This is a genomic window from Paraburkholderia sp. (genome assembly GCF_049581445.1).
GTDB lineage: Bacteria > Pseudomonadota > Gammaproteobacteria > Burkholderiales > Burkholderiaceae > Paraburkholderia.
The window spans coordinates 1-56699 of the sequence record NZ_JBAURZ010000113.1 but is presented as its reverse complement, the minus strand read 5'-3'; the positions used below and the strand labels follow the sequence as shown (position 1 = coordinate 56699).

At 58.3% G+C, this 56699-nt stretch carries 55 protein-coding genes and 4 pseudogenes (1 of these 59 running past the window's edge); 23 read left to right on the top strand and 36 right to left on the bottom strand.

Annotation, left to right across the window (positions count from 1 at the left end):
• The 10 genes from WCA85_RS10320 to WCA85_RS10275 all read right to left on the bottom strand — a co-directional run.
• Positions 1 to 570 carry the 5' portion of an ABC transporter substrate-binding protein gene (locus tag WCA85_RS10320; protein WP_424063441.1) on the bottom strand. It extends 372 nt beyond the left edge of the window, so only the first 570 of its 942 coding nucleotides appear in the window; its start codon is at positions 568 to 570; its stop codon lies beyond the left edge, outside the window.
• Between the two features lie 93 nt (positions 571 to 663).
• Positions 664 to 1689: an ABC transporter permease gene (locus WCA85_RS10315; protein ID WP_424063439.1), complete on the bottom strand. Its 1026-nt coding sequence runs from the start codon at positions 1687 to 1689 to the stop codon at positions 664 to 666.
• Positions 1690 to 1708: 19 nt separating this feature from the next.
• Positions 1709 to 3220: a sugar ABC transporter ATP-binding protein gene (locus WCA85_RS10310; protein WP_424063437.1), complete on the bottom strand. Its 1512-nt coding sequence runs from the start codon at positions 3218 to 3220 to the stop codon at positions 1709 to 1711.
• Between the two features lie 622 nt (positions 3221 to 3842).
• Positions 3843 to 4193, bottom strand: a complete 351-nt coding sequence (locus tag WCA85_RS10305) for an AEC family transporter (protein ID WP_424063436.1) — start codon at positions 4191 to 4193, stop codon at positions 3843 to 3845.
• Complete coding sequence (locus tag WCA85_RS10300; protein ID WP_424063434.1) at positions 4187 to 4540, bottom strand: AEC family transporter; 354 nt, start codon at positions 4538 to 4540, stop codon at positions 4187 to 4189. The genes WCA85_RS10305 and WCA85_RS10300 overlap by 7 nt, the downstream gene beginning before the upstream one ends.
• A 69-nt stretch (positions 4541 to 4609) precedes the next feature.
• Entirely contained in the window at positions 4610 to 6328 is a 1719-nt protein-coding gene (locus WCA85_RS10295) for an NAD-dependent malic enzyme (RefSeq protein WP_424063432.1), read from the bottom strand.
• Positions 6329 to 6614: 286 nt separating this feature from the next.
• Complete coding sequence (locus WCA85_RS10290) at positions 6615 to 7070, bottom strand: NUDIX hydrolase (RefSeq protein ID WP_424063449.1); 456 nt, start codon at positions 7068 to 7070, stop codon at positions 6615 to 6617.
• Positions 7071 to 7099: 29 nt separating this feature from the next.
• Positions 7100 to 8134, bottom strand: a complete 1035-nt coding sequence (locus tag WCA85_RS10285; protein WP_424063430.1) for a D-alanine--D-alanine ligase family protein — start codon at positions 8132 to 8134, stop codon at positions 7100 to 7102.
• 121 nt (positions 8135 to 8255) lie between these two features.
• Entirely contained in the window at positions 8256 to 9761 is a 1506-nt protein-coding gene (locus WCA85_RS10280; RefSeq protein ID WP_424063428.1) for an MFS transporter, read from the bottom strand.
• A 95-nt stretch (positions 9762 to 9856) separates the two neighbouring features.
• The gene (locus WCA85_RS10275; protein ID WP_424063426.1) at positions 9857 to 10819 is read right to left on the bottom strand and encodes a GlxA family transcriptional regulator; all 963 of its coding nucleotides are present in this window, start codon (positions 10817 to 10819) and stop codon (positions 9857 to 9859) included.
• A 145-nt stretch (positions 10820 to 10964) separates the two neighbouring features.
• Between WCA85_RS10275 and WCA85_RS10270 the strand changes: the two genes are divergently transcribed.
• From WCA85_RS10270 to yghU, 5 genes are all read left to right on the top strand, one after another.
• Positions 10965 to 11681, top strand: coding sequence for a GNAT family N-acetyltransferase (locus WCA85_RS10270; protein WP_424063447.1), 717 nt, complete (start codon positions 10965 to 10967; stop codon positions 11679 to 11681).
• 294 nt (positions 11682 to 11975) lie between these two features.
• Positions 11976 to 12551, top strand: coding sequence for a hypothetical protein (locus WCA85_RS10265; RefSeq protein ID WP_424063424.1), 576 nt, complete (start codon positions 11976 to 11978; stop codon positions 12549 to 12551).
• A gap of 86 nt (positions 12552 to 12637) precedes the next feature.
• The gene (locus tag WCA85_RS10260; RefSeq protein ID WP_424063422.1) at positions 12638 to 13216 is read left to right on the top strand and encodes a hypothetical protein; all 579 of its coding nucleotides are present in this window, start codon (positions 12638 to 12640) and stop codon (positions 13214 to 13216) included.
• A gap of 27 nt (positions 13217 to 13243) precedes the next feature.
• On the top strand, positions 13244 to 13831 hold the full coding sequence (locus tag WCA85_RS10255; protein ID WP_424063420.1) for a hypothetical protein: 588 nt from the start codon (positions 13244 to 13246) through the stop codon (positions 13829 to 13831).
• A 155-nt stretch (positions 13832 to 13986) separates the two neighbouring features.
• Positions 13987 to 14859, top strand: coding sequence for a glutathione-dependent disulfide-bond oxidoreductase (yghU, locus tag WCA85_RS10250; RefSeq protein ID WP_424063418.1), 873 nt, complete (start codon positions 13987 to 13989; stop codon positions 14857 to 14859).
• A 43-nt stretch (positions 14860 to 14902) separates the two neighbouring features.
• Here the strand turns inward: yghU and WCA85_RS10245 are convergent, their stop codons facing one another.
• The 3 genes and pseudogenes from WCA85_RS10245 to WCA85_RS10235 form a co-directional block, all read right to left on the bottom strand.
• Positions 14903 to 15526 (bottom strand): MlaC/ttg2D family ABC transporter substrate-binding protein, encoded by a 624-nt coding sequence (locus WCA85_RS10245; RefSeq protein ID WP_424063416.1) that lies wholly within the window; start codon positions 15524 to 15526, stop codon positions 14903 to 14905.
• A gap of 193 nt (positions 15527 to 15719) precedes the next feature.
• On the bottom strand, positions 15720 to 16325 hold the full coding sequence (locus WCA85_RS10240) for a GNAT family N-acetyltransferase (protein ID WP_424063414.1): 606 nt from the start codon (positions 16323 to 16325) through the stop codon (positions 15720 to 15722).
• A 123-nt stretch (positions 16326 to 16448) separates the two neighbouring features.
• Positions 16449 to 16646 (bottom strand): annotated as a pseudogene (locus WCA85_RS10235) (LysR family transcriptional regulator); the annotation flags it as partial.
• 1 nt (position 16647) lies between these two features.
• Here WCA85_RS10235 and WCA85_RS10230 point away from each other — a divergent pair.
• From WCA85_RS10230 to WCA85_RS10215, 4 genes and pseudogenes are all read left to right on the top strand, one after another.
• A pseudogene (locus tag WCA85_RS10230) lies at positions 16648 to 17100 on the top strand (aconitase family protein); the annotation flags it as partial.
• Entirely contained in the window at positions 17093 to 17731 is a 639-nt protein-coding gene (leuD, locus tag WCA85_RS10225; protein ID WP_424063412.1) for a 3-isopropylmalate dehydratase small subunit, read from the top strand. The pseudogene WCA85_RS10230 and the gene leuD, both read left to right, overlap by 8 nt.
• Positions 17732 to 17788: 57 nt before the next feature.
• Positions 17789 to 19129, top strand: a complete 1341-nt coding sequence (locus tag WCA85_RS10220) for an MFS transporter (RefSeq protein WP_424063411.1) — start codon at positions 17789 to 17791, stop codon at positions 19127 to 19129.
• A gap of 90 nt (positions 19130 to 19219) precedes the next feature.
• A complete protein-coding gene (locus tag WCA85_RS10215; protein ID WP_424063409.1) occupies positions 19220 to 19684 on the top strand; it encodes a hypothetical protein in 465 nt (154 codons plus the stop codon).
• Positions 19685 to 19884: 200 nt separating this feature from the next.
• Here WCA85_RS10215 and WCA85_RS10210 read toward each other — a convergent pair whose 3' ends face one another.
• The 3 genes from WCA85_RS10210 to WCA85_RS10200 form a co-directional block, all read right to left on the bottom strand.
• The gene (locus WCA85_RS10210; protein WP_424063408.1) at positions 19885 to 20448 is read right to left on the bottom strand and encodes a cupin domain-containing protein; all 564 of its coding nucleotides are present in this window, start codon (positions 20446 to 20448) and stop codon (positions 19885 to 19887) included.
• Between the two features lie 394 nt (positions 20449 to 20842).
• Entirely contained in the window at positions 20843 to 23527 is a 2685-nt protein-coding gene (locus WCA85_RS10205) for a TonB-dependent receptor (protein WP_424063406.1), read from the bottom strand.
• 767 nt (positions 23528 to 24294) lie between these two features.
• Positions 24295 to 24465: a hypothetical protein gene (locus tag WCA85_RS10200; RefSeq protein ID WP_424063405.1), complete on the bottom strand. Its 171-nt coding sequence runs from the start codon at positions 24463 to 24465 to the stop codon at positions 24295 to 24297.
• A 288-nt stretch (positions 24466 to 24753) separates the two neighbouring features.
• Between WCA85_RS10200 and WCA85_RS10195 the strand changes: the two genes are divergently transcribed.
• Entirely contained in the window at positions 24754 to 26439 is a 1686-nt protein-coding gene (locus WCA85_RS10195; RefSeq protein ID WP_424063404.1) for a pyrrolo-quinoline quinone, read from the top strand.
• Positions 26440 to 26659: 220 nt separating this feature from the next.
• The gene (locus tag WCA85_RS10190) at positions 26660 to 27088 is read left to right on the top strand and encodes a hypothetical protein (RefSeq protein WP_424063403.1); all 429 of its coding nucleotides are present in this window, start codon (positions 26660 to 26662) and stop codon (positions 27086 to 27088) included.
• A 187-nt stretch (positions 27089 to 27275) separates the two neighbouring features.
• On the opposite strand, the gene WCA85_RS10185 is transcribed toward WCA85_RS10190, so the two are convergent.
• From WCA85_RS10185 to WCA85_RS10170, 4 genes are all read right to left on the bottom strand, one after another.
• Positions 27276 to 28421, bottom strand: a complete 1146-nt coding sequence (locus tag WCA85_RS10185) for a branched-chain amino acid ABC transporter substrate-binding protein (protein ID WP_424063401.1) — start codon at positions 28419 to 28421, stop codon at positions 27276 to 27278.
• 445 nt (positions 28422 to 28866) lie between these two features.
• Positions 28867 to 29964: a porin gene (locus tag WCA85_RS10180; protein WP_424063400.1), complete on the bottom strand. Its 1098-nt coding sequence runs from the start codon at positions 29962 to 29964 to the stop codon at positions 28867 to 28869.
• A gap of 282 nt (positions 29965 to 30246) precedes the next feature.
• Positions 30247 to 31494 carry an NAD(P)/FAD-dependent oxidoreductase gene (locus tag WCA85_RS10175; RefSeq protein WP_424063399.1) on the bottom strand — a complete coding sequence of 416 codons (1248 nt, stop codon included), beginning with the start codon at positions 31492 to 31494 and terminating at the stop codon, positions 30247 to 30249.
• Positions 31495 to 31534: 40 nt separating this feature from the next.
• Positions 31535 to 32566, bottom strand: a complete 1032-nt coding sequence (locus WCA85_RS10170) for an amino acid permease (protein WP_424063397.1) — start codon at positions 32564 to 32566, stop codon at positions 31535 to 31537.
• 306 nt (positions 32567 to 32872) lie between these two features.
• Between WCA85_RS10170 and WCA85_RS10165 the strand changes: the two genes are divergently transcribed.
• The gene (locus WCA85_RS10165) at positions 32873 to 33346 is read left to right on the top strand and encodes an Lrp/AsnC family transcriptional regulator (protein WP_424063396.1); all 474 of its coding nucleotides are present in this window, start codon (positions 32873 to 32875) and stop codon (positions 33344 to 33346) included.
• A 386-nt stretch (positions 33347 to 33732) separates the two neighbouring features.
• Here WCA85_RS10165 and WCA85_RS10160 read toward each other — a convergent pair whose 3' ends face one another.
• Positions 33733 to 34047 (bottom strand): hypothetical protein, encoded by a 315-nt coding sequence (locus WCA85_RS10160; protein WP_424063395.1) that lies wholly within the window; start codon positions 34045 to 34047, stop codon positions 33733 to 33735.
• A gap of 220 nt (positions 34048 to 34267) precedes the next feature.
• Entirely contained in the window at positions 34268 to 34669 is a 402-nt protein-coding gene (locus WCA85_RS10155) for a hypothetical protein (protein ID WP_424063393.1), read from the bottom strand.
• Between WCA85_RS10155 and WCA85_RS10150 the strand changes: the two genes are divergently transcribed.
• Positions 34566 to 34841, top strand: a complete 276-nt coding sequence (locus WCA85_RS10150) for a hypothetical protein (RefSeq protein ID WP_424063451.1) — start codon at positions 34566 to 34568, stop codon at positions 34839 to 34841. The genes WCA85_RS10155 and WCA85_RS10150 overlap by 104 nt on opposite strands.
• Positions 34842 to 34895: 54 nt before the next feature.
• Here the strand turns inward: WCA85_RS10150 and WCA85_RS10145 are convergent, their stop codons facing one another.
• From WCA85_RS10145 to WCA85_RS10135, 3 genes are all read right to left on the bottom strand, one after another.
• Positions 34896 to 35189 carry a GYD domain-containing protein gene (locus WCA85_RS10145; protein WP_424063391.1) on the bottom strand — a complete coding sequence of 98 codons (294 nt, stop codon included), beginning with the start codon at positions 35187 to 35189 and terminating at the stop codon, positions 34896 to 34898.
• A gap of 163 nt (positions 35190 to 35352) precedes the next feature.
• On the bottom strand, positions 35353 to 35721 hold the full coding sequence (locus WCA85_RS10140; protein WP_424063389.1) for a DUF2784 domain-containing protein: 369 nt from the start codon (positions 35719 to 35721) through the stop codon (positions 35353 to 35355).
• 66 nt (positions 35722 to 35787) lie between these two features.
• Positions 35788 to 36234: a ribonuclease domain-containing protein gene (locus WCA85_RS10135; protein ID WP_424063387.1), complete on the bottom strand. Its 447-nt coding sequence runs from the start codon at positions 36232 to 36234 to the stop codon at positions 35788 to 35790.
• 617 nt (positions 36235 to 36851) lie between these two features.
• Between WCA85_RS10135 and WCA85_RS10130 the strand changes: the two genes are divergently transcribed.
• Complete coding sequence (locus tag WCA85_RS10130) at positions 36852 to 37337, top strand: class I SAM-dependent methyltransferase (protein ID WP_424063386.1); 486 nt, start codon at positions 36852 to 36854, stop codon at positions 37335 to 37337.
• A gap of 184 nt (positions 37338 to 37521) precedes the next feature.
• Positions 37522 to 38382, top strand: a complete 861-nt coding sequence (locus tag WCA85_RS10125; RefSeq protein WP_424063384.1) for a hypothetical protein — start codon at positions 37522 to 37524, stop codon at positions 38380 to 38382.
• Between the two features lie 299 nt (positions 38383 to 38681).
• Here WCA85_RS10125 and WCA85_RS10120 read toward each other — a convergent pair whose 3' ends face one another.
• From WCA85_RS10120 to WCA85_RS10105, 4 genes are all read right to left on the bottom strand, one after another.
• Positions 38682 to 39428, bottom strand: a complete 747-nt coding sequence (locus tag WCA85_RS10120; RefSeq protein WP_424063382.1) for a hypothetical protein — start codon at positions 39426 to 39428, stop codon at positions 38682 to 38684.
• 59 nt (positions 39429 to 39487) lie between these two features.
• Complete coding sequence (locus WCA85_RS10115; RefSeq protein ID WP_424063380.1) at positions 39488 to 40348, bottom strand: bile acid:sodium symporter family protein; 861 nt, start codon at positions 40346 to 40348, stop codon at positions 39488 to 39490.
• Between the two features lie 344 nt (positions 40349 to 40692).
• Complete coding sequence (locus WCA85_RS10110; protein ID WP_424063379.1) at positions 40693 to 42201, bottom strand: arylsulfatase; 1509 nt, start codon at positions 42199 to 42201, stop codon at positions 40693 to 40695.
• Between the two features lie 78 nt (positions 42202 to 42279).
• Entirely contained in the window at positions 42280 to 43275 is a 996-nt protein-coding gene (locus WCA85_RS10105; protein WP_424063377.1) for a formylglycine-generating enzyme family protein, read from the bottom strand.
• Between the two features lie 740 nt (positions 43276 to 44015).
• On the opposite strand from WCA85_RS10105, the gene WCA85_RS10100 reads away from it, so the two are divergent.
• Both WCA85_RS10100 and WCA85_RS10095 read left to right on the top strand, forming a co-directional pair.
• Entirely contained in the window at positions 44016 to 44417 is a 402-nt protein-coding gene (locus WCA85_RS10100) for a YidH family protein (protein WP_424063376.1), read from the top strand.
• Between the two features lie 169 nt (positions 44418 to 44586).
• Positions 44587 to 45291, top strand: a complete 705-nt coding sequence (locus WCA85_RS10095; RefSeq protein ID WP_424063374.1) for a hypothetical protein — start codon at positions 44587 to 44589, stop codon at positions 45289 to 45291.
• Positions 45292 to 45410: 119 nt separating this feature from the next.
• On the opposite strand, the gene WCA85_RS10090 is transcribed toward WCA85_RS10095, so the two are convergent.
• From WCA85_RS10090 to WCA85_RS10080, 3 genes are all read right to left on the bottom strand, one after another.
• Positions 45411 to 45869 (bottom strand): hypothetical protein, encoded by a 459-nt coding sequence (locus WCA85_RS10090; protein ID WP_424063372.1) that lies wholly within the window; start codon positions 45867 to 45869, stop codon positions 45411 to 45413.
• 877 nt (positions 45870 to 46746) lie between these two features.
• A complete protein-coding gene (locus WCA85_RS10085; protein ID WP_424063370.1) occupies positions 46747 to 47550 on the bottom strand; it encodes a lipid II flippase Amj family protein in 804 nt (267 codons plus the stop codon).
• 130 nt (positions 47551 to 47680) lie between these two features.
• On the bottom strand, positions 47681 to 48466 hold the full coding sequence (locus WCA85_RS10080) for a DUF4410 domain-containing protein (protein ID WP_424063369.1): 786 nt from the start codon (positions 48464 to 48466) through the stop codon (positions 47681 to 47683).
• A gap of 564 nt (positions 48467 to 49030) precedes the next feature.
• Here WCA85_RS10080 and WCA85_RS10075 point away from each other — a divergent pair.
• On the top strand, positions 49031 to 50956 hold the full coding sequence (locus WCA85_RS10075; protein WP_424063367.1) for an acyltransferase family protein: 1926 nt from the start codon (positions 49031 to 49033) through the stop codon (positions 50954 to 50956).
• A 42-nt stretch (positions 50957 to 50998) separates the two neighbouring features.
• Here the strand turns inward: WCA85_RS10075 and WCA85_RS10070 are convergent.
• The 3 genes and pseudogenes from WCA85_RS10070 to WCA85_RS10060 form a co-directional block, all read right to left on the bottom strand.
• A pseudogene (locus WCA85_RS10070) lies at positions 50999 to 51094 on the bottom strand (YciI family protein); the annotation flags it as partial.
• 43 nt (positions 51095 to 51137) lie between these two features.
• Positions 51138 to 51569 carry a hypothetical protein gene (locus WCA85_RS10065; RefSeq protein WP_424063366.1) on the bottom strand — a complete coding sequence of 144 codons (432 nt, stop codon included), beginning with the start codon at positions 51567 to 51569 and terminating at the stop codon, positions 51138 to 51140.
• 211 nt (positions 51570 to 51780) lie between these two features.
• Positions 51781 to 52236: a hypothetical protein gene (locus WCA85_RS10060; protein WP_424063364.1), complete on the bottom strand. Its 456-nt coding sequence runs from the start codon at positions 52234 to 52236 to the stop codon at positions 51781 to 51783.
• Positions 52237 to 52577: 341 nt separating this feature from the next.
• Between WCA85_RS10060 and WCA85_RS10055 the strand changes: the two genes are divergently transcribed.
• The 3 genes from WCA85_RS10055 to WCA85_RS10045 all read left to right on the top strand — a co-directional run bounded on the left by WCA85_RS10055 (position 52578) and on the right by WCA85_RS10045 (position 54813).
• A complete protein-coding gene (locus WCA85_RS10055; RefSeq protein ID WP_424063363.1) occupies positions 52578 to 53474 on the top strand; it encodes a fructose bisphosphate aldolase in 897 nt (298 codons plus the stop codon).
• Between the two features lie 34 nt (positions 53475 to 53508).
• A complete protein-coding gene (locus tag WCA85_RS10050) occupies positions 53509 to 53991 on the top strand; it encodes a VOC family protein (protein ID WP_424063361.1) in 483 nt (160 codons plus the stop codon).
• Positions 53992 to 54135: 144 nt separating this feature from the next.
• Positions 54136 to 54813 carry a type 1 glutamine amidotransferase domain-containing protein gene (locus WCA85_RS10045; protein WP_424063359.1) on the top strand — a complete coding sequence of 226 codons (678 nt, stop codon included), beginning with the start codon at positions 54136 to 54138 and terminating at the stop codon, positions 54811 to 54813.
• A gap of 89 nt (positions 54814 to 54902) precedes the next feature.
• On the opposite strand, the gene WCA85_RS10040 is transcribed toward WCA85_RS10045, so the two are convergent.
• Positions 54903 to 55616 carry a hypothetical protein gene (locus WCA85_RS10040; RefSeq protein ID WP_424063357.1) on the bottom strand — a complete coding sequence of 238 codons (714 nt, stop codon included), beginning with the start codon at positions 55614 to 55616 and terminating at the stop codon, positions 54903 to 54905.
• A gap of 84 nt (positions 55617 to 55700) precedes the next feature.
• On the opposite strand from WCA85_RS10040, the gene WCA85_RS10035 reads away from it, so the two are divergent.
• A complete protein-coding gene (locus tag WCA85_RS10035; protein WP_424063355.1) occupies positions 55701 to 56315 on the top strand; it encodes a TetR/AcrR family transcriptional regulator in 615 nt (204 codons plus the stop codon).
• Between the two features lie 98 nt (positions 56316 to 56413).
• Positions 56414 to 56699 (top strand): annotated as a pseudogene (locus WCA85_RS10030) (glycine zipper family protein); the annotation flags it as partial.

The window sequence follows — 56699 nt, the reverse complement described above, 5'->3', positions numbered from 1 at the left end:
CTGGACCGAGACAATCTTGATGTTCGGGTGCTTCGCCTTCATCTCGTTCAGGAAGCCGTCGCGACGATCGACGCCGGTGCGGCTCGTCTGGTCATGCACGATCAGGCCCACTTCACCGGAATCGCCAATCGCCTCGGCCATCTTGTCGGCGGCGAGTGAGGCCGCAGCAAGGTTATCCGTCGCGCAGGTCGTCAGCGGAATGTCGCTGTCGACGCCCGAGTCGAAGGCGATGATTGGGATTTTCTGTGACTGTGCGCGCTTCAGAAGCGGGATCGCTGCTTTGCTGTCGAGCGCGGCGATACCGATCGCCTGGGGCTTCTTGGCGAGCGCGGCCGAAAGCATGTCGATCTGCTTGTCGACCATGGCCTCGGTTTCCGGACCCTCGAAGGAGATTCTCACGTTCTGCTCCTTGGCGGCCTGTTCTGCACCGGCTTTGACGGCCTGCCAGAACTGATGCTGGAAGCCCTTCGAGATGAGCGGGATGTAGGGCTGATCCGCCAGCGCGAGACTCGTACCGCCAACGAGCGCGCCTACGCCGACCACTACGCTGATCAATTTTCTTTTCAACATGGTTATCTCCTCCTAAGGTGGGCTATCAACCTTCAGCCGTTGGGGAACCGAGTGCGCTCCCTTTTCTTGCTCTTGCACTTCTCCCGCGTAGCGTCAGCTCTTCCTGCGCCGCAAAATATCGGCGTAGACCGCCAGAATGATGATGAGGCCGGTCACGACGATCTGCCACTCCTGAGCCACGGACATGATGCGCAGTCCGTTGGTCAGTACGCTCATGATGAACGCGCCGATGATCGTGCCCAGAATCGTGCCCGACCCGCCGCTAAGCGAAGTGCCGCCAATCACCACAGCGGCAATCGCTTCGAGTTCATAGCCTTGACCTAGCGCCGGCTGCGCCGAATTCAGGCGCGAGGCGATCAGCAATCCGGCAACACCGCAAATTGCCCCGCCGAGGCTATAAATGGCGATCTTCCACCGGTCGACATTTACACCTGACAGGCGCACGGCTTCTTCGTTGCTGCCGAGCGCAAAGGTGTAGCGGCCAAGCGCCGTGCGATTCAGCGTGATCGAGCTCACCACCGCCAGGACAAACAGGATCAGGACCGCGTTCGGAATCGGCAGACTCGGCACCAGATAGCCGATCAGCGAGTCCTGCGAAATCATGTAGAAGTTGTCGGTGTCGGTGAAGTAGATCGGCTTGTCCGCCGAGACGACAAGCGAGAGCCCTTTGAGCAGCATCATCATGCCGAGGGTGGCGATGAACGGCGGGATTTTCATTTTCGCCGTGAGCGTGCCGGAAATGCTTCCACACAGCGCGCCTGTGCCGATGGCAGCAAGGACACCGGTCCACATCGGCAGATGCCAATAGGTCAGGAACACGCCGCAAATCACTGCCGTGAAGGTCATTAGCGTGCCGACGGACAAATCGATGCCGCCGGTGATAATCACGAACGTACACGCGATCGCCAGAACGCCGTTGACTGCCGTCGCCTGCAGAATCCCGAGCATGTTGTCCATCTGCATGAACGAGGGCGACGCGAAGCTGAAAAAGATCAGCAGCAGGATCAGGCTGCCGAAGGCGAGCAGCTTTTGCACAGCGGCGGGGTTGAAGATGCGGGCCCTCAGCCCCGAAGCCCTTTCCTTGTTTCCCAGCGTCGAGGTATCCGATGGCTGTGTCATGTCATACACCTCATGAGGCTCACTCCACTTTTAGGGTTTCGCGCCGCGTCGCCAATTGCATGATGCTCTCTTGCGTCGCCTCCGTGGCGTCGAGTTCACCGGTAATGCGGCCCTCGCACATCACCACGATGCGGTCACTCATGCGCAGGATCTCCGGCAACTCCGACGAGATCATCACGATTGCCTTACCTTGCTCGGCAAGCGAACGCAGCAGCTTATAAATTTCGCTCTTGGCGCCGACATCAATGCCACGGGTTGGCTCGTCGAAAAAGAGGACGTCGCAGTCTCGCTCAAGCCATTTCGCAATGACAATTTTCTGCTGATTGCCGCCCGAGAGAAGCCGCACCTGCTGGGTCGCGGAAGGCGTGCGAATGGCAAGCAATTTAATGAAATGAGAGGCCGTCTTGCGTATCTTGGCGCGGCGCAAGAACACGTTGAACGACAGGAATTTGCGGAGGTTGGACATCACAATGTTCGATTCCACGTCCATTCCGGTAGCGAGGCCAAAGCGCTTGCGGTCTTCCGAGAGATAGCCGATACCGCGCGCCACCGCGTCGCTCGGTGTCCTGATTGTCGCTTTGACACCGCGTACGATAATCTCGCCCGATTCGACCGGATCAGCGCCGAATACCGCCCGCGCAACTTCGGTGCGGCCCGCGCCCATCAAGCCGGCGAAGCCCAATATTTCCCCTTTGTGCAGCGCGAAACTCACGTCTCTGACCAGCGGGCCGGCGTTCAGATTGTTGACCTGCAAGGCCACTTCGCCTTTGTCCGGAGCCCGCTGAGGCGCAGCCACGTCGGTCAAGGTTCGCCCAACCATCATGCCGATGATCGCCTCGACAGTGGTGTCTTTGGCAGTGACGGTGGCCACATATTCGCCGTCACGCATGACGGTGACGCGGTCTGCAATCTGCTTCAACTCATCCATCTTGTGGGAAATATAGATGATCCCCACGCCACGGCTTTTCAGTTCCTTGATGATGCGAAAGAGTTCGGCGATCTCGGCGTCGTTGAGCGCCGACGTGGGCTCGTCCATGATCAGGACGCGCGACTCGAAGGACAACGCCTTGGCGATCTCCACCATCTGCTGCTTGGCGACGGTCAGCGTCTCGACCACGGCACGCGGGTCGATGTTCACATGCATGCGGGCCAGAATGTCGCGCGCCTGCGCGTTCATCTTGTCTTCGTCGAGGAACACGCCGAGGCGTCCGCGCGGTTCGCGGCCAATGAACATGTTCTGGGCGACGCTCAGATGATTCATCAACTGAAGTTCTTGATGAATGATGCACACGCCGACATCCTGCGCCTCGCGCGGGCTTGTGAACGCTACCGCCTGGCCGTCATAGAGGAATTCGCCGGAATCACGCGTGTACACGCCAGCGAGGATTTTCATCAGCGTCGACTTGCCGGCGCCGTTCTCGCCCATCAAGGCGTGGACTTCGCCCGCCATGAGATCGAACTGAATCTCGTGGAGTGCCCGCACGCCCGGAAAGCTCTTGCAGAGCCTTTTGACGGAAATGAGCGGGGTCATGGCGTGGATTTGACGACAAATCCACTGCCGCAGCGGGTCTCAGGGCGAGAGGCGCATAGATATAGCGCCGGGCGTCGCCGGAGATCGAGGTTGAAATCGAAACGAGAAGCCAGACTCATGCCTGGTGCCCCCAAACCGATGTGCAGCGATTTTACGACGCTGGAGGGCCGCGACTCAATTAGGCATTCCCTAATATCGTACGTAAACGTGTACCGGGTTTGCTTCCCACTATTTGCGCGAGCGTCCCAGATTCGCGGCTGATTTTGCCTGGCAATGCCGCGAATGCCGACCCCGGCGCGAGACGGATGCCTGGAATCGCGAGTGGGTAGTACCAGACAAAACGCTTTGCGATGCAGGTACTGCGATCTGCTGCACGTTAAATAGTGAGCGGATGCCTTATATCGTCATCAGCTCGTTTGCGGCCGTGTCAGCGATTGATGTCTTCGAGCGCCAGGCCCTTTGTCGCCGGTCCCATCACGCCGATCAGCAACATCACGAACGCCATGCATCCGCTGATCATGTAAAAGACGGCGTTCGCGCCGAAATCTCGCAAAAAAAGGAGACGAGGAATCCTGAGAAGATCGCGCTGAGGCGGCTCCACGAATAGATGCAGTTTCAGCACTCAAAAGAAGTACGCGATGAGCATCCCTTCCGTTGCGATGCCGAGAATCGTACTGATCAGGATCGTCGCGGTAGCGTCGGCAGTATACGTCTTGCTCTTTAGCGCGAACATGGCGGCGGCGGTGGCCGTCGGCACGGCACCGGTAATCACGGCCTGATGGGCAGGCGCGCCCACCACGCCAAACAGCACTGCGCCGAGCACCATGAGCGCGGGCTGGAGGAAGTTCTTGACGGCGAGATTGGTCAAAACGTTGGCGTTGACCATGAAGCGCTCACCGTACAGCATGAGTCCAAGTGCGAACAACGACGTACCGCCGGCAGCCTTTGCGATCAGGTCAAAAGAGGTCAGCACGGCTCCGGCAGCTTGACGTGGCAGAAGCTCAGCACCATCCCCACCAGCGCCTGTATCGTGGCCGTGCGCAGGTCATGCCTGAACACGAAACGGCCGATCCCCAACGCAATCAAATACGTGCCCATCAATCCGAGCGTCAGGCACAGAGCGAAGCCGACGTTTTGCAGTTTGTCGGGCGACGTTTTGACGGCGCCTTCAAATAACGCGAACGGCAGCGCAAAGCGGATCACGAGGGTTGCCAGCACGCCGGCATCGTCGTGCCTCAACATGCCGATGCGCGCCGAGAGCCAGCCCAGCATGATGACAAACGCAACCGGCAACAGCCCATTCAGGATGGCGTTGAGCAAGGCAGCACTCCCGCTTTTAGACGTTTTTTGACTGGCTTATGTCACGTTTAAGTCGCCTTCATATCACGCTTAAGTCGCGCTGCTTTTCACGCGTTTGTATGGCACGTAGTGCGGCGTCCACACCTTGCTGCGAATCATGGCCTCTATCTGATCGGTGCTCACGCCCTTGGTGAGATCTTCCTTATGCGCTTGCAGTGCGACCGCGAGCGCAACCGTGACCGAGACTTCGCGTAACGCCGTCACCGGCGGCAGCAGATTCCTGGCGGGATCGTTTCTCGCCGGCGATGCCGCAGCGAGCGCTCGCGCGGCCGCCATGAACATCGTGTCAGTCACGCGTGCCGCTTTGACGGCGATGGCACCGAGACCCACGCCGGGGAAGATGTACGAATTGTTGGTCTGATCGACCTTGAACCGGGCACCATTGCGCTCCAGCGGCGGAAATGGACTGCCCGTGCCAATGACCGCCCGCCCCTCGCTCCACGCCTCCAGGTCTGCCGGTGTCGCCTCGGCGCGCGAGGTGGGATTAGAGAGTGGAAAGATCACGGGGCGCTGATTATGCTCTGCCATCGCACGTACCACGGCTTCCGAGAACGCCCCAGCCTGCCCGGACACGCCAATCAACACCGTTGGCTTCGCGTTACGCACGACGTCGAGCAGCGCGATCCGGTCCGGATGATCGAGTGTCCAATGTTCGGTGGCGGACTGCTTCTGCAGGAAGGGTCGCTGAAACGATGCAATACCGTCCATTCCGTCGACCAGCAAACCATCGCGATCGACCATGAAAAAGCGTGTGGCGGCCTCGCCCTCCGGCAGCCCTGCATCGATCATTGCCTTGCGGATCAGACTCGCAATCCCACAGCCCGCCGAGCCTGCTCCCATCACGGCAATACGCTGCTCGGGCAGCGACACCCCGGTGACATTGATGGCCGACAGAAGCGTGCCGGTCGCCACCGCCGCGGTGCCCTGCACATCGTCATTGAACGTACACAAACGATCGCGATAGCGTTCGAGCATGCGCGTCGCATTGTTCTTGGCGAAGTCCTCCCACTGCAGCAGGACGTGAGGCCAACGTTTCACGACGGCGCTGACGAAGGCTTCGATGAAGTCGTCATACTCCTCGCCGCGCACGCGCTCATGGCGCCAGCCGATATAGAGCGGATCGCTCAGGCAATCCGGATTGTCCGTGCCGACATCGAGCATGACCGGCAGGGTCGTCGCGGGATGCAGTCCGCCGCACCCGGTATAGAGCGCGAGCTTGCCGATCGGGATGCCCATGCCGCCCGCGCCCTGGTCGCCGAGGCCCAGAATGCGCTCACCGTCGGTCACGACGATGGCCTCGACCTTGTCAAAGCGCGGATGAGCAAGGATCGACGCGATGCGTTTCTTGTGCGGCAGGCTTAGGAACAAGCCCCTCGGCTTGCGGAACAGGCGGCTGAACTGCTGGCAGCCGGCGCCGACCGTTGGCGTATAGACCACCGGCAGTAATTCTTCCAGGTTCTGCACAAGCATGGCGAAGAAGAGCGTTTCATTGGTGTCCTGCAACTCGCGCAGAAATGCGTAGCGTTCCAGATCGGTCGCGAAACTGCGCAGTACCTGAAGACGGCGTGACACCTGCTCTTCCAGCGTGCCGATGTTGGGCGGCAAAAGGCCGTGAAGATCAAACTCGTCGCGCTCACTCTCGCCGAACGCGGTCCCTTTGTTCAGCAGTGGGTCGGCGAGTAGTTCGTAACCCGACAGCGCGGTTTCAAGGACTGCTGTCGCCGCTTCCGTCGTCGATGACGTGGACATTGGAATCTCCTCAAAAGTGACGGCGACCATGTTCGACGCCTTCCACTGTGCATGCAGGGTTGAATGACCCTAATCAGTGTAGGCGGCAAATTGCGGGGTATCGGCCAACTTCACGCGAAAATTTCAGGCCGCGTTGGTGGCCTCGTGACGTGGCTGTAAGGACTGTAACGACAGCGGCTCCGTTTTGCGACGCAGCATAGCTCGTGTTCCTGCCGGACGTTCGAGGCTCGCAATAGACCAGGCGCATAATTTCGCGGTGCAACCACCGAATGGGCCACCTCGATGCTCATGTGCCGAAGACCGCCGCCTCGTCTAGCATTTCGAGCAGACCTTGCGGATAGATAGTCTCGGTTGTGGCGGACAATTCTTCCCAGCTCCACCACCGGTGATCCGCCATCACTTCAGATTCCTCCGCAGTCCAGCCGGCGCGCGAGATGGTTTCCGTGTCGGTATGAACGACGAAGTATTGTTCTACCGCTAGAACCCTCTCGCCATCGGGTAACTGAAGCGACACTTCACGCCGGCCCACCGGTCCCGAGACCTGCACGTTCTGCATGCCGGTTTCTTCACGGAGTTCTCGTATCGCGGCTTCTGCAAATGTCTCATCGTGCTCGACACCTCCACCCGGCGTTGCCCAGTATGTCTTGCCCGCAAGAGCGCCGGTTCTGTGCACGAAACGGAATAGCAGCACGCGCCGCCTCTGGGAAGTAATCAATAGTCTGGCCGACGGACGTTCTCGCATGGGAATCAATAGAAGGCGTTGCACATTTTTCAACTGGCCTCGGGTGTTCCGTGCCGCTTGATGCCCGCGCGACAGATTTGCTCACATAGCTCCGCAAACGAGATTCCACTAGCCGCTGCCGACTGAGGAAGCAAGCTCGTCGCAGTCATGCCCGGTAAAGTGTTCACCTCAAGACACCACAACTGACCGCTGGCATCCAGACGGAAATCCGACCGGCTATAGCCTTCGAGCTTCAACGCACGGTGAGCCCGCAACGCGGCGTCTTGCGCAGCCCTGACGATGTGGTCGGGCAGATCGGCTGGAAACACTTCGCGAACTGCTCCCGGTTGGTACTTCGCCTTGTAATCGAAAACTGTGTCCGGTTCGATTACGATCTCTCCGACGGTCAATGCCTGATCACCTAACACTCCAACCGTCAGTTCCCGGCCTGCAATGAACTGTTCCAGCATGACCTCGCTGTCAAACTGCGACGCATGCCGGACGGCAGCTCCAAGGCCATCAGGACTTTTGACCACTGACAAGCCCACCGTCGAACCTTGCTGATTGGGCTTAACGACAAGCGGATAACCTATATCGCGGTTGACCTTCTCAGGCTCATACGGCGTCATCAGCCAGCGCGGGGTAGCGATTCCGGCGGCGACGAACAGCCGCTTCGACATGTCCTTATCCATGGCGATTGCGCTGCCCAGATGACCACTGCCGGTGTAAGCCATCCCAGCCATGTCCAGCATCGCTTGTATTGTTCCGTCCTCGCCAGTTCCGCCGTGAAGCGCCAGGAAAACGACATCGACATCGGCAAGCGCCGGGGAACGAATCAGGCCGGCTTCGCCTGATCGAAGTACGGCGAGCGCGTCGGATGCCGGTGGAACTTCTTCGACCTGCGAAGTTAATAAACGGTCTTCCTCTTCGGCTGTCAAAAGGCCTCGCGACGTTTCAATGGCTAGTACTTCGTGCCCCGCACTCCGTAGCGCCTTGATTACCTGCGCCCCGCTCGCAATTGAGACCTCACGCTCTTCGCTGGTTCCGCCGAACAGTACCGCTACCTTGAGTTTCATCTCTCGCATTTGTTTTCTGATCCCACGTCATTGAGTAACACGGTTTTAAGTGGCTTCCGTTAGATCGCGGGATAACACAGCCCGCACCGTAAATGAGACTGAAGGCATGCTTGATCCACCGAATTCAACGTCACCGTGACCGTTCAGCTTTCAGCATCGACCACGCGCAGGCCGCACTCACGAGCGCCAGCCCTGCCGAGCATGCCATAAGAACCCGGAACGAACCGACGAACGATGCGTCGGTGGCCTGCTGGATGGAAGGCCTGGCGTAATGCGCCGCAGCGAGTAGTGGTCTTTGACGCTCGACCTCGGCCTGTTCACCGCGCGACAGCTGCATTGACCGAAGCGAACTGTCCAGCTGGATGTTGAAGGACACCGAAAGAAGCAGACCAAACACTGCCACCGAGAGAAGACCGGCCACGCGTGAAACCGCGTTGTTGATCCCGGAAGCAGCGCCCAACTGATCGTCCGGGGCCGAATTCATGACGGTTGTGGTGAGCGGGGATACACAAATGGACATGCCAAATCCGAGAATCAACATTGGAACAAAAAATGTCTCCCAGTAAGATCCCGCTGTACCGGGGACGCACAGACCAAGAAATCCGACACTGACGATGCAACAGCCCACCGTCAAAGAACGACGCGCACCATACCGTCCCAGCAATCCACCGGCCCAGTAGGACAGCACGAAGAGCGTGAGGATCATCGGCGCGAGGGCTGCGCCAGCCTCGGAAGCCGCATAGTGATGAACCTGGATCAGATTCAACGGCAGGAAGTAGATCGCTCCCGATAGGGCGGCATAGAGAAAGAGCGTAATAACGTTCACCCCCACGAAGACAGGTGACTTCAGCAATGATGTGGGAAACAGAGGCGTTGCGGCACGTCGCTCGAACATGGCGAGCGCCACGAAGAAGACTATGCTCGCGACCACGGCGGGGATTGCACGGCCGGGCTCAGCCTGCGCACTGAGCAACGCGTACGTCAACGTCCCAAAGGCAGCAACCATACTTACGCTACTGGTCCAGTTAGGCGCCCGGCGGTCCGCGATGAGTTTGCTTTCCGCCAGTCGGGAGGCAAATAGTGCCGCGACCGCAGCCATGGGGAGGCTCATAAAGAAAGCTACGCGCCACGACAGATGGTCAATCAGCCAGCCCCCCAGGAACGGGCCAATGGCGCCCATCATGGCCGTAGAACCCGACCAGATTCCAATGGCCCGCGCTCTCTCACTCGCTGGATAGGCCGAGGTAATGATCGTCAGACTGCCGGGAATCAACAGCGCTGCGGCGACGCCCTGAACACCTCGCGCCAGCACGAGTTCAATGAGCGAGCCGCAGATCGCGCACAACAGCGAGGACGCCGCGAACAGGACATTGCCCCAGATGAAAACACGCCTGCGACCATAGAGATCCCCAAGCCTGCCGCCTAAAAGCAGGAGGGACGACAGCGTGAGAGCGTAGGCCTCGACGACCCATTGCACCTGCGAGACAGTTGCGGAGAAATTCGTCTGGAGCGTGGCCGTCGCAACATTGACAACCGTGCCGTCGACAAAAGCCATCCCCGATCCGAAGATCGCCGCGACCAGTGCGTTGGTCGCACGTGGCCGAGCGAGGCGATCTTCTGGTTCGCGTTCCGTCATGGACAAGGACACGTAGCTTATGCGTGGGAACGATCATATGCCAAGCTACGCACCGGTGTCTCTTCGCAACTGTTTGGGGGAAAATCTTCACGACGCTAGCGCATTTCGGCCCGCAGCTCCCGCACCCCACGACCAAGCTTGCGCCGCAACAACGTGCGCAACGTCGCCGAGTCGGCATAGCCCACTTCGCTCGCAATCGTTTCGATGTCGTACCCAATCGACACAAGGTGCTGTGCCCGTTCGATTCGCAGGTCCTGGAAGAAAGCCAGTGGCGACTTGCCCAGCACGGCCTCAGTCCGACGCTGCAACGTGCGTGGGCCGACCGCCAGGGCGCTCGCCGCGTCCTGAAGCGAGAACCCAAGAGAAAGACGCTCGCGAGCCCAACGCTCAAATCGTTCGATCAACGGATCAGCGTGCGCGAGATGGTCAGGAATGATGTATTCAGCCTGCGATGAGCGCTTGTCGACGAGCATGAAGCGGGCGACCAGCGCCGCCAGTTCTGGACTCGCCTGGCGCATTAACCACAGCGCAAGATCGAGATGGCCCATCATCGATCCAGCCGTCACGACGCGTTGCGATGGGACGACCATGCGTGATTCATCCAGTTTGACCGTCGGGTAGCGTTGACGGAAAAACGGCGCCAGCGACCAGGTCGTGGTCGCCTCCCGATCGTCCAGCAGCCCGGCTTCGGCCAGCACGAACGTGCCGAGACATGCTGCCGCAACACCGATGCCGCCCGCGTTCCAGCTCCGAAGTAGCGCCATCCCTTCGCGTACGTCACGGCGCTGCAGCGCCTCGATCACCCGCTCCGGCCCCTTCAGATTCAGCGCCGGCACCACCACCCAATCCGGCCGATGAACGCTGCTTGCCGGCTCGACCACTGCAGAGAATCCGAGCGCTGTGCGGATGCGTCTGCGCACCCCGACGAGCCGGACGTCGAACGGCGCTGCGGCGAACCCCTGCCGCGCGGCCAGTACATTGGCCGTCGCAAAGGTATCCAGCAGCACCGTCAGACCAGTGTCGAAGGCTCCGTCGAGCGCGAGCACGCACAGTTTCATGTCGTGAATGATAACAATAATGTCATTTACGACTATAGCCCTATCCACAACCAACGTCTACACTGCAAGGCAATCCGGTCGTGCCGATACACTGGCCGAACCTTCAATCCGCTGGCACGAAGCTGCATTTTCACGAGAGGAATGTATGAGCCGTTCATCACCCATTGACCTCGACCGCCCGATCTGGACGGCGCTCACCACCCGACAAGCGCATCTGGGAAATGGCGACGCGCTTGCCCGTCGATACCATTCCGATGTAGCGCCCTTTGCCGCGCTGGCATCCGAAACACCCGCGGCCTACGAAGCACTTCACCAGCTTCTGAAACCTGATGAACAGGTTGCGCTGCTTTCCGCAGAACCGCTGGTTTTAATCGATGCACTGCACCCGATGCAGATCGGCATGCTTCATCAAATGATCGCCACGCATCATGAAGGCGGCAGCATCGACGATCGGGACGTGATCCGTTTGGGTAGCGCCGATACGCAAGACATGCTCGATCTGGTCGAGAAGACCAAACCCGGCCCCTTCGGCAAGCGTACTCGCGAGATGGGCAACTACATTGGGATTCGCGATCAGGGACGTCTCATTGCGATGGCCGGTGAAAGGATGTGCATCGACGGATACGTAGAAATCAGCGCGGTTTGCGTCGACGACGACTGGCGCGGAAAGGGCCTCGCTGGCAGGCTCATGAAGATCCTGCACAGAGAAATCGTGCAGCGAGACGAGACGCCGTTTTTGCATGTGTTCAGCAGCAATCGCTCTGCGATTACGTTATATGAACGTCTTGGCTTCGAAGTGCGCCGAACGTTTCACCTGACCCGCGTGAAGCAGGCTGAGCCGGGCTCAGCGATCGCGGGTTAAGCCGCTCCCTCGGGACCTACCCTGGAGCGCCTTGTATAGCGCAGATTCAGCACCTATCCTCACATCATCTGGCACAACGCGCTCGACTCAGCACTCGGCGTCTTCACGACGCACGATCTGTAAGCAAATCGAGTGGCCGTACCAATCGCGCCGTAAGCGGCGACCGCCTTTCTCTTTTCGTATCTTCGTTCGCTGTGCCGCCGCATTCCATGTCGCGCGGCGATCCCTTCCTGTGAGCCGAGGGCTGTATTTGCGTGGGTCCGCCGACCGCGCGAGTGACAGAGGAGACTAGAAATGCGCAAACTGTTTGTGTCTGCTTTACTCACTTTAAGCGTAGCGTCAATGTCATATGGCGCCGCCGATGACATACGCTCCGGAGGTGGGAACACCGACGCGCGCGGCGGCTATCCCGTCCTGCAGGTATTCGACAGTCGCGGAAAAAGCGTCGGCCCGGTATTCTCGACCGACTTGTCGACCGGCGTCATTCTCAATGTCAGCGGTGCTAACGTTCTGGTTCCGATTCAACGGGTATCCAACAGCGCAGGACACTATTCGGCCTCCCAATACCAGTGGGCGCAATCATCGAATGTCCAGTTCGTTACGAGTAACTGCAGTCCGCCGCCCATGGTGAACACCAATTCCTCGGCTTTGAGGCCCGTGATAGTCATTAGAAGCGGTGCCGACGCGACGGCATATATCGCACCGGACACTTCGACGTCCATGGCCACGGTGGGATCGTATCTGAACGGTACCCAATGCATAACCACGGGTGTGTCTGGCGTTCAGGCTTTTTCGGAGCCGACCTGGGGTGTCGGAAGCATCTATCCGCTCACGCAGAATTATCCAGAGCCGCTAACCATTCATTACTGAGCGCGCATCGGTAAAGCGCCTTATGTCAGTGAGAGCGCCGATGCGCTTGAGTGGTTTCAGCACATCGTCGATAAAGGAGAGTTGAAATGCGCAAATCGCTTGTCGCGGTTTTGCTCGCTTTGGGTGCAACGTCACTTTCGTATGGGGACGACAGCGCGCCCTTCGATGGTGGACATCCCGGTGGGCCATACGATCATCACGTGCTGTATGCGTTCGACAGTCATGGAAAGCGTATAGGGCCGGTGCTCTCGCTCGGCACGATAGACGGCGTGATTCTCAGTATCAACGGAGTCACCACGTTCATTCCGGTTGAACGGGTGACCAACAGCGCAGGGCAATTCCTTGCGTCGCAGTACGAATGGTGGTCGGGCACCTACTCGTCCATCTTCCCCAGTTCTGACTGCAGCGGGCCGCCTATCATCGTCGGCGATGTCCTCGGAACCTTGAGGCCTTCCACCGTGATCCGGCAGGGCAATGACGCCACCGCATACATCGCTCCCGACACCTATTCAACGACCATCACGACAGCCATGTCGCTTTATTCATCCGGCCAATGCCTGAGCGGCTCTACCTTGCCACCGTACATTACGGGAGAGGGGTGGACGCCTGAAAGCAGCTACTCGCTGACGCAGAATTACCCTGAGCCGCTATCGATTCATTATTGAGCGTGTCGCCGTCAAAGGAGACTTGAAATGAGCAAATTTCTGGTGGTCGCTTTGCTCGCTGCGGGCGTCACGTCATTGTCGTACGGCGGCGACGGCAGCCCGTGGGCCGGCAATGAAAACGGCGACCCAAGGCCTGGGCACATCCTGAAGGTGTTCGATAGCAAAGGAAAAATTGTCGGCGTGCTGACCTCGGCCGGCAGTACAGAAGGCGTTGTGCTGAACGTGAGCGGGATCTTTACTTTCGCTGCGATCTCGCGGTCCGCTACCGCCAATCTCCAGTTCTCTGCCTCGCAATACATCTGGACCGATCAGGGAGGCTTGTTTACATCGACGGATTGCAGTGGCTCCACAGTCATTGAAGCGACCAACGCGCCGGCACCGGCAATATTGAGGCCGTCGACGGTGGTAAGGCAGGGTGCCACCGCAACGTTGTACATTGCGCCCGACGCGCCTTCGGCGAACCTGACGATCCAGTCAGCGGGATTAGCCGGAGCCTGCACCACCTATGGTGTCAACTCCAGCGTTCCACCGGTCTATACGACAATGGCATGGAGCCCCGTAAAAACCTACTCGCTGACGCAGAATTATTCCGAGCCATTGACCATTCACTACTGAGCATCCTCGTTAGTGCTTCGGAGCGGGTGCGCCCATCCGTTAACGTTCGATCCATATCGCGTCTTTGAACGCTCGCCAGCACGTTTTTCATCTATTTGTTAATCTCACTTGCAGACACCTATCCCCACGATTCAAGGATGCAAGGAGCTTTACGAATGAGCGCTGACGAATATTCTCCGCCGACAGTCTGGACCTGGAACAAGGACAACGGCGGCCGATTTGCAAACATCAACCGCCCCATCTCGGGGCCGACACACGACAAGGAGTTGCCGGTCGGCCAGCATCCCCTTCAGCTTTATTCGTTGGCAACACCCAACGGCGTGAAGGTCACGGTGATGCTCGAAGAACTGCTGGCACTTGGCCACAGCGGCGCGGAATATGACGCATGGCTGATCAGGATTGGCGAAGGTGACCAGTTCGGCAGCGGCTTCGTGAGCGTGAATCCGAACTCCAAGATTCCCGCGCTGCTGGATCGCAGCGGCCCGAAGCTAATCCGGGTGTTTGAGTCCGCCTCGATCCTGCTTTACCTCGCCGAAAAGTTCGGCGCATTTTTGCCGACCGAGGCCAGCGCGCGCGCCGAGTGCCTGTCATGGCTGTTCTGGCAGATGGGAAGTGCACCTTACCTCGGTGGCGGTTTCGGCCACTTCTATGCGTACGCCCCGAGCAAAATCGAATATGCGATTGACCGCTTCGCCATGGAAGTGAAGCGCCAACTCGACGTTCTCGACAAGCAACTCGCCGATAACGAATTCATAGCGGGGAATGAATACACCATCGCCGATATGGCCATCTGGCCTTGGTATGGTGGCCTGGCGAAGGGCTGGCTCTACGAGTCGGCTGAATTCCTGTCGGTGCAGGAGTATGCGCATGTCCAGCGTTGGGCCGAGATGATCGGCAAGCGCCCGGCCGTGCGGCGCGGGCGCATGGTCAATCGCTCGTTTGGCGAGCTTTCAGATCAGTTGCATGAACGCCATGCCGCCACTGACTTCGAAACCAGTACGCAGGACAAGCTGGCCGCTCAAGAGTAGTCGTTCCTTGTAGCGATCTCAGGACCCTCGCTGACTGACAGGCCTACTGCTTGCCCGAAGCGAGCTGCTGGTTGCGGTCATTGAGAAACTTGATCAGTCCGTCCACGCCGCTTTCCTGGATCTTGTCGCTGAACTGCTGCCGATAGGTCTGAATGAGCCAGACCCCGAGCACATTCAGGTCATACAGGCGCCAGCCCTGCGGTGTGCTGTACAACCGGTAGTCAATCTCAGCCGGCTCGCCGTTCCTGGTCGAAATCGTGCGCACCGCCACGTCAGTATCGGTTGGGGCAATGTGGATCGGCGGGTACTCGATACGTTGGTCAGGATTGAGCTGAGCGATGGCACCCGAATAGGTGTAGATCAGGAGCATCTTGAACTGGTCGACCAGTTTCTGCTGCTGCTCGGGTGTAGCCGTGCGCCAGTAGTGTCCCATCGCCAGCGACGTGGTACGACGAAAATCGGTGTAGGGAACAATGTCCCGGTTCACGATATCCATGATGCGGGCAAAATCGTCTGGCGCGATCGCCTTGGTTCGCACCTCGTCGAGTATCTGCTGCGTCGCGGTCTTGATCAGAAGCTGCGGCTGAGATTGGTCGACTTGTGCGCACGCCACATCGCTGAACGAGAACAACGAAGCGCAAAAAGTCAGTAGATAAAGAGTCTTCATGGGCAGAATCCTGGCTGGAGGCGTTGGCGTGGTGCAGAGCAAGTATGCCCCAGTCAGCCAAAACACGTCGCGTTCGCGCGCGTCGCCTTGCAAGCCGGAAGCTGTCAGGACACGGACCGATGCGTCGGGGTCATGGTGCCTTTGCTTTTTATCGGGACGCATGAACCGCACCGCCTGACCCTGCCCCGCTCGCCTATGCCAAATCCTTCGCCAGCTTCACAAAGCAAAGATCCTCACGTTGTGGTACTCCGAAGCGGTTATCCCCGTACGGGAATGGCTCACGCTCACCCGTGTCGTGATAGCCCCGGCGCCCGTACCAACCTATAAGCGTCTCGCGAACATTTATGACTGTCATATTGACGCGCCGCCCGCCTCGCTCACGTATCCAGTCTTCGGCGAGCGAAAGCAGCGTTTTGCCAAGGCCGCTATTTTGACTCTCGGGATTCACGGCAAGCGAGCCGAGGTACCAGTTATCGTCGTCGAGCGGCTCGATCCACACGCTGCCCTTGAGCCCGGGTTCACCTGCTTCGCGCCAGATCAGCAAAGAGGCATGCGGCTTTGCACTCAAATCATCCCGCAGGGACTTTTCCGAGGTCCGATCACCGGTAAGATATTTTTCACGGGTGCTCCATCCCGCTGAGTCATTGTCCGATCCGCGATAGGCGAGATTCATCAGGCTGACCACTTCCTGGATATCGGTATCGGCGGCTACCACCAGCGCCGCCGACGTCGGCATATTGACTTTGGGTACATCGCTCAGAAGGGGGCGGGAGGACGGTTTAGAATCAATGCCAGCCATGGATTGCACCTATTTTTGAAGCGTCTCCCCACTCTCGAAGGTCAGGCGCGCATGGCCCGTCCGACACTTGAGGCCGATGCGCCCTACAGCGCGAACCCACTTTATCTACGTCCCGGAAGTGCGTCAAGAATCGCGGTCTAACGCATTTCGCAAGTAATCGCCTAGAAAATCGACGAACGTGCGCAGCTTGGCGGACAGCCTGTTCCGCTCGAGATAGATCGCGTGAATATCGGCGTTCGGCAACGCCCACTTGAGAAGCAGCGGCATCAGTTCTCCACGCTCGATGTGACCGCCGATTTCCCACTGCGAGCGCACGACGATGCGCAAGGCGCTTGATTACGTTGGTTTGCAGTCCGGCACGCCGATCGAAGGCACGCCGATCGACCACGTGTTTATCGGCTCGTGTACGAATGCGCGGATCGAAGATCTACGCGCAGTCGCTCAGGTCGTGCGTGGCCGCAAGGTGGCGTCGACCGTGCGCGCGATGGTCGTGCCAGGATCGGGCATGGTGCGCGACCAGGCGGAACGGGAGGGCATCGCGCAGGTGCTGATCGACGCAGGATTCGAATGGCGGCAACCCGGCTGCTCGATGTGCCTCGCGATGAACGACGACGTGCTCGCACCGGGCGAGCGCTGCGCATCGACGACGAACCGCAATTTCGAAGGGCGCCAGGGGCGCGATAGCAAAACTCATCTGATGAGCCCCGCGATGGCCGCCGCCGCCGCGATTGCGGGTCGCATCGTCGACGTTCGCAAGGAGCTGACTCATGGCTAAGCCATTCGTAATAGCGGGCATCGCCGCGCCGCTGCCCGTCAATAACCTCGATACCGACCAGATCATGCCGAAGCAGTTTCTACTCGGCATCGACAAAGCGGGGCTCGCACGTGGGCTGATGTATGACCTGCGCTTTGATGCCAACGGCTATGCGCGTGACCAGTTCGTACTGAATCGCCCCGAATATCGTGGCGCGAAGATCCTGCTCGGCGGCTCGAACTTAGGCTGCGGGTCGAGCCGCGAGCATGCGGTTTGGGGCCTGCAGCAGGCCGGCTTCGAGGCGGTGATCGCGCCGAGTTACGGCGAGATCTTCTACTTCAACTCGGTGAACAACCGGCTGCTGCTCGTCACATTGCCGCCCGGGCAAATCGAGGCGCTGGTCGCCGAGATCGGCGACGGCAGCGACAAGCGACTGTCGATCGACGTCGAAAACGAAGTCGTGCTGACGCCGTCGGGCCGGTGTTTGCCGTTCTCGCTGCCGGCGCGCCAGAAGCAGATGCTGGTGGAAGGGCTCGACATGATCGGCATGACACTGCGCCAAAAGGAGGCGATCGACGCCTTCGAGGCGCGTCACTGGACGACGCAGCCGTGGTGCCGGATTGATCTGCCCGCGCAGCAGCGACGGACGTAAGCATGCTGGGAGGCGCTGCTAGTTGCCCGGCGCCAGGCGCGATCGAAGGAGACACTCATGAGCATTGCCGCAGTCCATCCACAGGACGATGCCGCGCTGGAGACCAGCGTCGTCCGAAAGATCTCCCGGCGTATCACGCCATTCATCATCATCCTGTACTTCCTCAGCTTCCTGAATCGCGTGAACGTCGGCTTCGCGGGCCTCACGATGAATCATGACATCGGGCTTACGCAGGCCATGTTCGGCGTCGGCGCGGGGATTTTCTTCGTCGGCTATATCGCTGCGGGAATGCCGTCGAACCTCGCGCTGCAGCGCGTCGGCGCGCGCCGCTGGATCGCCCTGCTGATGGTCGTGTGGGGAGTGCTTTCCGCAGCGACCGCGTTCGTCAGCGGGCCGTTGAGCTTCTACACGCTACGCCTCGTGCTCGGTCTGGCTGAAGCGGGCTTCTTTCCCGGCATCATCCTGTACCTGAGCTACTGGTTTCCGGCACGCCATCGGGCGTTCGTCACTGCGATGTTCATGACGGCGGCGCCGTTGTCGAACATGATCGGCTCGCCGATTTCCGGCGCGTTGATGAGCCTGAACGGCGTCGCGCACCTGCACGGCTGGCAGTGGCTGTTCCTCGTTGAAGGCGCGCCGACTGTTCTGCTCGGGATCGTGTCGTTCTTCTACCTGACCGATCGGCCCGAGGACGCGCAATGGCTTGCGCCCGCCGAGCGGCAGTGCCTGAGTGGCGAGCTGCAGCGCGAACGCGAGTCGAAGGCCGCACAGAGCATGTCCAGTATCTGGGACGCAGTCAAAGATCCACGCGTGCTGCTGCTTGCGCTCGTATATGCGGGAACGTCGACCGGGTTGTATGCGATCGGCATCTGGGCGCCGATGATCATCCACCGGTTCGGCTTCAGCTACTTCGAACTGGGCCTTGTGAACGCGATCCCAAATCTGTTCGCAGTGGTCACCATGGTGCTGTGGGCACGCAATTCGGATCGCTTCAACGAACGCCGACTGCACGTTGCGATTGCGTGTCTCGCGGCCGGTATCGGGATGCTGATGTCCGGACACGCGAGCCACGCAATCATGCTGATCATCGGACTGTCGATCGCAAACTTCGGCATCAATGCCGCCAAGCCGCCGCTGTGGAGCATGCCGACGCAGTTCCTGTCCGGCTCCGCCGCCGCTGCTGGCATTGCGTTGATCAACGCGATGGGCAGTCTGATCGGCGGCACGATCGGCCCGATGGTGATCGGCAAGCTGCGCGATGTCAGCGGTGACTACTCGCTCGGGCTGTATTTCGTCAGCGCTACCCTGTTCGTTTCGGCGGTGCTGTCGTATTCATTCGGCACACGTGCCCGACGCGGCGCAGTACAGCCCGCGGCCGATGCGGTCGGCCCACGCTGAGGCGGTCGCGATGCGTAGGGGCTCAACCTTTTCCCTGTGGTGCCGTTATCGCATTTGCCAACCGCGTCAACCGCACTTACTTACCACCCAATGGCCAAAACCATACCGTTTCCACGTAACACGCAAGCAGCCAGCGCCCGGGCGGCGAAGGCCATGCTGCTGCCGCTGCCGCGCGCTACCGCAGATGAGCTCGCCTTGCAGGTCCACCTTGCGCTGGACAGCCTGCGACGCGGCAAAGGCAACGTCCGGGACGCCCAGACGCTGACGCAGACCATGATCCTCGTATCGTTTCTGACCGAATCGGGTTATGGGGCACTCGCGCCGGATGCACTTCGCCGGGCCGACGCGCTGATTGCCGCGTGTTTCGAGCGGGGGCGCGCCAGCGGCGAATGGATATTCGAGCCGGCCGGATTTAGCTCGTTTGCTGAAATCGTGGCGATCTACGACCGCCAGCTGCAGAAAGCGCCATTGTGGGCGATCACCGAGGCCAGCGACAGGCTGGACCGCTTTCAGGCTGGCTTGCCGTTCGAGCCGGTCGCGAGGAAGCGCGCCTAGTTATAAACCGTCAAAAGGATGGTTGCGTTTTACGCATTCGGGTTTATACTAACCACTGTCTCCTCCATGTCTCCATTGATATGGATTCAGCCCGCCTCTGAGCGGGCTTTTTCTTTTTCGGCGCTGGACTTCAGGCGAGCCAATTTGTTAGTCGCGGATTTCAGATTGTTCAGCCAGTCTCCACTCGTTATTGCGACCGTCTACTTGTGGTCATCCCGCGAGGTGCCTTTGGCTGCAACGATGAATGATCGAGCCAGATCCAGCACTTTTGGCCTGCTCGCCTCTCCGTCCATATACGGCACCTGCGCCAGCCGACCGACAGTCTTCAGGCTGCGGATCATCACCTTGCCGCTATCCGGATAGGTGCAGACCTCGTGCGGATCATTCAGTCCGACCGCAAAGTACACAAGGTCCACGTCGAATGGATTCGCCAGTTGGTGAGCGACGCCGGTACCGGCCGGGCACGAGATGCAGTCGCCCGCCCGAATTTCCTGCACTGTGTCGCCGTGGCGAAAGATGCCTCGGCCCGACAGCACAAAGAAAACCTCGTCCTCTCGTGCATGGGTATGGAACGGACACGCGGTTCTGCCGGGAGGCACACGCGACAGATTGGCGCCGAGGCGACCCGGGCTAGCGTCGAGGGCGGGAGTAAGGGGCTTCCATGCACTTCCCCAATGATCGCCCTCCATCTGCTCGACTTCCTCGACGCCGTCAATATTGACGACCAGCGGTGGTGTCGGCGAATGCCCGGACTCTTTCTCCATTTCTATTTTCCCCGTGGTTGATATCACGTGGGGAAACTATAGCCGTTTCGCGGATATGTTTTACGCGGTGCGATAACGATCGAAACGGCGAGCGAAACCGGCATCGGGACGGCAGGAGCGTGTGAGGTTCGATGAGGCGACGCGCGAGTGGGACGGGGACGCGAACACAACCGGCGTCAAGCTGCCACACGCCAGGCAAAACGAACGCTCGCCGATCGGAAACGGAGATGAACGAAGAGCTTGATTGCAATGCTCGTAAAGGGCTGCAGCGTGGACGGGATGCGACACCCGTTACCACTCTGAGAAAAAGACGGCCGATCCGGAGACGAAGGAGGGGAATCCGGAACCCGGAGCGGCCGAAGAAGTAAGAACCTTTAAGTCACCTTATTGCGCATTAGAACTTGTATGTCGCGCCGATCTGCAGGTAACGGCCGGTGTACGTGTACAGCGACTGGTCGTAACCGGTTTGATACGTGGTGTTCAACCAGATCGGATCGTACGGAGGCGCCTTGTTGGTGATGTTGTTCATGCCGCCGTAAATCGTCCAGTGCTTGAAGCCGGTGTAGGTAACGTTCAGGTTGAACTGGCTGTACGACGCGGTGGAGTAGGCGATGCCCAGTGCGTCAGAGTAGGGTCCGGTGTATTGCCATGCGAGGTCGGCAGTCCACTGATGGAAATTCCATGCCAGATCCGTATTGCCCCTCCAGCGCGGGAACGAACCGCCAAACGGCTGCGCGATGGTCAGGTTATTACCCGCACCGTCGACCGTCGAGGACAGACCGCCAATCCCGTCCATCTTGAAGTGCCACACATAGGCCCAGTCAGCCGACAGCCTGAACGTACCGTACTTGGTCGGCAGGGACTGCGAGAACGTTGTCTCGAAGCCATCCGTGTCGAACGAGCCCAGGTTCTCGTACGAGTTGACCATGTAGGCGATCGAACCGTCCGCGTTGTAGACTGTGCCGGCCGGATTGATCTGCGTGCCAATCGCGTTGTCGACGTGAATCTTGTACCAGTCGAAGCCTACGTCAGTCGTACGCGTCGGCGACAGTTCGAAGCCGATGTTGTAGTTCTTCGTCTTTTCCGGCTGCAGATTCGGATTGCCTTCGGTGATGACGTTTTCGTCCTGGCCGTTCGGACCGATCGGCATGATGCCGATGTTCGACGAGTTCGTGTTCTCGAGGAATTCCGGTGCACGGAAGCCACGGTTATACGAAGCGTACGTCGTGAACTGCTGGATCGGCTGGAAACGCAGGGCGAAACGCGGCGAGAATGCACCGCCGAAGTCGCTGTAGTGGTCGTAGCGGCCCGACTGGCTGAACGTCAACATCTTGTCGATCAGCGGAACGTCGATCTGGTAGTACACGGCCGCAACGTTACGCTCACCTTCAACCGACTGCAGGTTGGGGTTCAGCACGTCGCCCGCCATCGTGTTGCCACCCTGCTCGATCAGTTCGCTTTCGTGCAGGAACTGCGAACCGAGACCCAGGCCGACGTCACCGGTCGGGATGTGGAACAGGTTCGGCGTCGCCAGCGTTGCGTCTACAGCGTCAAGCTTCGAAATACCGAGGTTGTTCGCCGTCGTCACGATACTATCGAGGCCACCCGGCGTTGCGGACGGATTCGCGAAGTTATACGTACCGTTCGCCAGCGCCGCGCTCAAGCCGTTCGGGTTGATATAGCCACCGTAGGTGTTGCTCACGGTGCTCATCGAGTGGGTGTACGCGAGGTTCCAGTCCCAGTCTTCCTTACCCGTCGCAAAGCTGCCCTTCACGCCCATTGCTCCGCGCCAGAAGTTCGCGTCCGTCGTCGAGTTATAGGTGGTCGGCAGGTAGCTGAACAGTTCCTGGTCGATCCCGGTCGGGTTGTACGGATTGCCGGCCGGCAAGATCGGCGTAAAAGGCGTGACGCTCTTGGTGGCAGGGTTGTACTGGAGGGCGTTGCCAATGAACACGGGGCCGTTATTCACGGTCGTCGTGTTGTTGCTTTCCCACAAGTCGGCGTAAGCCGTCGTCTGGTCGTTAATCTTGAAGTCGGCGTGGACCTTGGTGCTGAACCGCTCGGTCATCGGACCAATCGAGTAGTCTTCCGCCGTGTTCTTCAGACAGACGTTACCGCCCGTGATCGCACCATTGCTGACTTGCGACGCGATGATGCTGTTGCCAGCCGGCACCGAAGCGCCCGGCGCGCAGCCGTACGGCGTGGCGAGACCCGAGGTCGGGTTCAGCAGGTACGACGGCGTCTGGATGCTGCCGCCAGCCGTGCGGCCGGTGTAGTCCTGATTTTCGGTGGTGTCACGGTCAGCGACCGTGAAGCCGTTGTCCTTGTAGTAGCTTGCGGTCGCCGTGACGTTGAAACCGTCCGACGCCAGATTGCCGAAGCCACCGAGAATGCCGAACTTCGTCGTACCCGAGCCGCCTTGCGTCGCGCCGCCGTAGCTGCCGTCGAGTTCCAGTCCCTGGTAGTTATGCTTGGTGATGATGTTGACCACGCCCGCGATAGCGTCCGAGCCGTACTGCGACACGGCACCGGTCTTGACGACTTCGATGCGGTCGACGATGTTCAGCGGCAGCGTATTCAGATCGAAGAACTGGTCGGTGCCGTTCACAGCAAATGCGAACGGCGCAGCGCGTTGACCGTCGACGAGTACGAGGGTGTACTTTTCGCTCAGGCCGCGCAGTGCGATACCGGCACCGCCAGCCGCAAAGCTGTCGGCGTTGGCTTCACCCCAGCTGTTGGCCGAGTTGGCCGAGATGTTGCGCATGTAATCGGACACGCTCTGCTGGCCCGATTGCTGGATGTCCTTCGCCGTGATGACCTGAACCTGCTGAAAACCCGTCTTGTCGGCCTGACGGATCAGTGAACCGGTCACCTGGAACGTCTGCAGTTGCTTGACGTTCTTCGTCGCCGCAGTCCCTGAGGCCGCTGCCGGCGCAGCCGCTGCTGCGGTGCCCGACGCTGCAGCAGGTGGCGTCGCCGGCTGGCTTTGCGCGAAAGCCGGAATGGCGATCGCAGTTGACAACGCTAGTTCGGCCCAGATTATTTTTCTGATGGCCAGCGCCAATGCCCTTTGCTTCATCTTACCCCTCACACTTGTCAGTAAGGCCACACGTTGTTATGCGAGGAGCGGTTTTATGGACCGCTGCCCGCGATTCACGGCGTCGATGCGCCGCATTCTGTCAAACGCTGCTCGCGAGCGCCTCCACGCCAAGCCAACCATTTAGGCATGCGAAGCACAGATACACCGAAGCCGATATTTTTTGCGATTTAGTGTAGTACTACTAATTTATAAATATTGAGCTATACAGTTATCGGTGTATTTAGTGATGGCCCCAGACGTCCGACCGGTCACTTGCCTGTCGAAACACGCAGTACCCCGAGATCTCGCACTGCCTGCTAACCTCCGCCTAGGGTATTCCCTACAAACACCCTCACAAAGTGTTGCAAGTTGTAAGCAACGTACGATACATATTTCTAAATTTGTTAGATAGAAATAAAAAAAATTCACTAAACTTTGTTAGCAAGAAGCAACAGTGCCAATTGGGTCGGGCGGCCAGCGCACGATTAGATGATTTGAGGCGAAACGAAGACGCAGAGAGGTCCGGCGGCGTGGCGTGTTGTTAGACAATCGCGAACCAATCGCATCGCTTTCATAAACCTTTCGAAGCCGCGCGACACGAGGTCAGCTTGCGCGAAGGCTCTTCGACATTTCTGCGGTACCAGTACAGCCCAACCCCGCATACGCGCCGCGGCCTTTTTTGGTTGCATGGAGAACTGCAGGCAGAACGCCCTCACCAACCGAACAATCGATCGGCTCAGACGCCCATTGCGCGGTTTGGTGAGCCACTATTTGCGATCGCCATTTTCATTCAGAAACTGGTGATCTGTCGCATCCTGAATCGAGTTGAAGCAGAGGAGTCGCGCACGGTCGATCGCGGACAAGCCGATGCTGCATAGCCACATTTTTTCCCACATTTGCTGCGATGGTTTAAGTCTTTTTTCAGGCTCAGTATTCATCGGACCTTCGACCTTGGCAGCGGCGCGTCCGTAGTCGACTCCGCAAAATTGTCAGCTGCGAAAGAGCGAGAAGTATCCCCGGCATCAGGCGCTTTTTTTGCTATTTGCAGAGTACTGCATGCCGTATTTCCATGCCCGGCTTTGGCGAGCAATTGGCGCTTGAAAGCGGTGTGAATAGCGTATTGTGGACTGCTCAATAGCTGTCGGAGAATCGCCATGAAATCCCCTCAACCAGGATCTGCTTTCTCTCCGACCTTCCGGCGCAACCTATTCGCAATATGTGTAGGAATGCTGATTGCTATCGGCATCGGCTCGTGCGGCGGTTCAGGGAGCAGCCCCGGCACCGTCAGCACCACACCGGCGCCCGCGCCGGCCCCTTCTGCGCCCTCGACAACGACGCCCACGCCGAGCACGTCCCCGCCGGCTGGAACGACTACCGGCTCGACGCCAACGACGGTGCAAGCCTACGCAACAGACGTGCTGATGCATCACAACGACCTCGCACGAACCGGTCAGATGCTTGCGGAAACGACGCTCACGCTGGCGAATGTCAACTCGACGACCTTTGGGAAGCTGCGTTTCCTGCCAGCCGATGGCAAAGTCGACGGTCAGCCGCTATTCGTGACGAACCTCACGATGGGCACAGCCGTACACAATGTCGTCTACGTGGTGACAGAGCACGACAGCGTCTATGCCTACGACGCCGACAACGGCGCGGCGTTATGGCAGATATCGCTGGCGGGTGCGGGGGAAACCTCGAGCCCAGACCCCGGATGCACCGACCTCACGCCGGAGATCGGTATCACGTCGACGCCGGTCATCGACCGTTCGCGCGGCCCGAATGGCGCACTATATGCGGTCGCCATGACGACGGATGCAAGCGGCAACGTCCATCATCGCCTCCATGCGATCGATCTCGCTACGGGAGCCGAACTGTTCGGCGGGCCCACCGAGATCGCCGCGACCTACCCAGGCAGCGGAGCGGAAGGTGCGAATGGTGTCCTGACTTTCACGCCTGCCCTGCACACCGAGCGCGCTGCGCTGACGTTAGTTAACGGCACCATCTATATGGGCTGGACCGCCCATTGCATGTCCGGCGCCTACAACGGCTGGCTAATGGCCTACAGCGCGGATACGTTAAAGCAAACCGGCGTGCTTCCCGTTACCCCGAACGGCAGCCAGGGATCGATCTGGATGGCCGGCTCGGGAATGGCATCGGATGGGACATCAATCTACTATATCGACGGCAACGGTACCTTCGGTACGACGCTCAACGCGCAGGGATTTCCAGTCGATGGCGATTATGGTGACGCATTCATCAAACTCACGGCCACCGCGACGCCGGCCGTGACCGATTACTTTGCGATGTTCGACGTCGTGACCCAAGCCGCTAACGATAACGACTTCGGCTCCGGAGGAGCGATGCTGCTGCCCGACCAGACCACATCGGCTGGCACAGTCAAACATCTGGCGGTTGGAGCCGGCAAGGACAACAAGATCTACGTTGTCGATCGCGACAACATGGGTAAGTGGAATCCGACCACCAACACCATCTGGCAGGAGCTGACTGGCGTCCTCGCCGGCGGCATCTGGGGTTCGCCGGCGTATTTTAATAACGTTGTCTATTACGGCGGACAGACCGACACGCTCAAGGCGCTGCCTGTGACCAACGCAATGCTCGCCACCACACCGTCTTCGCATAGCCCGACGGCTTTTCCCTACCCCGGCGCCACACCGGCCGTTTCGGCGAACGGCACGAGTAACGGCATTGTGTGGGCGGCAGAAAACGGCACGGTCGCCGCACTCCATGCGTACGATGCCACCAACCTCGCGAACGAGTTGTATAACAGCAACCAGGCTGGCACGCGAGACCAGTTCGGGCCGGGCAACAAGTTCATCACACCCATGATCGCGGACGGGAAGGTGTATGTAGGTGCGACGAACGGAGTTGCCGTGTTCGGCTTGCTAAATTGATGCCGGGGTACGACGAACGGCATCACGAGGTTAAGGCCCGAGCATCGTCCGGCGAAATGCTTACAACAGACTTGGCTAGCTTTGGGTGGATGGGCTGTTCTGGACGATGCCTTACTTGACTACCTGCACTCGTCCTATTGGTCTCGCTATACTGTCGCCACAAAAATTACAGACGAGAGATAAGAGACCGTATGAACAACCCGTCCGCGCAGGTGAAATGATGAAAACGAAGCTGAGTGCTGCGAGTGCAGCCGTATTAATCGCAGGCGTGCTCACCGGTTGTGCGGGTGCGCCTGACAAGAACACGCCGGAGCCAGCCAACTACGGCACATACCCTAACGACTACAAGGCCTTAATCGATGCCTATCAGCAAACAACGCGCAAGGAACCTTCAAGCGCCGTTGTGCAGTATCTGAATGAACCGTCGACGGGGTGGACGCGTGCCGCACTCGGGGCACCTGCTGTGTTCGGTTATCGCGTGTGCCTGATAGTCAATGCGAAAAACAGTTACAACGGCCAAGTTGGCAACATGCTCACCGAGGTTTTCATCCGCGATGAAAAGGTGGTGAGTTACCGTGTCGCGGATCATTCGAGCAGTGCGTATGACGCCATTGTGCAGAGTGAGTGTGACTCGGCTCAAGGCAAATGAGGGATCGGTCGTGCCTATGGTCAATCTTGCATTCGCATGTTCCTCAAGTGCGAATGTTGATCTTGAAAGGGCCGCCCTGCGTGGGCCTTTTTCAGCCGAACTCGGTCCCAAGCGGAGCATCGATGATGGATACGAAGTCCCTCTGCCGCGACGCACCGTCTTCAATCCAAGCAAGGCGGCGCCGCACCTACATCTTCACCACGTCGAGCAGCGATCTCTTGCCCGCCTTGAAGTTGTACAGCGAGATCACCCCGTGCTTCAGATCGCCCCTCGAATCGAACATGGTTTCGCCAATCACACCCTTGTAGTCGGTTCCCGGCATCGCGGCGAGAATCTTCGCCGATTCGGTCGAATTCGCACGCTTCATTGCGTCGACGACGATGTACACCGCGTCATACGCGTACGGTGCATAGTCCAGGACAGGAACGCCGAAACGCCTCTCATACTTCGCGGCGAACGTGGCACCACCGTCCATCTTCTGGAGTGCCAAGCCTGGTTGAGAGCACACCACATTTTCGGCGGCATCGCCAGCAAGGTCCGGAAGACTATCCTCACAGAGGCCGTCGCCCGCGAGAATCCGCGCGCGCACGCCTAACTGCATGGCCTGCTTCGCGAACGGGCCTCCCGTGGCATCCATGCCGCCGTACATGATGACGTCTGGATTTTCCGCCTTGATCTCTGTCAGAATGGCATGGAAGTCGATCGCCTTGTCGTTGGTCGCATCACGCGACAGTATGGTCAGCCCGAGCGATCTGGCGGTCTTCTCGAACTCGTTGGCAACTCCCTGACCGTAAGCGGTCGAGTCGTCGACGATCGCGACACGCTTCGCGCGAAGGGTCTTCGCCGCGAAGTTCGCGAGCGCTGGCCCTTGCTGCGCATCGGTAGCCACCATCCGGTATGTCGTCTTGAAGCCCTGTTGCGTGTACGCCGGGTTGGTTGCCGATGGCGAGATCTGCACGACGCCTGCATCGCTATAAATCTTCGAGGCAGGAATCGACGTGCCTGAGTTAGCATGACCGACAACTGCGAGGACTCTTTCATCGACGAGCTTCTGCGCAACCTGCGTAGCCGTACGCGGGTCAGCTGCGTCATCTTGCGCGTCCAGTTGCAGCGTGATCTTCTGGCCGCCGATCCTCAGGCCCTTCGCATTGATTTCCTCAACTGCTAGCAGGGCGCCGTTCTCCTGGTCTTTACCGAGGCGAGCAATGCCACCTGTCAGTGGCCCAACCTGACCGATCGTGACGGTCGTATCTGCGTTGGCAGCGGCAGTGAAGCACGTACAAAGTATAAGCGCAGCGCTTGTAACCGCCGATTTATGAAGTTCTCCTGCCATATCATTCTCCTGATTTGTGTATGTCTGGTCACTGCTTCAGATTTTGAACCGGTCCGTCATTTGACGGTATGCAATCACCGTCAATTTATCAACCTTTCACTTAGACATCCTTATTTATCCGGATGTAAAATCCAGCGATCATTTGAGTCTCCTACACCGTCTCCCCTCCTTCTGTATTGACGTCAAACTTCGTCGAACTGTCAATTTAACCCGCCTTCCGTACAATTCTGCCGGCCGGTATTCCAGCCTTCTTTGCCGGCTTCACCACACAGTCTTTTCCGGCATGGCTTGCTTGGAACATGAGGCAATGTGTATCCACCGTGTCGAAAAAGAAATGAAATTGTTCACTGAAATCAATATCTCAATGTACGACAAAAGGTAGGTATTGCCAGTGTTCATCAAACTGACCACTCCACTACTGCCGCCCGTCAGATATCAGGTGCCATCAAAAAATATTTCGCAGGCCGACTGCGACACCGGTCTGGTTGTTGCGGCCCGGGTAATCCAGCAGGTACGCGCCGTTGCCACGGGTTAAGTCAACCGAGCCATACACTTCGGTGCGCTTGGACAGCGAGTACTCGGCGAGCAGCGTAGCTGAGTAGTTGATACCGACGCCGAGCCCACCGTCGAGCATGGCTGCGTTGCGCGCGTGACCGTAGTAGCCCGCAAACGTCAACGCCAGCGGGGCCGTCGCCTGCCAGGTCGAACCGACGTACAAGTTATCGTCGATGCGGTTCGGGCTCGCATTCGCGGCTATGAGCGTCGGCGCACCGACCTGCTGCTCGGCGAAATCGACCGTGCCGGTGTTGTCCTGCGAATGCAGCCAACCGCCGAGGAGCTTTATGGTCGGTGTGACGGAGTACACGGTGCTCACGTTCACGATGTTGAACTTCTTGCCCGACACGTCGTTCTGCTGGAAGCCGATGTCTGCCGACACCGGGCCCGCCGTGTACGAGGCCGTGAAGCCGTACATGCTGTTTTCACCCGTGCTGCCCGCGACGCCGCCGAAACCGTACATGCCCTCGACTTCCAGGCCGCCGAACGTGCCGCTGTACTTGACCGCGCTGTTCGTGATCAGGAACGGACCGACCGGGTTATACGCCCAGCTGTCCTGCCAGAAGTCGGCAACCGTCAATGGGTCGAAGCTGCCGCCCATCATGTCGAAGAACGGCGTCATCTGGCGACCGAGGGTCAGCGTCCCATACTGGTTGCTCGACAGTCCGACGTAAGCCTGACGCTGGAACAACTGGTTGGAGGTGTTGTCGAGCTTGCCCGACCACAGCTGGAACTGGTTCTCAAGCCTGAAGACTGCCGACAGGCCGCCGCCCAGATCTTCGCTGCCCTTCAAGCCCCAACGGCTAGGGGTCTCGACACCTTCGCCCATTGCGACCAGGCCGTTGTTGTTAGAGTCCGCGTTCGTGAGGTAACGCACCGTCGTATCGACGATCCCGTACAGCGTGACTGAACTCTGGGCAAATACATTAGGCGCGAAGAGTGCGAGCGCTGTTGCACCGGAACATGCCATAAGGTGAGGTTTCTTCATCCGTTTCTCCATTTTCTCTGTCGTTTAAGAAGCTGTTGCGAAATTACCCATAGGCTCTGTTAGCTTTTTTTCCGCTCGGTGCTAACTTCCTGTCTTGTTTCGTCTGACAGGAAGCAATGACTAAAGAACTCATAGACGAACTGTGATCACTCATCGACCCGCTGTTGCCGACGCGCGCACCTTGCAATCGAGGATACGCAGGGTGCAAGCCGCCTGAACGTGTACTCCTGGAGATGGGCGCCTTGTTCATCTCTCCATGCATGAGTGAATCTGGCTCGTCAGCTACCAGCGGAAACGCTCTGGCCGGAACGGTCGCGGATCCACAAACGGCGTCGTGCCTGTCATCATTTCCGCCAGCAGACGGCCGCTGCCCGGGCCAAGCGTGAATCCGTGGTGGTTATGCCCGAACGTGAACCACAGGCCGTCATGACGTGATGCGTGGCCGATGACCGGCCGCATGTCGGGTGTGCAGGGGCGCATGCCTAGCCATGGGGTGTCATCAAGACGCTCGCCGAACCCGAAGATCGGGCGTGCCTTGCGCTCCGCGCGCTCGAGCTGAATCGGGGTCGGCGACTTACCGCGTCTCGCGAGCTCAACACCGGTACTCAGACGCAGGCCGCGTTCCATCGGCGCCATTGCATAGCCTTCCTCGATATCGATGACGGGCACCTTCAATGTTTCCGTCGCGCGAGGCGCGTAGTGCATGTGATACCCGCGTTTTGGCATCAATGGAATGCGATAGCCGAGTCTGCGAAACACCTTGTCTGACCACGGTCCGAGCGCAAGCACGACGGATCTGGCCCGGCACGGCCCGCTATTGGTCTGGACGGACCATCCACCGTCGAGCGGCGCGAGCGTCAACGCGTCGCCACGTTCGAATCTGCCGCCCGCGTTCACGAAGAGCCGTGCATAGCCTTTGGTCAATTCGCCGGGATTGCTGATGGTCTTCGGATCGAGCCAGTGAATTGCCCCGACGTAGCCGTTATCGAGGCTCGGCTCGGCTGCGCGCAACTCATCAGCATCCAGGATCTGCAGATGCAAACCATGTTTGCGCGCCAGATCGCCAGCAACGCTCGCCTCACGGTCGAAGATCGACTGCGTGCGAAACGCCTCTAGCCAGCCGCTGGGCCGAACAAGATCCTGCAGACCGGCACGCTCGATCAGCCGCTCGTGTTCGCTAACGCTTGTGCTGATCAGCGGCAACATATCGCGTCCCGCCTGCGCAAGTCGCCCCGGCGACGATTCCCACCAATAGCGTGCAAGCCACGGGACGAACGACAGCAGCGACCTGGCGTCATAGCGCAGGCTCGTCGACTCGTTGCGTGCATAGCGCAGCACGGTGCCAAGGTCGCGCGGAAAACCATAGGGAACAATCGACGCACTCTGAATCAAACCGGCATTGCCGAAACTCGTTTCTTCACCCGGCTCGCGCCGATCGACCAGCACGACACGCTGGCCACGATCCTGCAAATGAATCGCAGTGCACACGCCCACGATCCCTGCACCTAATACGATGACGTCTACTTTCATGATTGAATCTGCAGATATGCGCCACACAGACGCGATTGGTTTACGCCTGGCTTCGAGCGTCTTCTACAGGCAGGCGTGAAGCCCCGAGACCGGTAGCCTTGTAGATGACACCGAGAAATGCGATCCAGGCGAGGCCCGCGAAGAGGGAGACGCGGCTTTGCCCATCGGCCGCCATAGTGCAGATCAGAAACGCCAGGAATAACAGCGCGATCCACGAACTCAACGGCCACACAAGCATCGGAGATGCAGCTGCGGGCTGATTGCGCTGCTTGCGCAGCACCCGGAAACGATAGTGGGTCACGAGCACGGTCGCCCAGGTCCAGATCGCGGTGAACGACAGGAGCGCCATTAGCCAGCCGAAGACCGACTCAGGTGCGAGATAGTTCAAGAGCACGCCGACGAGTAGGCATGCCAGTGAAAGCAATGCACCGCGCACCGGCACTCCGTTGGCGGAAATCAGCAGTGACATGAGCAAGCCCGAGACGCCATGCGGAAACCACCCCCCATGCGCCCACAGGCTCGATACGCTGATCGGGTGGCCACCGTTGCCCCACCCCGTGACGATCATGGCCGTCCCTCCCGCGATCAGCAGCACCATGGTGGCGACCTTGACCAAAGCGAACCGGAATTCGAGTTCGCCATACAACTTGACTGTGATCAGGTTGAGGGCGCCGATCATGCCCACAGCGGCCAGTGCCCAGATCCATTGAGGCACATCGGGAAACCAGAGCTTCATGTAGAGCCCCACCGCCGTGATCTCAGCAATTCCGACGCCGATGTTCATGATCCAGTAGTTCCAGCCGGTCAGGAAACCCGCAAACGGCCCGAGACACCGCGAAGCATAGGTACTGAAAGATCCTGAAACTGGGTTGTCGACGGCCAGTTCACCGAGTGCACGCATGATCAGGAAAATAATGCCGCCCGCAAACAGATACGCGATCAGCACCGAGGGGCCGGCAAGCTTGATCGCGCTGGCGGAGCCCAGGAACAGGCCCACGCCGATCGCTGCACCCAGCGCAATGAATCTGACTTGGCGCGGACTGAGCACGCGCTTCAATTGAGTATCCTGCATCGTCTCCTCTCCATCTCTATTGACTCGGATTGCATCGGACTGTTGACCCACACCGGCCTTCGTTCGAATGTGGCGGGCCAGGATTCCAGTCTTTCTGCTGACTTCATCTGCCGGCTTTCACGGGGCGCCTCATTTGAATCATTGGGCGGCGTGCAGACATTGTGCCGAAACAGAAGTGAAGTTATTTACCCAAATCGATCGCTTAACGTACGATAACTGGTATGTTTTGCCTGTTTGGCATACTAAAATGTAGAAACATACCGCCTCTGCGAGAAGAGGCAATTCAATCTGTGCGAGGAGCCTTCGATGAACCCGCCTACCCTTTCACCACTCGATCGATCGATACTTGCGTGCCTACAGGACGATCCGCGGATATCCATGGCGACGCTGGCGGAGAAGACCAACAGTTCGGTATCGCCCTGCTGGCGTCGGGTCAAGCGTCTGGAGGAGACAGGCCTGATTGCGGGCTACCACATGGATCTGAACCGCCGGGCACTAGGCTTCGGCATCGACTCATTCCTGTTCGTCAAGCTCACCTCGCATCACGAGCGGCAGACGTTGGAGTTCGAACGCGCCGTAGAGCCAATCGAACAGGTGCTGTCCTGCCACATCCTGTCCGGTCAGGAAGACTATTTGCTGCGGGTTGTAGAGCGCGATCTGGATTCGTTTGCGCTGTTCATGCGCAAGGTGATAGCAGGGCTGCCGCATGTACGCGAAGTCCGTAGCGCACTGATCATGCAAACTATCAAGGAATCGAATCGGCTGCCCTTACCAAGATAAGAGAGAGTGGGTTCGGACGGAGTCGTTTGCTCTTAGTCTGGCTCGCCCGACGAGTTCTAACTCGGACGAAAAAAGACCGGTGGCGACACCGGTCTTTTGAGTCTCTACGCGTTGCGACGTATCGATACATACATCGTCAATGCACAGGTAAGCCTGTACTGCCCTCGTAATCAGCGGACTGACCTCTCAACTTTGTACCTTTCGGGTATAAGTCCGCGAGGACAGCGGTCTTTCTTACTCGGACCGGGTAGGTCGGCCGTATTAACTAGCGCCTGCTAGCCGCGAAACTGAGCGCCGATCGCAACTACTCTCGCGCCCTGTCCGACTAAAGCGTTGTTCGCTTTACGCTTGTACTTATTCGCGGCTAGTTGTCATCCTTACTGTCGTTATTGGCCGGCGGCCGGCGACACTGTGCTCGGGGTCGCTAGTGTGTTGTTGGTCTTGGGAGCGCTGGTGCCAGGCGTCGAAGTATTGCCACTTGGCAGGCCCGAGTTCGGCGCCTTCGCGGCCATGCCGCTATCCGAGTTGGTGGTGCCTGGCGTGCCGTAGCCGCTCGTTGTACCGTTAACCTGGTTCGACGGGCTAGCCGTGCTTCCAGACGAACCGCTGCCGTTCGAGCCTCCGGCCGCCTGTGCATAAGCCCCGCCCGACAGCGTGAGTGCGGCGACAGCCGCGATTAACATGCTGGTTGCCTTATTCATGATCCGTCCCTCCTTGATTGAACTGGAATGTAGACGCAGACGGTGTCCGCCTGCTTGATCATGAATGCAGCAACCCCCGTGCCCCGTGCTCTTATCTGGACCAAACCCGTTCGTGCGACCAGCCGGCACAATGTCGAACGGCGGAAGTTAGACGATGCCTAACCAAACTCGCAAGCCTCGTTCGTTTCGATTGAGAAGGTTCGGAAAGTCAACGGATAAGCTATCCGAAAACCCGCGCCCATGCATCTCGAATGCGACGCGCGCGGTCTTCGAAGAGATATGAGGCAGCCAGCGTCAAGAGACCTGAAATGACACCCGTCACGACGTGTTCGACATAGGGGATGCGATAGTGACTCTTGTGCGAGTAGGCGTCGCCTAAAGTAGTCAGGATGCCGACGATCAGCGCATTGCCGTATCGATTTCCGTAGAGTTTCGCCGCAGGTGTGAAAGTCAGAAGTACGGCAAGGAGTCCAGTGAGCAGACCTGTCCGGCATGCGATCGTCCAGTGGACAAGGCTCATGATATTGCCCCAGCTCCCCGGCATGCAGGTCATGCACGCGCTGGTCGGCTGCCAGAAACGCTGGATAAACAGCCTGACGCGGCGCTTCCACTCGCTTGACATGATCAATGCCCTTGTCGCGGCCGACGCCACCATATGTTTCGTTGGATCTGTTTCCGGGCCTTTTAACCCGATCGCCGCCCTCGTCATGGATGTGCTAACTCCGAGCTACGGATTCGCTTCTGGGCATTCTCGTATTCTGCAGGCGAACCCTGTGGGCGTTCGAACCAGCTAATCATATATTTCATTGCCATCCTCCTGTGGTTCGCTTGCGGATGCGTGGCATGTGTTATGGGAGTTTGCCGATAATCGAGGCGCATTCATCTTTCGTAAACGCGCGCAGTGTTTGTGTACGGATGTTGCCTGCAGAGCAGAGCGCATAGCCGAATGACATGAAGCTTTGCTCATCGGGTGCTTCGATGACTGTGACGATGTCATATTCGCCCAACGTCCAGTAGATCTCTTTCATTTCACAGCCAAAGGACTTGGCTAACTCCGCCGCTTGACTGGCCCGCTGCGGGCTGTTTTTGATGTTACGGATGCCCTGGTCCGTGAATTGGGAAAGAACCACATAAGTCGCCATGACGATTCCCCTTACGATTGAAACGAGACGGGATTCAGACGCGCAAGTGAAATCGCGGAGGCCATTGCGATGGCATAACTCGAAAGCCCTGCGCGCAATCTGAGTGTATGCAATGGAGTTGCGTGCCACTGGGTTTTTGCCTCGTGGGCGATATGTGATCCCGTCACGAACGCGGAGGGATACCAAACCACGTGACCGTCACGATCAACAGGAACGCTGCGTAGGCCGTCGCGAACACCCAACTGGGCAAATTGTAGTAGAGCCAGTAGCTTACCCAACGCTGCACAAAGCCTTGGGGGCCGACGCGTCCGGTACGAAGCCAGTCCTCCAGGACCGTCAGCGGGCACGGTATGTCAGAAACAGCGAGAATCGCGACGACGCCTATCGCTACGAGATGCACGAGCCGGAACATGCGGTTGCGGATCCAGTCGCGTTTGAACCATGCACCTGCCCAGATCGCAATCAATCCGCCCAGGATGAACAGTACGACCAGTGCGTGCAAAACCAGAACGATATCGGCCAGCCAGTTCATGAGGTTTTTTTCATGGGAATAGGCGGCAGAAGACGGAAGGCCCGGGGCGCTTTTAACCGACTCAAGTCATTCTGCAATGCGCTTGAAACTGGCGTAGTAATCGTCGGTGTAGTAACACTCACTTGTCTGCCTGCGCGGCCCACCACATACGATGCGGCGCTGCCCGCGATCCGCCGAGCCAGGCGTGCGAACTGTGTATGCGTGGTAATAGCCGCGCGGATGCTGCGGTAGCAATGCCGCGCTGTTGCGGAACAGGACACCGTCCTCGCCAAAAGGGAAAGGGCCGCCCGCTTTGATCAGACGCAATGTGTCGGCTGCTTCCCCTGGCAACTTCGCCTTAGTGACGGCGGCCAGCGCGCCCGATGCAGCGGGCGTGTCGCTCGCGAGCTGAACCGGCGCCGGACTCGCGGATGCGCCCGTATCCTGAGTAGCTTTTGGCGATCCGTCCTTGCCGCATCCGCCGAGGATCGCGCTCAAGGTGAGGATGCAGGAGAAAGCCCACGCTCGCTTCACGAAACGGTTATCTCCGGGTTGGCTAGCATTCGACGATCACGAACCATTTAAGAGTATCGCTTATGGCAGAGTGAATCAAGTTCGACCGGAAACAGGAGTTTTTGGCTCGACACCCAGGCCGATGCGCGGTTCTGGGTGTTCCAGAAGCAGGCAAATCCAGCAGAATGCGGTGAGGCTCGTTTGATTACCGCACCGGACTTCTACTTTTTCGACAATCTATCGGTGGTTTGCAACAAAAGCTTGAGTTTCTGAAGACATGACTGTAATTTCGCAAGAAATTACAGAGACTCGTACTGCGTCAAGCCGTTGGTCACTATTCGCGATGCATGGGAAACTCCCTTGGACCGCTCCTGATCATCGGATAGTCGGATTTCGAGTAGTCATGCCAAATGAAGCTTCGGGAAGGACACGCCGATTCATTCGTAGAACTAAGGCGAGCGTTCACCTGATCACGAAGCCGATTATAAAAAACGGGATCACACAATAAGATGCCCTCAATTTCTCGTACGTGTTGCAGGAGTACTTTGTACCTGTCGCCGCCGTCAGCGAGTTCGCGAAAGCGATGGGCACGGTGCTGGCGCGCCACAGCGTAAACGTCGTCAATATTTCGGTGCGCCATGCACTCGCACGATGTACCAGCAGGGACGAGTCCTGTCGACATCGTCGAGCGCGGACAACTCAGCAAGATCGGCAGCTTCGCATCACTTCAGGATTACTTACCAATCTCCCTGCTGCCCCAGAGCGCGGACCTCGTGAGTTGCTTTATCGGGCTGCATCACATGACGCCATCGAAGCTCACACCGTTTCTCGAATCGATCGCGAAGATCACACGCCCGGGAGGTTACTTCATCGTGCGCGATCACGACGTGAAAACGTCCCAGATGGATGCGTTTGTATCCCTCGCGCATGTTGTCTTCAATGCCGGGCTTGGTGAATCGTGGGAAACGAACCAGAAGGAACTGCGCCATTTCGGCAGCGTCGACGACTGGATCGAGCGCATCGCGGCCACAGGGTTCCCTCACACGGGACTACGACTGCTCCAGCAAGGTGATCCGTCGGATAACATGCTGCTCGCGTTCGTACGCAGCGGAGAGCCGACATGACGCCGGCGTTGTTGCGTGCTTTGCTTGCGCTGTTGATCACGATTGGCGCTTCGGCTTCGATCGTTGCCGCTGGCACGGATACCGGAAGTGCAGTCCCCCGGACGCGCGACGTGGCGCCGAACAGACACTGCTCACGTTTCCCGAATGGTATCTGGTACATAGTCCGGCGGAATACGCGCGTATCGTGCAAGACGAGCCTTCGCATGCATTTCCGTTCATAGAGCAGACGGCGCAACTCTGGTCGAGCTACAAGGCCTTCACCGAAGAGCAGATTCGCAGGCGCTACCCGCTAAATCCCGGCTATCACGTGATGATTATCGTCATTGCATCCAGCACGACCGTCGAGTATGTGTTGCGTGCGATGTATGAGAACACACTCGGCCGCGCAAGCTGGCTTCTCGGCGGACAACAACTCACCGACGAAGACCGCTTCGGTGCCAAGACCGCGCAAGAGTACGTCGACTTCATTCGTCAGGAGCCGTGGTATCTGTTCGATTTCACGGTGCGATTGAAGCAGCTCTGGACGGACGTGCCGCTGTGGGGGCCTGGCGTTGTGCGCAAATGGGAACGCCGCTACGCGCTGACGACGGAATACGCGATCAAGGCCATCTACGCCCAGCTCATCGCAAAGGCAACCCGCGCCACGTACACGCCGGCGCTAATGACAACCGACGTCGTCGATCATTTGCCCGACGGCTGCAGAGCGCCCCATGGGGTGACCATGATGGAGCGATTGCCCAACGGGCGCGCGTTGCTGTCATTGCCGCGCTATTTCAACTTTCGGATTGCCTCGACGTCGCTTGCGCTGCAGGGCGTCCATATAGACGACATCGCGGGCAACGCGTCTGTCATTCTGGTTTCCGTGTGGATGAAAAATGATGCGCGTTTGCCCGCTGGTGGGCGGCAGGTGTTGTTCGAACAGAAACTGACAACACCTGCGGACAGCAAACGCGTGGCATTTCTCATGCCGGTGGACGATCTATCGACGTTTCTGGCTAATGCGCCAGAGATGGGACTAACGACAGAGCACGTGTACGACTATTGAATTCAGCTGAGCCGGCATTAACCGAGCGCGAACTGTTCGACCCTTGGGATAACGCGTCCAGTTCAGATGGGTTTGTCGCTCACCGGCTTGCCGAAACGGGTAAGCGCTTTCTCGCCGTCCTTTTCGAAGGCGTTATACGTCCAATCGAATTTCAACGTCGACGTCGCGAGCGATGTGGAAGGGTCAGCAATTTAGACGCGTCGACCCATGACAACTTGTGATCGCGTGCCGCCTCATGCATTTCGCATACGAGGCCTGAACGAATCCGATTCATTCCTCGCAGTGGTTGAGATGCGGCTTCACGCGAACATCAGAACGCCGGCGAAGCTCAGAGCACTCAGACAGAACGGCCAGAAACGGCCATCCCGGTCGTCGGGCAGTTCAGCGCGTAAGCTCGTGATAACAACACCGCCAGCAAGGACGGCGAAGAGTCGCGCTATCTGCAGTTCCGAGATTGGCATTTCGGTCGCGATGAACCACCCGCCGACGATGCTCACTGCAAGCAGCCATCGCCCGCGCGGTGCATACCTGTCCTTATGTTCCTCATAGAGTGCGTGATCAACAACAAGAAAGTGGACTGCCATCGCGAAGGTGTAAATCGCAAGCGGCAACGTTCCCCGATCCGCGCGCTCAACCAGCAAGTAGCCTATCAACGCGCTATACGCGATGTAGCCCGTGAGCTGTGTTATGTAAGCTGCGTCCGCCTTGCCCGCTATGTTCACGGACACTCGCTCTCGCGTGACAAGTACCATGTGTTCGAGTCCATAGAACACAACAAACGAGGCTAACGCCAGCAGATAGATGCGCTGCTCAGCGAACAAAAGATCAGCGCCGCCGGTTGACTGAACCACGATGCGGCGTTGGGCTTCGAGTTCTGGTAGAACGTCGATGAAAACATAGGCGACCGAAATTCCCGCTGCTGCGGAGACGTAGCGGCGGCTCGCCCATAACCGCTCCGTCGTCGTCGCCGATCGGGACAGGTTGCCAACGACAAATACACCTGCAAGGACAAGTGCCGCAAGGAGCGCCTCGATGTCACTGCCCATCTTCCGGCACCTCCCAGGTTGAGCGACACGTGATGGGTAGTGGTTCTGTACAACGGAAATCACTCGGGACGTGTAGCTAATATTCGACTTCGCTGCCAGGCAACATAGGGTATGCAGACAATGGCACTCGTAATCAGATACAGGAGGATGACACCAATAATCTGTGTATCGGGAAAGTTGATTGTGGCGACAGCCAGCGCAATTGCCGGATGACGGCAGGCGGTGCTTAACGCAACCACTGCACGGTTTTCCGTCTCCGGGCCACCCATCAGATGGCCTATCAGCAAACCCAGAATGACGAAGCTGAATATCGCAACCACGGCGCGTTGGCCAGTGGCTGACCAGATCGTGGTCAGGCTTCCGGCGAGCAGCAGCAATGCCCCAAGCAAAAGCAGGCCATTCGCCGCAACGGCCAATGGCTTTTTTAGCCACATGGCGATTTGTGGAAACACCGCGCGAACTAGCAACCCCACAGCCAACGGGAGCAGGGCCATCAGCAACACGGCGCGAGCAATGGTGCCTGTGCCGACCACAAACGGACGAGCAAAGACAATTTCCAGAAGGCGAAGAGAGAGTGGAATCGCGGGAATCGCGGCCAACATCAGGATGATCATCAGTCCCAATCCGAACGACTGCAGGCCGCCCGCTTTACCTTGCTTTTTCGGCAATAGCGGGGGTACTGGCGAAATCGCCAGGCAGATCAGCGCGGCCTCGACCTCGATCCTGAGATTGAGAAACTCAACCAGCGCGACGGCGAGAATCGGCATGATGACCAGCACGGATAGCAGCGAACGAATCAGTAGTCCCGGTCGACGCACGACGTACAGCAGGTCGGCAATGGTTGTGCTCATCCCAAAGCCGAACACGGTGCCGAGGACCGCGATCTGAAGTCCGAGTAGCGTGAGATGCTTCAAGTCCATTGAGTTACCGCATCCTCTCAGCTTGCGCCGTTGATTTCCCCGAAACGGCGAGAAGAATCAGCCGCATCCAATAAACCAGCGTCATGCGTTTTCCCGAATGCCCGAAAAACTCATCCGCGTGCGCTGAAGCGACAATCCAGCATTCGTTCTTCAGGACGAAACGCCACAAGCGACGGTCCGGGTCCAGGCACGCGTAGCGAAGTGGCGTCCATCAAATACGACGTCTTGCTTTTTAGATATTGGGTTCGTGAACTAGCGTTGAGCAGGCGGTCAAGGCAAGGACTGAGTTCGTTCATTCTGTCAGTGCTTGACCGCCCTCATGTGCCACAGCGGGATAACCGCCGTCAATCGCCGCCCGCGGCCGCGGCGGTCATTTTCTCCATCACCTGATCGACGCCGAAGCTTGCTGCCTTCTGGCGTGGTGGGAACTCCTTGAAGGTTTGGAGAAACTCGGCGACGCCAGCTTGCGCGGGCACCAGGATAAAGACGTGGTCCAGGAGCCAGTCGTAGTAGGTGTTAGACGTAATATCGGCGCGTTCGTAGGGATCGGTTCGCAGATTAAATATCTTGGGGACGCGCAGTGTCACCATCGGCTCGGCCCAGATCTGCAAGGTTCCGGTGCAGCGTTGCTCCATGAACGCGACCTTCCAGTTATCAAAGCGCAAACACGCGAGATCGCCGTCGTCAGTGAAGTAGAAGAAGCCCTTTCTGACATGGTGCGGTGCTTTGCCGCTCAAATAGGGGACGAGGCTGAAACCGTCAAGGTGGACTTTGAACTTCTTACCGTTCGCCTCGTGTCCTTTCAGGAGTTTTTCCTTGACGTCCGGATCGCCGGCGGCATCGACGATGGTGGGCAACCAGTCAAGGTGGCTCACAATATCGTTGCAGATCGTGCCGGGTTTAATTACGCCCGGCCAGCGCGCCATCGCGGGCACGCGGTATGCGCCCTCCCACATCGAGTTTTTCTCATTGCGAAACGGCGTCATACCGGCGTCCGGCCACGAATTCATGTGAGGACCGTTGTCGGTGCTGTACATGACCAGCGTGTTATCGGCAATGCCGAGATCGTCGAGCAAAGTCAGCATCTCGCCGATGTGCTTGTCGTGCTCGATCATGCAATCGTGATACTCCGATTGCCAGCGCCCGGCCTGACCGCGAATGCGGTCCTCGATATGCGTGCGAAAGTGCATGTGCGAGGTGTTGAACCACAGGAAGAAGGGCTTGTCATCCGCGTGCGCCTTGCCGATGAATTCCTTCGCTGATTTTAGAAACTCAGTGTCGATCGTCTTCATCCGCTCTTTGGTGAGCGGGCCGGTGTTATCGATCTTCTGTCCGCCTTTGCCATCGGACCAGCAATGCAGCACGCCGCGCGGACCGTATTTCTTGTGAAAATCCGGAAACTCTTTCGGGTCGGGATAATCGGCAAGCTCGGGCTCCTCTTCCGCATTGAGGTGATAGAGATTGCCAAAAAATTCGTCGAAACCGTGCATGGTCGGCAGATGCTCGTCGCGGTCACCGAAGTGATTCTTGCCGAATTGACCCGTAACGTAGCCCAGCGGTTTCAGCAACTCCGGGATGTTCGGATCTTCAGCGCTCATTCCCAACGGCGCGCCTGGGAGTCCCACCTTGGTGAGCCCCGTGCGTAGCCCACATTGTCCGGTAATGAAGGACGCCCGCCCCGCCGTGCAACTTTGCTCACCGTAATAGTCGGTGAACAGCACGCCTTCTTCCGCGATGCGATCGATGTTCGGAGTCCGGTATCCCATCATCCCCTTGGAGAAGATGCTCAGATTCGACTGACCGATGTCGTCGCCCCAAAGTATCAGGATATTAGGTTGCTTCTTCTTTGCCATGTGCTCGCTCCGGTTGATGGAGGGCTGGGTTGAACTTGAGACAGGGCGGGCCCTCAACATCACCCTGTGCAGTTGACGTCACACAGTCTGATCGGAGATGGGCCGCTCACCTCGCCGGATGCAGCGAAAGCCCAGGTGACAGATCGATGTGTCGATTGGCTGAGGCATACGCGCGGCCGGGCGGTAGCGACGGCAATAGTTTGGCGCGCACAGGAATGAGCCGCCCTTCATGACCTTGCGCGGAATCTTTATCCCGGCGAGACGGGGATCGACGCTGCCCTCAGCCGTTCCACCGCGCGGGCTATCGACCGTGCAGCAGGGCCTGCTGCTGCTTTTGCCATGATCCTGGTACCAGTCGACAGTCCATTCCCAGACGTTGCCTGTCATGTCGTAGAGGCCGTAACCGTTCGGCGGAAAGGAGCCGACCGGCGCGGTCCATTCGTAGCCATCCTCCAGCAGGTTCTGCCACGGAAACTCGCCCTGCCAGGTGTTCATCACGGACTTTCCATCTGGCATGAGTTCGTCGCCCAATACGTACTCTGCACCGTCGAGGCCGCCGCGGGCCGCAAATTCCCATTCCGCTTCAGTCGGTATTTCCTTGCCGGCCCACTTTGCATACGCCTGCACGTCCTCGAATGCGACGTGGACCACGGGGTGATTCTCAAGCCCTTCGAGCGAGCTTGTTGGGCCACGCGGGTGCCGCCAGTCGGCGCCAGGTGTATAGACCCACCAGTTGTAGTGGTCTTTAAGTGAAACGCGGCGTGCCGCTTTTGCGAAAGTGACGGACGCAGGGGCGAGCATCTCCGGTTTGGCTCCCGGATAGTCGGCTGGGTTCGCTGGCCGCTCAGCCAACGACACGTGGCCCGTGGCGTCAACAAAGCGCTGGAAATCTGCGTTCGTCACCGTGTACCGATCGATCCAGAATCCCTTCACGCTCGCCCGATGCGCGGGCGCCTCCTCAGGATAGTGGTCGTTGGAACCCATCAGGAATGGCCCTCCGGGGATCCACGCCATTCCGGGCGGTGACGGATAGTCATGACTGAGGTTCTGCGGCTCTGATATTACTTTGTTCATATCAATGTTCCGAGACGACGTTCGGCATTTCTGTTGTAAGCAAAGCACGTTGCCCATCAAGGCAGCCAGTGTCGACAGTTACACCAGGCGCAGAGCTTGATCATCGCTCTACTTTGCTTGCCCCGACGGGCAATTTCATTGCCTCTTACCCCTATAGCGTCGTCGTGGGGCGACTGCTTACGATACCTGGCGTGGGACTCATAACGGCGAGCGTGCTCGCTGCCGATGGCGCCCATATTTCGCGACGAGTACCCCTCGAAATCCAAACGTGATTTACATTTAAGTAAGGCTGTTTCGAGAATGCAAACGTAATTTGCCTCATTCACAACTTAGACGCGCTAAGCGGACCCGCCGGTTGGCGCGTCAAGCGTTTTTGGACGTCTTTTTCGACCGCAAAGCATCGGTTAAACGTCGCAGATCAATCGTTTTAAATGTCCTTTTACATACGGGCTCGCGGGGAAATCGGGCCCCCCGGGATTCCCGTCACACTCATTGACGACAATGCGTCCACGTTGCAATACGAGGGGGAGAAATGCTCGCAATCGTAGTTACCGTGAACTAGATTGAGGTTGATGCGCGAAGCGCGTCGATTCGTTGGTATCAGTCCGACCTTCGAATGGAGGTTGCTGGAGTGATCCCGCAGTGTGTGCGTCAGGCTCATTACGTACAGCGCGGGCCATGTGGTAGCCCCGGGATTTCACATTGCATTGCCGGGCGATCAAACACATCCGGAGAATGACGTGGCTCAGTCACCTGCGCGAACGTCGGACCAGTTAGCAGGAGATCGCACCGACCTTGCGGCAACACGCACATTAATGGCCGCCGACCGCACGTTGATGGCGTGGATTCGCACCGCGCTATCGATGATCAGTTTCGGCTTTACGATCTACAAGGTGCTTCAGGGCTTTACCGATGCCGGTGTCCATCTGGCTCACCCAAACAGTCCTCGCATTGTCGGCCTGTTCCTCACTGGGATGGGCACAGTGTCGATGTTACTGGGCACGATCGAATACTGGACAACCATCTCAAGCCTAAGGGGGTATCAAAGCGTCAGCATCTGGCGCCCTACCTTCTTTATAGCGTTGATCCTGGCCTGTTCAGGTAGCTTCGTTTTTCTTAGCATCATCAACAGATTGCTTTAAGCTTGGCGATGAACGCGGCCCCGTTGTCGAGGCTAGCGCGACCGCAATCCTGGTTGTCATCCTCATCGTATTCAACGACCGCGTTTACCGATTTGCGCCCGAAGTGATCGCCTGAAATCGTTACAATGATCCAGATGATTCCCCTCCTCAACAGCATCGAGTGCGAGACATGCTGACTTCCTTTTTCTGGAGTGGCGACATCATCCGCAGTCGCCGCGTGAGTGACATCGTGCTATCAGGCACGATTGACGTGGCCGTGCCCCCTGCACGTCTGCTCGCAGATTGGGAAAGAGAGATATCGTCGCGTCTGGTCCTGGAGCCCGGGGACGTCGAGGCAATGCCTTTGGCGCGAGCGCGGGCGCGCTGGCCCGACTACACGCGCTGCGTGCAGGCAGTGTCCGATTGGACGTGCGCGCTTGGACTGCCTGGGGTGCTCGCCTCCAGTGACGTCGCTCTCATGGCCTGCCGCGGCGCGAGGTACCACCATGACGGTGCGCAATATGGCGGTGCCGCCTTTTGCAATCTCTTCCTGAGCGAGGACAGGGGTCTGGACTTGCATTTTCCCTCTACGGGCCATCGCATTCCGTTAACCCGGGGAACGGCTGTGATATTTGATACTGGCCAGCCTCATGGCGTAATTCAACGCAGCAGCAGCGGTTTTAACGCGGCCGACTTCGCGCCGGACCAGGATTACATCCAGATATTTCTGACCTGGGAGCTTCCTATCGAAGATGCCCATGTTGGGCACGCCCTCAAGGTTGCCTTCGACATCGAGCCTTCAACCTCGTTGCAATCGGACCCAGAGGGAGTCTGGCTGAACGGCACACGGGCCGATGTGTGCCCGGATTCTGGTCGTTGGTGCCGGGTTGATTAATCGTCAGAGACATGATGGGGGAGTCTGGCGATTACATCGTCGGATAAGACCGGCTGGTTCTCTAAATTGAGGGCCGCACAAGCTATTAGTTCAAGGTTAATATTAACTTTGACAGACCATCAGGCACTCGTTCCCTTGGGTTCGAACCAGCCCCTGCTTTGGGGTAGTAGTAACAGCGAAGCAGCCACTATTTCCGCAAAGAGCCCATAGTTATGTTTTAATATATCGAAAAAAACGTGTTGGGTAGCCATTGTCACGTTTATTGCGCCCTGTATAAGAAATGCTGCCAACAGTGCTGACACGATCACCACCACGATTCTTGCCCAATTTTTGCGTTTTAATAACTTAAAAGCCAAAAATAATTTCAAAGCGCCGAACGTAATCAAGATTTCCGCAACCCCGATTATTGCGCCGAATGGAATAGCAGGTTTGGAAATTGGCTCACTCATAATAAAAATCCCGCCTATCGTAACGCAAAGATACTGCAAAGAGGCAACCCAGTAAATCACAATTGCAATTTTCACAAAAACAGGGCCATTTTTCAATGCGATTGAATTAATTCCAAGATTGGCTCCCATTATTCCGCCACCTCCTGCCAGGATTGTTTGAAATGAGCCGTTATTCCGGAAAATCAATAAACCACATTAAACTGCTGTGTACGATCTTGGTAAGTTGATTGAAGGTCAATTTGCAGCACGTGCTGCCCGATGCGTTTCGGCTCACGTCTTCCCGGTTGATCAATTGTGATGCGCGTGAACAATAAAAATCACCAACCCTGCAATTTCGCCGATTAATATCGATAAGTTTCTGGGATGCGTGCTTAATCTGCTTTTTCTCATTCCAGCCGGGTTTTTATTTTTCAGCTGAAAATAAAATTGAACAACCATGCCAGCCACCATTATCATCAGGCATGCGAACGTGGCATTCAGCCCCGCGTATCCGAGAACTTTAAACCACAAGAAAAATGTTGCAATTAGAATAATGCACGAGACAGCAAAGCTGATTTTTATTGATCTTTTCATAAAATCACCCGATATTTGAAATCAAATAATGCAACGAATGACTTCGTGAGCTGATCAGCTGGTCACTACAATTTAAGGGCGGTTAAAAGCGATAAAACCTCAAACTCGCGATGTGTGAAGTTTTTCGTGCTCATGGTTCGCCCCCGTCAAGCCAACTGTTTCAGATTTTCGTTTAAAACGGACTGCTATGCCACCGCTGGACAAGGGCTTTCGCTCGCTTTGTATCTGGGCGGAGTTATTTCACGGCGAGGTCTGATCGACAAGTTAGGGGAGATGCCGATAACGTTGGCCGACCGCACGGTTGTCTGCAGTTGATTGTCAATCATCAAATGACCGCTGTCGACCGTCCGTAGTTGGCCGTCCTCCGCCCGACAAGTTTGGCACGGTGTAATGCGGAGCCGACATTCGCGGGCTCCTTGAATCGCCTGCTGCGCTAAATAAGTTCGGCTATTCGAACAATCAGGAGTGCCGCTGGAACCAGCACAGCCTGTGCGCACAATGTGCCAAGAACGCGCGCTCCCGCGAGTGTCGTAATTGCACGCCGGAAGCTGTTTTCCGAGATCCGGCCTTCGATTACGTCGTCCGTCATCACTGAGACTTGCGGGTCGATAACCACCGCCAGGACCACGGTCGCGAAGCCATTAATAACTGACGATAGATTCGCGCAGGTAACTCGCAAATCAGGCTTCAGGTATCCAGCATAGAGTGATGCGAAAACGCCGACTGTCCAGATCGACATTGCAATAACGTTCAGTCCTATGACCTTCCGGGAAACGCCAACGCCAGTGGTCAGTTGGGTGACGTTATGCGGGGAAGGTAGCCGCGCTCCGACCCAAATGTAGTTGACGCCGCCACGACTGAAGATATGCAGCAGCAGGCGCGGAAGCGAACGATTCGCTTGAAAGTGCTCGACAGCGCGGCTGAAATAACGCTGAAACGTAGGGATTAGAAATGCGCCGACGATGCTCGCTACTGTGGCGGTCAGCAGGAAAAGCCGAAAGTCTCCGAGCAGACCATGTCCCATGTGATGCTCGATATCGAGCTCAACGCGCTTCGCTATGAATGGCCCCTGAAAGGAATTCGCCGTCCGCGAAACCAGGGCGATGATCCCGAATAGAGAAAATGAAACAGCGATACGGCGAGTGCGTACACCAGCAATCCGCACGGCATACGCAAGCGTTGCGATCACATGGATTACGAATGTGAGCCCGCAAATGATCAACAACTGAGTGTCCATGTCGTCGCCGCGAAGTTGGCAAGAACTGAAGTCTACCGGAGTGCGCTCCCGGCTCGATTGCCAATAATCGTGTGACTGGAATCGGCCGGACAGCGTCCGATTGCTGCACCCGGCGAGTAGCGCGACGAGGTCAGCTCGCAGAGCGTCCGGCCGCTGCGATTGCAGCCACCTGAGCGGATGGACCTGCAGGACCCGGCTGGTCACCCATCAAGCTTTCGATTTGCTTCGCGACCAGTTTCGCCATGCGGGTTGCATCGGCGTCCACCGTTGACTTCCCGTCCCCCACCGCCTTCTCCGCCGCGCCTACCGCTAGTGAACTGGTACCCAGGGAAGCGATCGCGCCAGGCTTTTTCCCGCTCGTCGAATCCAGATCAAACGTCAGCACGACTGTCGAGCGTCCCGCTGTCACCGACGACACCGTAACGTGGGCCTTGAGGTCGCTCGCTCCGCTGCCGAGGCCAATCATCACCCGCTCGCTCTTGCTGCCCTCGTCAATCGCTGTAAATTCGCCGTCTACCACGAGGCTCGCCCTCTCGCGTTCAGCCTCAGCATCGCTGGCCGTTGCTGTCGCTATGTGGTCTTTTTCCAGCTGATCGGTCAGTGCCTTGGAAAACGCAGCTTGAACGTGCTGAACCAGCACTTCGGGGGTCGAGTCTGCATCTTTCCCATGTTTCAACAGCCTGTTCCTGCGCAAGCGGCCGGCGATAGACTGATCGAGCGTGACGGCATCGATGCTCACTGCGAAGTCGTGAATTGCGACCCTGTCAGGCTTCGGGACGATTTGCCCTTTGCCATCGTGTTCGACTGATTGCACCTTGGCGCCCCCAGTCCAAAAGTTACCAACACTGTTCTGGGCGTGCGCTCCTTGAATTTGCATTGCTGCGACGAGCATAGCCACGATGAGCTTCGGTTTCATCTCTATTCCTTCGGGGGATCAGCTCGCCGGACGGCCCTGCGAGCCCCGACAACCCTCTTGTGAGTCTTGGAAACAAGCCAGTTAGCTGGTGTGATGCACATATTCGCGGCTCGACTCTTTCACTGCCATCCATTTGCGACGAAGCGGCAAGATGTGTCGTGAAACGACGCCGATCCGGCGCGACATGGGATAGCAAGCGCAGCTGGCGTGACTGTTGACGCAAGGCGTCACCTGATTTTGAGCACAGGGCCGCAAGTTAATCGCCATCGCGCCAGCCCTCTGCCGCACGCCCGCAGCACCGATTGACGGCGATCTGGCACGGCGACCGCTATTGGGACGGCCACCGGCGTTGGCCGCTGAGCCCTGGTCGACAGATCGTGCCTTGACGGTTGCTACGAATCAGCGTCGGCTACCGTACATATATCGGAAGGCACCCTGATTTAAGCTCGGGGCTGGTGTATACCCAAGCCGATCATGTCATCGACAAACGACCAACAAGCGCTACCGGCCCTGTCCACGATTGGCGTGCCCGTTATTCCGCTTGATAGGAGCGCGTCCCGCAGCATGGCCGCCGCGCATGCCTATCGCCCCGATATCGATGGCCTCCGGGCGATCGCGGTGACGTCAGTGGTCCTGTTTCATGCGTTTCCGCGCCTGATGGCGGGAGGATTTATCGGCGTCGATATTTTCTTTGTCATTTCCGGGTATCTCATCTCGACCATTATTTTCTCGTGTCTCGAGCAAGGCACATTCAGCCTCGTCGATTTTTACCGGCGTCGGATTCGTCGAATTTTTCCCGCGCTTCTCGTCGTCCTGCTGTTTGTCACCCTTGCCGGATGGATGGTGCTTCTCGACGACGAATACCGGCAACTCGGGACACATATCGCAGGCGGGACGTCCTTTATCCAGAACTTCGTGCTGTGGGGTGAGAGCGGCTACTTCGACAACGACCCTCAGGCAAAACCGTTGCTGCATCTCTGGAGCCTCGCAGTCGAAGAGCAGTATTACATCTTCTGGCCTCTGCTCCTGATGCTGGCCTGGAAGCGACGCTGGACGTTTGCGGGCATGATCGGCCTGATCGCGGCGGCATCGTTCGGCATCAGCGTGTATCTGTCTTTCAAGGATCCCACCGCTGCGTTCTATTCGCCCGTCTCGCGCTTCTGGGAGTTGATGACAGGCGGCTTCCTCGCCTATCTCGCGCTGCATCGATCCGACCTGATTGGTCGATACGGAAACCTGGCCTCTGCGCTGGGTGTCGCTCTATTGCTATCCGGGTTGGAACTGATCAATCCTGACCGCGCGTTTCCGGGTTTTTGGGCGCTCATGCCCACGGTCGGCGCCTTTTTGGTTATCCTGGCGGGACCGCATGCCTGGATCAATCGTACCTTCCTCGCAAGCAGGCCCTTCGTTGCATGCGGGCTCATCAGTTATCCGCTTTACCTGTGGCATTGGCCATTGCTGTCGCTTGCACATATCGTCTGGCCGGAAAATGGCCATGCGACGAAAATTGCGGTGGTGTTGGCGTCCTTGTTGCTGGCCTGGATGACCTATCACTTTGTCGAGAAGAACGTTCGCCGGCATCGAGCGCCGAATCTGTCGTCGCTCTTGCTGTGTGGCGGCCTCGCAATGATGCTTTGTTGCGGACTGGCAATCAAGGATGGCCTGGTCGCTCCTCGTATCAACTCGGTCACCATAGGCATGGAAGGCGTGGCGGACTTTCTCGCGGCAAGGAGTCCAGATGGAAAAATTCACGATGGCGTCTACACATTGCACAGTGACAGACATGCCATGACACTGTTTCTTGGTGATTCGCATGTCTATCAGTATGCCGAAAGAATCTACGACATAGAGGAACGCGACCCGTTAAAGAATGGCGCCATCTTTGCGGTTGGTGCGGGTTGCCCGCCGATACGAAATGTTTACAACCGTTACTTCCCCGCCGATACGAAATGCTGGCCGACCCGGCGTCAAGCGCTCGAACAGGCAGCCGACAGCCGCATAACATCGGTCGTGATTGGTGGTTTCTGGAGTTCTTATTTTGACCACAAAGGCTACTACGTAGTCGATAACGGCAACCAGATAAACCTCGATACCCCGGAAGGGAGGAAAGCAGCATTCGCGGAGCTCGATAGCGAAGTAACAAATCTGAAGGCAGAGCACAAGAAAGTCTACCTGCTGCTAGACACGCCAACAGGTGCGCAGTTCGACCCACACGTTTTTGTCACGAGTCGCGGGAGACTCGAACGCGCCGATTCGACCCAGTTGCAGCAACCAGTAAAAATCGATGGTCTTCAGCAAGAGGTCCGCACAGAACTGATCGCACTCGCCGAGCGAGACCATGTGTCGACCATCGATCCGGAGTCCCGTCTGTGCACGAAGGACGGCTGTATTCGCATGACCCAAACGGGTCTCGCCGTTTATAGGGAGTTTTCCCACCTGAATCCCGACTGGACCGTGAAGCATGCCGATTTCATCGATCCAGCGATCTAGCGACCTCACGAAGACGACCGCCGACACACCATACTACGGAGTGCTTCTCAGATACGTGCAATGGCTCGGACGAACGCGCTCGCGGATCCCGCGAATGCCTGGCTGATCGGTGGCAAAAATTGCGAAGAATCGCGCCATTTCAGCTACGCGTCCTTCTGCCCATCTGATTTAAGCCGCGTAATCAGTGGTACGTCGTGGTCGAAGACTGCAGTTTCGTCAGCGCGCCGTGCTCGAACCGAAACCAGCCTTGCGAGCCTTGCATCACGACTTCATCGCCCTGCCAGAACACGCGCCTGACGGTCATTCGCTCGCCCAGGCGCTGCACAAGTGGCGGATGGTGGCGAAAGTCGTATAGCACCGGGCCGGAATCGGTCTGCACGAGCATGCGCGTAACGGTGTCACTTTCGTTGCCGACGTCATCGAAATGCTTGAGCGTGTCGGCGCGGAAGCGATCGAAAATTTCCTTGTCGAGCATTGCCACGAAATCGCGGTCAACACGCACGAACTCCAGTTCTCCTGAGGACGTGACGAGCGAACCAGACGCGTCGCTTTGCGCATGAACGCAAGTGACGAAAGAGGCGGCCGCGAGCGCAGCGAGGAACAGTCGTTTCATGTTGCTATTCAGATTCAGCGGCGGCACCGACGACAAGGCGCGACTCGCACCCGGTCCTTGGGAACATCGCTGTCAATTTTGGTCGATGCGTCGAATGTCTAAAGGTGGCCCGACACGGTCCTGCAGCGTCGTGCATTGCGCCAAGCGTCTTCCCCGGACTTCACGGCTATGACGCCTGGTGTAGGGCACACTTAAGAGCATCCCTTGCGTCTCAATGCACCGGTTCGATCTTGAAAGCATCGACCGCTACGCCAAGGTCAATGCCTTCACCGCTACCGCTCAACGCCATGGACGTCGTTCCCTTGGTCAGCACCTGGGCCGTACCGCTGCTCCCCGCGCCAGCCGAAGCGCCGGCCTGCGCGTAGCTGCCGTACACGTCTTTGATGCTGTAGACATGGGTGATATCGCCGTGGCCGCTGACGTGGAACTTGCCCGCGGTCAGGCCACCGCCGTGCACGCTGATCGTGACAGCGGCCCTCTGCCCATTGCTGCAGCTTACTTTGCCGCGCCCTTCGGCATGCTGATAAATCGCCGACCATCCGGACATGCTGAAGGTCAGATGGCATTTCACCGGTGCCTCCGCCTGAGCAGAGGTGGCGGTCAAGCCCGTCAGGGCACCCGCGCACAGCAACATGACGGCAGTCGATCCAAGGGTGTACTTGCTCATAGAAGTCTCCTTACACATGGGGATAGGTTGTCCAGTGTAACGGTCATTCGCAGTAAGTCGGGTGACAGACGCCCAAATGTCGACGCGGCGGCGCGGATGTCCTGCTCGATCGCTTTCCTCGACATATCGCGTTTGGGAGCGTCCGTTTTACTGCAAATAACTTACAGTCGGCAATACTTGCTACACGGTCGGACCGTCATTTGGCGACGTCGGCGGCCGTCCCTTCATGCACTCTGACATTTGCATTAACATCGACGTCAGTACACTGAACGTAGTGAATGCAATGCGTCCCGACCAGACGTACTGGTCCGATGTTCCATCGTGGAAAGAGGGAGACAATCGTGGCTGACGAGAAGATGCTGGCGCAAGTTTCTGAAAAAGAAGGATTTTTCGCGGCCCTGGACCAGAGCGGCGGTTCGACCCCCGGCGCCCTGAAGTTGTATGGCATTCCGGAAACGGCGTACAGCGGCGACGCCGAGATGTTCAAGCTGATTCATGAGATGCGGGTACGCATCATCACTGCGCCCGCTTTTAAAGGGGACAAGGTCATTGGCGCCATCCTGTTCGAGGCGACCATGGACGGACAGGCAAAGGGCAAGCCCGTTCCGGCCTTCCTGTGGGAAGAGCGCGGCGTCGCCCCCTTCCTGAAGGTGGACAAGGGTCTCGAAGCCGAAGCCGACGGCGTGCAACTGATGAAACCGATACCCGGTCTGGACCCGCTGCTCGATCGGGCCGCAAAGCTGGGTATCTGCGGCACCAAGATGCGCTCGGTTATCAAGCTGAATTCGCAAAGCGGTATCGCTGCGATCGTGAAGCAACAGTTCGCACTAGGAGAACAGATCGACGGGCACGGTCTCATGCCCATACTGGAACCCGAGATTTCGATCAAGAGTCCGGACAAGCCAGGGGCGGAAGCCACCTTGCTCGCGGAATTGACCAAAGGTCTCGACGCCTTGCCGGAAGGCCGTCGCGTGATGCTCAAGCTGACCATACCCGACGTACCGGACTTCTATCGTCCATTAATCGAGCACCCGCGTGTCGCGCGTGTCGTCGCGCTTTCCGGAGGCTACACGCGAGAGGACGCGTGCGAACGGCTCGCTTCGAATCACGGCATGATCGCGAGCTTCTCCAGGGCTTTGATCAACGAGCTCAAGGAATCGATGAGTGACAGCGAGTTTGACGCGACGCTCGCGAAGTGCATCGACGAGATCTATCAGGCCTCCGTTGTGAAGGTTTGAACCGACGTTCAGGAGGATGGGAAGGGAGCCCAGGATGTCCGAAAAGATCGTCACGTGTCTGTTTTTCGACCACGGTAAGGCCCGCGAGGCGGCTGAATTCTATGCCGCCACCTTCCCCGACAGCCACGTCGGCAAGGTAAGCGCATCGCCCATGGACACGCCGTCCGGTGCGGAGGGCAAGGAATTGATCGTCGAGTTCACCGTCTGCGGCCGCGATTTCGTGGGCCTCAACGGCGGTCCCATGTTCGTCCCCAACGAAGCGGTCAGTTTCATGATCCTCACGGACGATCAGGCCGAGACCGACCGGCTGTGGAACGCCATCGTCGACAACGGCGGTCAGGAAAGCATGTGCGGCTGGTGCAAGGACCGCTGGGGCTTTTCGTGGCAAGTCACCCCGCGCGCACTGCTGGCGGCGACGCAGGACCCAGATCGCACCGCCGCCAGGCGGGCGATGACCGCGATGATGACGATGCGGAAAATCGACATCGCCGCCATCGAGGCCGCGCGCGCTGGCTAGCCCGTCCGGTGCGTAGGGGCAGCGTCCATACCAGTTCCTTAGATGTGTTGACTATCGGTTTCCCGTTCCCTGAGCAACGACTTCGACAGTTTTCCCCCGGCGAGCCCGCGTTTAGGCATTCGCCTCAATGAACGGAGATTGGCTATGAAGATCCTGCTGGTTTTGACTTCGCACAACGTGCTTGGAGATACCGGCAAGCCCACCGGCTTCTGGCTTGAAGAGTTCACTGCCCCCTACTATGCGTTCAAGGACGCCGGTGCAGAGGTCACAGTGATCTCACCGAACGGGGGGCAACCACCGATCGATCCCAAAAGCGACGATCCAGGCAATCAGACCGATACGATGGAGCGGTTCAAGAAAGACGCTGAGACCCAGAAAGTGTTGGCCAATAGCGTCAAGCTGACGGACGTCAAGGCGGCCGACTACGACTCGATCTTCTATGCCGGGGGCCATGGTCCGATGTGGGATCTGACCAATGACAAGAATTCGATCGCCTTGATCGAGGATTTCTACAACGCGGGAAAGCCGGTCGCCGCCGTCTGTCATGGCCCTTGCGTTCTGCTCAAAGCCACCCACAAGGGGCAACCTCTCGTCAAAGGCAAGCGCGTCACCTCCTTTACCAACGATGAGGAAGATGCCGTTGGCCTGACCAAGGTCACGCCCTTCCTCGTCGAGGATGAACTCAAGCGTCTGGGCGGCCACTTTGAAAAGGTGGAGAACTGGGCCGTGCTTAGCATTGTCGATGGGCAACTGATCACCGGGCAGAACCCAGCCTCATCGGGCCCGACTGCCAGGGAACTGCTCAAGGTTCTGCAGGCCTAGCGTCGAATCCAACGCGGGCCATCAAGCCCGCGCGACTGAGTCGGCGACACGAGCCCGAGGATTTCGTGTCGCACACGGAACGATAGATATCACGCGCTGACTGCCGCAATTGACGGTACTCGCCTGCGCAACTGTTGAAAAAGCAGGACGTGCAGATACGCCAGCAAGGGAACGAGGAAAGAGGGGATCAGAATCCACGGAAGGGTCGTCATTACGTTGGTATCTGCGCCTGACGTGGCAATGCTGAATGGCAAGCCCGGGGATGATGCGACGCCTAACCCGATGGCAACCACGAGATCGAAAAGGCCCAGCGCATTCCACACCAGCACGATAGTTCGCCAGCCCGGGGCCTTTACCGCAGCCAGATAGGCCACCGGCAACGCCGTCAAGCCGATCAGCACGTCACCCCATCCCGCTACAGGCGCATCGGGCGCTGGGAGTCGGCCCTCGGCATAGAGCAGCAAAAAGAACGCGCCGAGTACCCGCACTGCGTGCAGTCCGATTAACACCGGCGTGGGTATCGCAGTGGCCGCGTCGCGCAGTGGACCGGCCCGTGAGCTGCCAAAGGCGAGGATGGCAAACGGAATCAGCACGGACACGCCGACGCCCGCCGGTCCGATGCCGTGCACCGCGTCGAACGCGCCTGTGGCTCCGCACACGACGATCAGCGCGAACCAGGCGACGCCCGCCGCGGCCATCATCATGCGCCGCGCGGCGCTCCATCTGAGGAAATGAATGTACACGCCGCCCACGAGCGCCGAAATCGCCGTGAGGGTTATTGCGCCAATCAGGTCGAGTTGCATAGCCAGCCTCCGTGCCAAAATATGACGTGCCTCATATTTCAGAATATGATGCGTATCATATTTTGTCAAGAAACGGAGCAGCTCATGCCTTGGGACGAAAAACATAAGCAGACCACGCGCGAGCGCATCGTTGCCGTCGCGGCACGCGCGATCCGTGCGCGCGGCCCGAACGGTGTCAGCGTTGCGGAAATCATGAAGGAGGCCGGCCTCACGCATGGTGGTTTCTACGCCCACTTCGCGTCCAAGGACGATCTGCTGGCAGAGGCGACCCGTTACGCCACCATGGAGACGTTGCAGTTTCTCGAGAAGCTCGCCGCAGATGCCGCCGGCCGGACGCCAGCATTGGCCGATATCGCGGACGCCTATCTGGGCGACCTGCACTGCGCGCATCCGGAACGTGGCTGCGTGCTAGCCGCGTGCGGCGCCGAGCTTGCCCGCGCTGACGACGCCACACGAAGCGTGTTGCGCGAGAACGTGCGGAGCTATCTGACGTGGCTGCAAGGGCGCGGTGACGGTGACGACGGCGCGCATCGCGGCAAGACGGAGCGCGAGGCCATTGGTACGCTTGCGACGATGATCGGTGGAATCATCCTTGCTCGGGCCGTGGGCGACCCGGCAGAGGCGGCCAAGGTGCTGACCGCCGTTCGCGGCTTCTTGCATGATGAGGCGAGTGAGCGCGGCGACGAAGCTTCGTCTTAAGCTGCCCCCGTGGCCTCCGCCGCGCGCAAAGTCGAACTAATTCAGCGCTAATTGTCCGCATTCATGATGGCCCCATCGAATCAGAGGATGTGAACATCATGAAGCTCTTACGAATCACTCGCCTGGCTTTACCCGTGGGCTTGATCGCTATTGCGCTCACCGGTTGTGCCGTCATGCCGCCGACTGGCCCCTCCGTCGTCGCGCTACCGCCAAATGGGAAACCGCTGAACGTGTTCCAGCAGGAAGACTACACCTGCCGGGACTACGCATTCCGCTCGGACAATGCCGGCGCACCAGCCCAAGGCGCCATGCCGGAGGGCGTGGGCAGCACTGCGATCGGAACCGTGGGTGGAGCCGCCGCCGGCGCGCTGCTCGGCGCAGCGG

Bases quoted from the DNA above. Each gene is read 5' to 3' on its own strand.
- WCA85_RS10315 (WP_424063439.1), bottom strand. From the start codon at position 1,689: ATGACACAGCCATCGGATACCTCGACGCTGGGAAACAAGGAAAGGGCT.
- WCA85_RS10310 (WP_424063437.1), bottom strand. From the start codon at position 3,220: ATGACCCCGCTCATTTCCGTCAAAAGGCTCTGCAAGAGCTTTCCGGGC.
- WCA85_RS10295 (WP_424063432.1), bottom strand. From the start codon at position 6,328: ATGTCCACGTCATCGACGACGGAAGCGGCGACAGCAGTCCTTGAAACC.
- WCA85_RS10290 (WP_424063449.1), bottom strand. From the start codon at position 7,070: ATGCGAGAACGTCCGTCGGCCAGACTATTGATTACTTCCCAGAGGCGG.
- WCA85_RS10285 (WP_424063430.1), bottom strand. From the start codon at position 8,134: ATGCGAGAGATGAAACTCAAGGTAGCGGTACTGTTCGGCGGAACCAGC.
- WCA85_RS10280 (WP_424063428.1), bottom strand. From the start codon at position 9,761: ATGACGGAACGCGAACCAGAAGATCGCCTCGCTCGGCCACGTGCGACC.
- WCA85_RS10275 (WP_424063426.1), bottom strand. From the start codon at position 10,819: ATGAAACTGTGCGTGCTCGCGCTCGACGGAGCCTTCGACACTGGTCTG.
- WCA85_RS10270 (WP_424063447.1), top strand. From the start codon at position 10,965: ATGAGCCGTTCATCACCCATTGACCTCGACCGCCCGATCTGGACGGCG.
- WCA85_RS10265 (WP_424063424.1), top strand. From the start codon at position 11,976: ATGCGCAAACTGTTTGTGTCTGCTTTACTCACTTTAAGCGTAGCGTCA.
- WCA85_RS10260 (WP_424063422.1), top strand. From the start codon at position 12,638: ATGCGCAAATCGCTTGTCGCGGTTTTGCTCGCTTTGGGTGCAACGTCA.
- WCA85_RS10255 (WP_424063420.1), top strand. From the start codon at position 13,244: ATGAGCAAATTTCTGGTGGTCGCTTTGCTCGCTGCGGGCGTCACGTCA.
- yghU (WP_424063418.1), top strand. From the start codon at position 13,987: ATGAGCGCTGACGAATATTCTCCGCCGACAGTCTGGACCTGGAACAAG.
- WCA85_RS10245 (WP_424063416.1), bottom strand. From the start codon at position 15,526: ATGAAGACTCTTTATCTACTGACTTTTTGCGCTTCGTTGTTCTCGTTC.
- WCA85_RS10240 (WP_424063414.1), bottom strand. From the start codon at position 16,325: ATGGCTGGCATTGATTCTAAACCGTCCTCCCGCCCCCTTCTGAGCGAT.
- leuD (WP_424063412.1), top strand. From the start codon at position 17,093: ATGGCTAAGCCATTCGTAATAGCGGGCATCGCCGCGCCGCTGCCCGTC.
- WCA85_RS10220 (WP_424063411.1), top strand. From the start codon at position 17,789: ATGAGCATTGCCGCAGTCCATCCACAGGACGATGCCGCGCTGGAGACC.
- WCA85_RS10215 (WP_424063409.1), top strand. From the start codon at position 19,220: ATGGCCAAAACCATACCGTTTCCACGTAACACGCAAGCAGCCAGCGCC.
- WCA85_RS10210 (WP_424063408.1), bottom strand. From the start codon at position 20,448: ATGGAGAAAGAGTCCGGGCATTCGCCGACACCACCGCTGGTCGTCAAT.
- WCA85_RS10205 (WP_424063406.1), bottom strand. From the start codon at position 23,527: ATGAAGCAAAGGGCATTGGCGCTGGCCATCAGAAAAATAATCTGGGCC.
- WCA85_RS10200 (WP_424063405.1), bottom strand. From the start codon at position 24,465: ATGAATACTGAGCCTGAAAAAAGACTTAAACCATCGCAGCAAATGTGG.
- WCA85_RS10195 (WP_424063404.1), top strand. From the start codon at position 24,754: ATGCTGATTGCTATCGGCATCGGCTCGTGCGGCGGTTCAGGGAGCAGC.
- WCA85_RS10190 (WP_424063403.1), top strand. From the start codon at position 26,660: ATGAAAACGAAGCTGAGTGCTGCGAGTGCAGCCGTATTAATCGCAGGC.
- WCA85_RS10185 (WP_424063401.1), bottom strand. From the start codon at position 28,421: ATGGCAGGAGAACTTCATAAATCGGCGGTTACAAGCGCTGCGCTTATA.
- WCA85_RS10180 (WP_424063400.1), bottom strand. From the start codon at position 29,964: ATGAAGAAACCTCACCTTATGGCATGTTCCGGTGCAACAGCGCTCGCA.
- WCA85_RS10175 (WP_424063399.1), bottom strand. From the start codon at position 31,494: ATGAAAGTAGACGTCATCGTATTAGGTGCAGGGATCGTGGGCGTGTGC.
- WCA85_RS10170 (WP_424063397.1), bottom strand. From the start codon at position 32,566: ATGCAGGATACTCAATTGAAGCGCGTGCTCAGTCCGCGCCAAGTCAGA.
- WCA85_RS10165 (WP_424063396.1), top strand. From the start codon at position 32,873: ATGAACCCGCCTACCCTTTCACCACTCGATCGATCGATACTTGCGTGC.
- WCA85_RS10160 (WP_424063395.1), bottom strand. From the start codon at position 34,047: ATGAATAAGGCAACCAGCATGTTAATCGCGGCTGTCGCCGCACTCACG.
- WCA85_RS10150 (WP_424063451.1), top strand. From the start codon at position 34,566: ATGATATTGCCCCAGCTCCCCGGCATGCAGGTCATGCACGCGCTGGTC.
- WCA85_RS10155 (WP_424063393.1), bottom strand. From the start codon at position 34,669: ATGTCAAGCGAGTGGAAGCGCCGCGTCAGGCTGTTTATCCAGCGTTTC.
- WCA85_RS10145 (WP_424063391.1), bottom strand. From the start codon at position 35,189: ATGGCGACTTATGTGGTTCTTTCCCAATTCACGGACCAGGGCATCCGT.
- WCA85_RS10140 (WP_424063389.1), bottom strand. From the start codon at position 35,721: ATGAACTGGCTGGCCGATATCGTTCTGGTTTTGCACGCACTGGTCGTA.
- WCA85_RS10130 (WP_424063386.1), top strand. From the start codon at position 36,852: ATGCACTCGCACGATGTACCAGCAGGGACGAGTCCTGTCGACATCGTC.
- WCA85_RS10120 (WP_424063382.1), bottom strand. From the start codon at position 39,428: ATGGGCAGTGACATCGAGGCGCTCCTTGCGGCACTTGTCCTTGCAGGT.
- WCA85_RS10115 (WP_424063380.1), bottom strand. From the start codon at position 40,348: ATGGACTTGAAGCATCTCACGCTACTCGGACTTCAGATCGCGGTCCTC.
- WCA85_RS10110 (WP_424063379.1), bottom strand. From the start codon at position 42,201: ATGGCAAAGAAGAAGCAACCTAATATCCTGATACTTTGGGGCGACGAC.
- WCA85_RS10105 (WP_424063377.1), bottom strand. From the start codon at position 43,275: ATGAACAAAGTAATATCAGAGCCGCAGAACCTCAGTCATGACTATCCG.
- WCA85_RS10095 (WP_424063374.1), top strand. From the start codon at position 44,587: ATGCTGACTTCCTTTTTCTGGAGTGGCGACATCATCCGCAGTCGCCGC.
- WCA85_RS10090 (WP_424063372.1), bottom strand. From the start codon at position 45,869: ATGGGAGCCAATCTTGGAATTAATTCAATCGCATTGAAAAATGGCCCT.
- WCA85_RS10085 (WP_424063370.1), bottom strand. From the start codon at position 47,550: ATGGACACTCAGTTGTTGATCATTTGCGGGCTCACATTCGTAATCCAT.
- WCA85_RS10080 (WP_424063369.1), bottom strand. From the start codon at position 48,466: ATGAAACCGAAGCTCATCGTGGCTATGCTCGTCGCAGCAATGCAAATT.
- WCA85_RS10075 (WP_424063367.1), top strand. From the start codon at position 49,031: ATGGCCGCCGCGCATGCCTATCGCCCCGATATCGATGGCCTCCGGGCG.
- WCA85_RS10065 (WP_424063366.1), bottom strand. From the start codon at position 51,569: ATGAAACGACTGTTCCTCGCTGCGCTCGCGGCCGCCTCTTTCGTCACT.
- WCA85_RS10060 (WP_424063364.1), bottom strand. From the start codon at position 52,236: ATGAGCAAGTACACCCTTGGATCGACTGCCGTCATGTTGCTGTGCGCG.
- WCA85_RS10050 (WP_424063361.1), top strand. From the start codon at position 53,509: ATGTCCGAAAAGATCGTCACGTGTCTGTTTTTCGACCACGGTAAGGCC.
- WCA85_RS10045 (WP_424063359.1), top strand. From the start codon at position 54,136: ATGAAGATCCTGCTGGTTTTGACTTCGCACAACGTGCTTGGAGATACC.
- WCA85_RS10040 (WP_424063357.1), bottom strand. From the start codon at position 55,616: ATGCAACTCGACCTGATTGGCGCAATAACCCTCACGGCGATTTCGGCG.
- WCA85_RS10035 (WP_424063355.1), top strand. From the start codon at position 55,701: ATGCCTTGGGACGAAAAACATAAGCAGACCACGCGCGAGCGCATCGTT.